This is a genomic window from Trabulsiella odontotermitis (assembly GCF_001297775.1).
In the GTDB taxonomy this organism is placed as follows: Bacteria; Pseudomonadota; Gammaproteobacteria; order Enterobacterales; family Enterobacteriaceae; genus Trabulsiella; species Trabulsiella odontotermitis.
Map to the genome: position 1 here is coordinate 1 of NZ_LIFX01000015.1, position 57671 is coordinate 57671.

The 57671-nt window shown below is 54.9% G+C and carries 53 protein-coding genes and 3 pseudogenes (1 of these 56 running past the window's edge); 32 read left to right on the plus strand and 24 right to left on the minus strand.

The window, feature by feature from the left end; genetic code table 11:
• The 4 genes from AOY23_RS19280 to AOY23_RS19295 all read left to right on the plus strand — a co-directional run.
• Positions 1–666 (plus strand): transketolase-like TK C-terminal-containing protein (locus tag AOY23_RS19280; protein ID WP_327152797.1); only part of this gene is annotated, 666 nt, incomplete at its 5' end.
• Positions 667–683: 17 nt separating this feature from the next.
• Positions 684–1532, plus strand: coding sequence for a sugar phosphate isomerase/epimerase family protein (locus tag AOY23_RS19285; protein ID WP_054180899.1), 849 nt, complete (start codon positions 684–686; stop codon positions 1530–1532).
• A 440-nt stretch (positions 1533–1972) separates the two neighbouring features.
• On the plus strand, positions 1973–3220 hold the full coding sequence (locus AOY23_RS19290; protein WP_268807256.1) for an MFS transporter: 1248 nt from the start codon (positions 1973–1975) through the stop codon (positions 3218–3220).
• Positions 3221–3236: 16 nt separating this feature from the next.
• The gene (locus AOY23_RS19295; protein ID WP_054180901.1) at positions 3237–4178 is read left to right on the plus strand and encodes a 2-hydroxyacid dehydrogenase; all 942 of its coding nucleotides are present in this window, start codon (positions 3237–3239) and stop codon (positions 4176–4178) included.
• A 44-nt stretch (positions 4179–4222) separates the two neighbouring features.
• Here the strand turns inward: AOY23_RS19295 and AOY23_RS19300 are convergent, their stop codons facing one another.
• Complete coding sequence (locus AOY23_RS19300) at positions 4223–5119, minus strand: sugar phosphate isomerase/epimerase family protein (protein WP_054180902.1); 897 nt, start codon at positions 5117–5119, stop codon at positions 4223–4225.
• A gap of 397 nt (positions 5120–5516) precedes the next feature.
• On the opposite strand from AOY23_RS19300, the gene ppc reads away from it, so the two are divergent.
• The 4 genes from ppc to gldA all read left to right on the plus strand — a co-directional run bounded on the left by ppc (position 5517) and on the right by gldA (position 11133).
• Positions 5517–8168, plus strand: coding sequence for a phosphoenolpyruvate carboxylase (gene ppc / locus AOY23_RS19305; protein ID WP_054180903.1), 2652 nt, complete (start codon positions 5517–5519; stop codon positions 8166–8168).
• Between the two features lie 93 nt (positions 8169–8261).
• A complete protein-coding gene (locus tag AOY23_RS19310) occupies positions 8262–9122 on the plus strand; it encodes an AraC family transcriptional regulator (RefSeq protein ID WP_054180904.1) in 861 nt (286 codons plus the stop codon).
• A 235-nt stretch (positions 9123–9357) separates the two neighbouring features.
• Positions 9358–10020 carry a fructose-6-phosphate aldolase gene (fsa, locus tag AOY23_RS19315; RefSeq protein ID WP_054180905.1) on the plus strand — a complete coding sequence of 221 codons (663 nt, stop codon included), beginning with the start codon at positions 9358–9360 and terminating at the stop codon, positions 10018–10020.
• A gap of 9 nt (positions 10021–10029) precedes the next feature.
• A complete protein-coding gene (gldA, locus tag AOY23_RS19320; RefSeq protein ID WP_054180906.1) occupies positions 10030–11133 on the plus strand; it encodes a bifunctional L-1,2-propanediol dehydrogenase/glycerol dehydrogenase in 1104 nt (367 codons plus the stop codon).
• A 47-nt stretch (positions 11134–11180) separates the two neighbouring features.
• On the opposite strand, the gene metF is transcribed toward gldA, so the two are convergent.
• The 3 genes from metF to metB form a co-directional block, all read right to left on the minus strand.
• Positions 11181–12071 (minus strand): methylenetetrahydrofolate reductase, encoded by an 891-nt coding sequence (gene metF, locus AOY23_RS19325; RefSeq protein ID WP_054180907.1) that lies wholly within the window; start codon positions 12069–12071, stop codon positions 11181–11183.
• 193 nt (positions 12072–12264) lie between these two features.
• Positions 12265–14697, minus strand: coding sequence for a bifunctional aspartate kinase/homoserine dehydrogenase II (locus AOY23_RS19330; RefSeq protein ID WP_054180908.1), 2433 nt, complete (start codon positions 14695–14697; stop codon positions 12265–12267).
• A 2-nt stretch (positions 14698–14699) separates the two neighbouring features.
• On the minus strand, positions 14700–15860 hold the full coding sequence (gene metB, locus AOY23_RS19335; RefSeq protein ID WP_038160252.1) for a cystathionine gamma-synthase: 1161 nt from the start codon (positions 15858–15860) through the stop codon (positions 14700–14702).
• A gap of 264 nt (positions 15861–16124) precedes the next feature.
• On the opposite strand from metB, the gene metJ reads away from it, so the two are divergent.
• Positions 16125–16442: a met regulon transcriptional regulator MetJ gene (gene metJ / locus AOY23_RS19340; protein WP_038160250.1), complete on the plus strand. Its 318-nt coding sequence runs from the start codon at positions 16125–16127 to the stop codon at positions 16440–16442.
• A gap of 58 nt (positions 16443–16500) precedes the next feature.
• Entirely contained in the window at positions 16501–17109 is a 609-nt protein-coding gene (locus AOY23_RS19345; RefSeq protein ID WP_054180909.1) for a YiiX family permuted papain-like enzyme, read from the plus strand.
• A gap of 49 nt (positions 17110–17158) precedes the next feature.
• Here the strand turns inward: AOY23_RS19345 and AOY23_RS19350 are convergent, their stop codons facing one another.
• From AOY23_RS19350 to rpmE, 3 genes are all read right to left on the minus strand, one after another.
• On the minus strand, positions 17159–18682 hold the full coding sequence (locus AOY23_RS19350; RefSeq protein ID WP_054180910.1) for an MFS transporter: 1524 nt from the start codon (positions 18680–18682) through the stop codon (positions 17159–17161).
• A gap of 91 nt (positions 18683–18773) precedes the next feature.
• Complete coding sequence (locus AOY23_RS19355; RefSeq protein ID WP_054180911.1) at positions 18774–19454, minus strand: oligogalacturonate-specific porin KdgM family protein; 681 nt, start codon at positions 19452–19454, stop codon at positions 18774–18776.
• Between the two features lie 355 nt (positions 19455–19809).
• Positions 19810–20022 carry a 50S ribosomal protein L31 gene (gene rpmE / locus AOY23_RS19360; protein ID WP_038160243.1) on the minus strand — a complete coding sequence of 71 codons (213 nt, stop codon included), beginning with the start codon at positions 20020–20022 and terminating at the stop codon, positions 19810–19812.
• Positions 20023–20228: 206 nt separating this feature from the next.
• Between rpmE and priA the strand changes: the two genes are divergently transcribed.
• The 7 genes from priA to rraA all read left to right on the plus strand — a co-directional run bounded on the left by priA (position 20229) and on the right by rraA (position 28213).
• Positions 20229–22424, plus strand: a complete 2196-nt coding sequence (gene priA / locus AOY23_RS19365) for a primosomal protein N' (RefSeq protein ID WP_054180912.1) — start codon at positions 20229–20231, stop codon at positions 22422–22424.
• 151 nt (positions 22425–22575) lie between these two features.
• Complete coding sequence (gene cytR, locus AOY23_RS19370; protein ID WP_054180913.1) at positions 22576–23604, plus strand: DNA-binding transcriptional regulator CytR; 1029 nt, start codon at positions 22576–22578, stop codon at positions 23602–23604.
• Positions 23605–23697: 93 nt separating this feature from the next.
• The gene (ftsN, locus tag AOY23_RS19375; protein WP_072171062.1) at positions 23698–24684 is read left to right on the plus strand and encodes a cell division protein FtsN; all 987 of its coding nucleotides are present in this window, start codon (positions 23698–23700) and stop codon (positions 24682–24684) included.
• A gap of 90 nt (positions 24685–24774) precedes the next feature.
• Entirely contained in the window at positions 24775–25305 is a 531-nt protein-coding gene (gene hslV, locus AOY23_RS19380) for an ATP-dependent protease subunit HslV (RefSeq protein WP_038160233.1), read from the plus strand.
• Between the two features lie 9 nt (positions 25306–25314).
• On the plus strand, positions 25315–26649 hold the full coding sequence (gene hslU / locus AOY23_RS19385) for an HslU--HslV peptidase ATPase subunit (protein WP_054180915.1): 1335 nt from the start codon (positions 25315–25317) through the stop codon (positions 26647–26649).
• 65 nt (positions 26650–26714) lie between these two features.
• On the plus strand, positions 26715–27635 hold the full coding sequence (gene menA, locus AOY23_RS19390; protein ID WP_054180916.1) for a 1,4-dihydroxy-2-naphthoate polyprenyltransferase: 921 nt from the start codon (positions 26715–26717) through the stop codon (positions 27633–27635).
• A gap of 92 nt (positions 27636–27727) precedes the next feature.
• A complete protein-coding gene (rraA, locus tag AOY23_RS19395) occupies positions 27728–28213 on the plus strand; it encodes a ribonuclease E activity regulator RraA (protein WP_054180917.1) in 486 nt (161 codons plus the stop codon).
• Between the two features lie 63 nt (positions 28214–28276).
• Here the strand turns inward: rraA and pfkA are convergent, their stop codons facing one another.
• The gene (pfkA, locus tag AOY23_RS19400) at positions 28277–29239 is read right to left on the minus strand and encodes a 6-phosphofructokinase (RefSeq protein WP_054180918.1); all 963 of its coding nucleotides are present in this window, start codon (positions 29237–29239) and stop codon (positions 28277–28279) included.
• 187 nt (positions 29240–29426) lie between these two features.
• Positions 29427–30332 (minus strand): CDF family cation-efflux transporter FieF, encoded by a 906-nt coding sequence (gene fieF / locus AOY23_RS19405; protein ID WP_054180919.1) that lies wholly within the window; start codon positions 30330–30332, stop codon positions 29427–29429.
• Between the two features lie 329 nt (positions 30333–30661).
• On the opposite strand from fieF, the pseudogene AOY23_RS19410 reads away from it, so the two are divergent.
• A pseudogene (locus tag AOY23_RS19410) lies at positions 30662–30958 on the plus strand (terminase gpP N-terminus-related DNA-binding protein); the annotation flags it as partial.
• 166 nt (positions 30959–31124) lie between these two features.
• On the opposite strand, the gene AOY23_RS19415 reads toward AOY23_RS19410, so the two are convergent.
• The 7 genes and pseudogenes from AOY23_RS19415 to cpxP all read right to left on the minus strand — a co-directional run bounded on the left by AOY23_RS19415 (position 31125) and on the right by cpxP (position 34674).
• Complete coding sequence (locus AOY23_RS19415; RefSeq protein ID WP_054180921.1) at positions 31125–31604, minus strand: Hcp family type VI secretion system effector; 480 nt, start codon at positions 31602–31604, stop codon at positions 31125–31127.
• A gap of 20 nt (positions 31605–31624) precedes the next feature.
• Positions 31625–31816, minus strand: a complete 192-nt coding sequence (locus AOY23_RS19420) for a hypothetical protein (protein ID WP_054180922.1) — start codon at positions 31814–31816, stop codon at positions 31625–31627.
• A complete protein-coding gene (locus AOY23_RS19425; protein WP_054180923.1) occupies positions 31816–32508 on the minus strand; it encodes a hypothetical protein in 693 nt (230 codons plus the stop codon). Before AOY23_RS19425 ends, AOY23_RS19420 begins: the two co-directional genes overlap by 1 nt.
• 242 nt (positions 32509–32750) lie before the next feature.
• A pseudogene (locus tag AOY23_RS19430) lies at positions 32751–32972 on the minus strand (hypothetical protein); the annotation flags it as partial.
• Between the two features lie 27 nt (positions 32973–32999).
• A pseudogene (locus AOY23_RS19435) lies at positions 33000–33521 on the minus strand (IS630 family transposase); the annotation flags it as partial.
• 125 nt (positions 33522–33646) lie between these two features.
• A complete protein-coding gene (locus AOY23_RS22820; protein WP_054180924.1) occupies positions 33647–33919 on the minus strand; it encodes a hypothetical protein in 273 nt (90 codons plus the stop codon).
• Positions 33920–34170: 251 nt separating this feature from the next.
• On the minus strand, positions 34171–34674 hold the full coding sequence (gene cpxP, locus AOY23_RS19445; RefSeq protein ID WP_054180925.1) for a cell-envelope stress modulator CpxP: 504 nt from the start codon (positions 34672–34674) through the stop codon (positions 34171–34173).
• Positions 34675–34824: 150 nt separating this feature from the next.
• Here cpxP and cpxR point away from each other — a divergent pair, with 150 nt between their 5' ends.
• Both cpxR and cpxA read left to right on the plus strand, forming a co-directional pair.
• The gene (gene cpxR, locus AOY23_RS19450; protein ID WP_054180926.1) at positions 34825–35523 is read left to right on the plus strand and encodes an envelope stress response regulator transcription factor CpxR; all 699 of its coding nucleotides are present in this window, start codon (positions 34825–34827) and stop codon (positions 35521–35523) included.
• The gene (gene cpxA, locus AOY23_RS19455) at positions 35520–36896 is read left to right on the plus strand and encodes an envelope stress sensor histidine kinase CpxA (protein ID WP_038161535.1); all 1377 of its coding nucleotides are present in this window, start codon (positions 35520–35522) and stop codon (positions 36894–36896) included. The genes cpxR and cpxA overlap by 4 nt, the downstream gene beginning before the upstream one ends.
• A gap of 28 nt (positions 36897–36924) precedes the next feature.
• On the opposite strand, the gene yiiM is transcribed toward cpxA, so the two are convergent.
• On the minus strand, positions 36925–37599 hold the full coding sequence (gene yiiM, locus AOY23_RS19460; RefSeq protein ID WP_054180927.1) for a 6-hydroxyaminopurine reductase: 675 nt from the start codon (positions 37597–37599) through the stop codon (positions 36925–36927).
• Positions 37600–37757: 158 nt separating this feature from the next.
• On the opposite strand from yiiM, the gene AOY23_RS19465 reads away from it, so the two are divergent.
• Positions 37758–38651 (plus strand): dihydrodipicolinate synthase family protein, encoded by an 894-nt coding sequence (locus tag AOY23_RS19465; protein WP_054180928.1) that lies wholly within the window; start codon positions 37758–37760, stop codon positions 38649–38651.
• 50 nt (positions 38652–38701) lie between these two features.
• Here AOY23_RS19465 and kdgT read toward each other — a convergent pair whose 3' ends face one another.
• Together kdgT and sodA are read right to left on the minus strand one after the other, a co-directional pair.
• On the minus strand, positions 38702–39685 hold the full coding sequence (kdgT, locus tag AOY23_RS19470) for a 2-keto-3-deoxygluconate transporter (RefSeq protein WP_054180929.1): 984 nt from the start codon (positions 39683–39685) through the stop codon (positions 38702–38704).
• Between the two features lie 261 nt (positions 39686–39946).
• On the minus strand, positions 39947–40567 hold the full coding sequence (gene sodA, locus AOY23_RS19475) for a superoxide dismutase [Mn] (protein WP_054180930.1): 621 nt from the start codon (positions 40565–40567) through the stop codon (positions 39947–39949).
• 287 nt (positions 40568–40854) lie between these two features.
• Between sodA and rhaT the strand changes: the two genes are divergently transcribed.
• Positions 40855–41889, plus strand: a complete 1035-nt coding sequence (rhaT, locus tag AOY23_RS19480) for an L-rhamnose/proton symporter RhaT (protein WP_054180931.1) — start codon at positions 40855–40857, stop codon at positions 41887–41889.
• Here rhaT and rhaR read toward each other — a convergent pair.
• Together rhaR and rhaS are read right to left on the minus strand one after the other, a co-directional pair.
• Positions 41886–42731 carry an HTH-type transcriptional activator RhaR gene (gene rhaR / locus AOY23_RS19485; RefSeq protein WP_054180932.1) on the minus strand — a complete coding sequence of 282 codons (846 nt, stop codon included), beginning with the start codon at positions 42729–42731 and terminating at the stop codon, positions 41886–41888. The genes rhaT and rhaR overlap by 4 nt on opposite strands.
• A 72-nt stretch (positions 42732–42803) precedes the next feature.
• On the minus strand, positions 42804–43640 hold the full coding sequence (gene rhaS / locus AOY23_RS19490) for an HTH-type transcriptional activator RhaS (protein WP_054180933.1): 837 nt from the start codon (positions 43638–43640) through the stop codon (positions 42804–42806).
• Positions 43641–43942: 302 nt separating this feature from the next.
• On the opposite strand from rhaS, the gene rhaB reads away from it, so the two are divergent.
• From rhaB to rhaM, 5 genes are all read left to right on the plus strand, one after another.
• Entirely contained in the window at positions 43943–45412 is a 1470-nt protein-coding gene (gene rhaB, locus AOY23_RS19495; protein WP_054180934.1) for a rhamnulokinase, read from the plus strand.
• On the plus strand, positions 45409–46668 hold the full coding sequence (gene rhaA, locus AOY23_RS19500) for an L-rhamnose isomerase (RefSeq protein WP_054180935.1): 1260 nt from the start codon (positions 45409–45411) through the stop codon (positions 46666–46668). The genes rhaB and rhaA overlap by 4 nt, the downstream gene beginning before the upstream one ends.
• A 79-nt stretch (positions 46669–46747) precedes the next feature.
• A complete protein-coding gene (gene rhaD, locus AOY23_RS19505; protein WP_054180936.1) occupies positions 46748–47578 on the plus strand; it encodes a rhamnulose-1-phosphate aldolase in 831 nt (276 codons plus the stop codon).
• A gap of 49 nt (positions 47579–47627) precedes the next feature.
• Entirely contained in the window at positions 47628–48776 is a 1149-nt protein-coding gene (gene fucO, locus AOY23_RS19510) for a lactaldehyde reductase (RefSeq protein ID WP_054180937.1), read from the plus strand.
• Positions 48773–49087, plus strand: coding sequence for an L-rhamnose mutarotase (rhaM, locus tag AOY23_RS19515; RefSeq protein ID WP_054180938.1), 315 nt, complete (start codon positions 48773–48775; stop codon positions 49085–49087). Before fucO ends, rhaM begins: the two co-directional genes overlap by 4 nt.
• Positions 49088–49129: 42 nt before the next feature.
• Here the strand turns inward: rhaM and AOY23_RS19520 are convergent, their stop codons facing one another.
• Positions 49130–50473, minus strand: coding sequence for a carbohydrate porin (locus AOY23_RS19520; protein ID WP_054180939.1), 1344 nt, complete (start codon positions 50471–50473; stop codon positions 49130–49132).
• A gap of 500 nt (positions 50474–50973) precedes the next feature.
• On the opposite strand from AOY23_RS19520, the gene AOY23_RS19525 reads away from it, so the two are divergent.
• Genes AOY23_RS19525 through AOY23_RS19540 form a run of 4 tightly spaced genes read left to right on the plus strand, consistent with a single transcriptional unit; the run spans position 50974 to position 55681 of the window.
• Positions 50974–51420: a PTS fructose transporter subunit IIA gene (locus tag AOY23_RS19525; protein ID WP_054180940.1), complete on the plus strand. Its 447-nt coding sequence runs from the start codon at positions 50974–50976 to the stop codon at positions 51418–51420.
• A gap of 10 nt (positions 51421–51430) precedes the next feature.
• Positions 51431–52876 carry a PTS fructose-like transporter subunit IIBC gene (locus tag AOY23_RS19530; RefSeq protein ID WP_054180941.1) on the plus strand — a complete coding sequence of 482 codons (1446 nt, stop codon included), beginning with the start codon at positions 51431–51433 and terminating at the stop codon, positions 52874–52876.
• Entirely contained in the window at positions 52866–53927 is a 1062-nt protein-coding gene (locus AOY23_RS19535; RefSeq protein WP_054180942.1) for an aminopeptidase, read from the plus strand. Before AOY23_RS19530 ends, AOY23_RS19535 begins: the two co-directional genes overlap by 11 nt.
• A gap of 8 nt (positions 53928–53935) precedes the next feature.
• Positions 53936–55681 (plus strand): putative frv operon regulatory protein, encoded by a 1746-nt coding sequence (locus AOY23_RS19540; RefSeq protein WP_054180943.1) that lies wholly within the window; start codon positions 53936–53938, stop codon positions 55679–55681.
• 46 nt (positions 55682–55727) lie between these two features.
• On the opposite strand, the gene AOY23_RS19545 is transcribed toward AOY23_RS19540, so the two are convergent.
• Complete coding sequence (locus AOY23_RS19545; protein WP_038161483.1) at positions 55728–55940, minus strand: YdgH/BhsA/McbA-like domain containing protein; 213 nt, start codon at positions 55938–55940, stop codon at positions 55728–55730.
• A gap of 128 nt (positions 55941–56068) precedes the next feature.
• Positions 56069–56854 (minus strand): formate dehydrogenase accessory sulfurtransferase FdhD, encoded by a 786-nt coding sequence (gene fdhD, locus AOY23_RS19550; RefSeq protein ID WP_054180944.1) that lies wholly within the window; start codon positions 56852–56854, stop codon positions 56069–56071.
• 213 nt (positions 56855–57067) lie between these two features.
• On the opposite strand from fdhD, the gene fdnG reads away from it, so the two are divergent.
• Positions 57068–57671 carry the beginning of a formate dehydrogenase-N subunit alpha gene (gene fdnG / locus AOY23_RS19560; RefSeq protein ID WP_152958645.1) on the plus strand. Its footprint extends 2447 nt past the window's final position, so only the first 604 of its 3051 coding nucleotides appear in the window; it begins with the start codon at positions 57068–57070; its stop codon lies beyond the right edge, outside the window.

The following is a 57671-nucleotide window of genomic DNA, read 5'->3' on the forward strand; positions in this document are numbered from 1 at the left end:
GCGCTGATGAAACAGCGTCAGGTGATGGTCTACACCCACGACTCCATCGGTCTGGGCGAAGACGGCCCGACCCACCAGCCGGTTGAGCAGATGGCGTCCCTGCGCGTGACCCCGAACATGAGCCTGTGGCGTCCGTGCGACCAGGTGGAATCGGCGGTGGCGTGGAAATACGGTGTCGAGCGTCATGACGGCCCGACCGCGCTGATTCTGTCCCGCCAGAACCTGGCGCAGCAGGAACGTACCGCGAAACAGCTGGCCGATATCGCCCGCGGCGGTTATGTGCTGAAAGACTGTGCCGGTCAGCCGGAGCTTATCTTCATTGCCACCGGCTCTGAAGTGGAGCTGGCGGTGGCAGCCTGGGAAAAACTGTCTGCGGAAGGGGTGAAGGCGCGCGTGGTCTCCATGCCGTCCACCGATGCGTTCGACAGACAGGATGCGGCATACCGTGAATCCGTACTGCCGAAAGCCGTTTCTGCCCGCGTGGCGGTGGAAGCGGGTATTGCGGATTACTGGTACAAGTACACCGGTCTGAACGGTGCTATCGTCGGGATGACCACCTTCGGTGAGTCTGCCCCGGCAGAGAAGCTGTTCGCGTTATATGGCTTCACGCCAGAAAACGTGGTGGCGCGAGCGAAAGCGCTACTGGCCACTCCATTACAGCAATAAGGGAGGGAAGGATCAGCATGAACAAACTGGTTATTGGTGTGAATACCGCGATGTTTGACGGCGTCGATACCGACATCGCCTTCAGCACAATCCGTCAGGCCGGATTTCGCTATGTGGAGCTGGCGTACAACCAGGGCTACGTGGGCGACATGCCACCGGAACTGTTTCAGGAAGGCAACGCACGCTACATCCGCGAGCTGCTGGAAAAACACGATCTGCGCACCCAGGCGCTGGGCGCCACGATGAACATGGGCGCGCCGGATGCGGTTGCCCAGTTTACGCAACGCATCCAGTTTGCCAGCATGATTGGCGCGACCTGGATCAACATCTGCGTGGGCCGCAGTGCGGACCGGGCGCGCATCATCAACAACCTGCGCGAGCTGGCGCCGATTGCAGAAGCGCATCAGTGCGTGATCTGCCTGGAAAACGGCGGCGACCCGAATTACGACGTGTTCCGCCTGGCAGATGATGGCTTCGTGTTGCTGGACGCCATCGACAGCCCGGCCGTGGCGTTTAACGTGGATGCGGGCAACATCGTATCGCTCTGCCCCGACGTCGACGCGATTGAAGAAGCCATCAACATGCTGCCCGGCGCGCAACACTGCCACCTGAAAGATCTTGAAGTACGCGACGGTGAAGTGCATTTCACGCCGATGGGCCAGGGTCAGCTGAATTATGTCCCTATGCTGAAAGCCCTTGAGGCGCGCGCGATCCCGTGCAGCCTGGAAATTCCGTTACGAATGCACCGTCAGCGTGACAGTTATCCGGTGCGTGCCGGTGCGCCCGTCGATCCGGCACGCAGCCTTGACGTTCTGATTCAGTCCCGGGAGGCTCTGGAAAGAATGACAGGTTACAGCGTGAGTTAAAGAAATAGACAACGACGCTCATCACGACATTCAGATAATAACGTGATGAATGACATGTTGAGCGTTATTTGTCTGTTCGTTACAGCGTGAATATTTATTTTCCCTGCAAACTTATTTTGACCGGGAAACAGATTTCTATTGCCATGAAAAATATCAAAAAAAACCTGAAGCGTATTTTTCATGTTATGTGATTAAGCTCTCATATAGTTATTTGTCATTATGCTGTTATATAATTAACAAAAGAACATACATAGTTCTTTTGTTCACTAAAACAAAAAAACAAGTAACATCAATAGAGTACTTAAGCTTCATTGGTTAATTGCGTTTATTTCTAATAACGTTCCCTATTAAACTGAAGGTTAATTATGTCTCACTCTACAATTACGCCACCATCAAACGCACAGAAACCAACGAATTTCCGCTGGGTTATCTTTGCAACGATGTTCTTCTTATTAGCGGTTAACCTCATGGACCGTATTACACTGTCTATCGGGATGCCGTATATCAAAGAAGAATTTAATCTTTCACCCACCACACAGGGGTTGATTCTCAGCAGTTTCTTCTGGTCTTACGCATTATTACAGGTTCCCGGCGGCTGGTTGCTCGATCGCTTCGGACCACGAAAAGTGATCACCGGCGCACTGTTCGGCTGGGGATTCTTCCAGGCGATTATCGGTCTTGCCAGCGGCGGGATCAGCCTGATCCTGGCTCGTATCGGCCTGGGTGTCATGGAAGCGCCGGTTTCACCAAGCGGTGCAAAACTGAGCTCAACCTGGCTGACCCAGTCTGAAAGAGGCCGCGGCGCGGTCATCATGGACTCCGGCAGCCCGCTCGGCGTCGCCCTCGGCGGCATCATCGTTGCGCACCTGATTGTCATGTTCGACTCCTGGCGCGTGACCTTCGTGATCGTCGGTTTGTTCACCATGTTATTAGGCTTCCTGGCCTGGAAAGTCCTGCGTGACCGCCCGTCTGAACACCCGAGCGTGGATCAGAGAGAGGTCGAGTATATCGCTGCAGGGAATGCGGTCAGCGCCTCGGGTACTGACGATACCGCACCGACCAAAGGGCTCGGTATCAGCTGGTTCACCATGATTGCCATCATGGTCGGCCGTGCCTCCTGGGGTATGGTCTACTGGGGACTGCTCACCTGGGGCCCGAGCTATCTGGCGCAGGCGCAACACCTTGAACTGGCGGCCATCGGTAACTCCACGTTCCTGATCTTCATCATGGGGACGCTCGGTTGCCTGTTCAGCGGTTTCTTCGTGGATTTCCTGGTGAAAAGAGGCATCACCCATAACGTGGCGCTGAAAACACTGCTGTCACTTTCCGGGATTGTCGGGCTGGGGTCACTGTACGCGCTGGCGACAATCACCGACCCAACCATCGCCGTTGGTCTGCTGGCGGTTGCCGCCTTCTTTATGATGTTTGGCAGCCTGTACTGGAGTTTCCCGGCGATTCTGGCACCGAAAGATCGTGTCGGTATGGTGGGTGGATTAATGAACATGGCGAACAGCTGCGCAGGGATCCTGGTTCCGATTCTGGTCGGTGTCATCCTGCAGGCCACCGGCAGCTATGAAAGCGTGCTGGTCTACTTCGCCGTCTGTGCCGGTTTCTATACCGTCGGCACGCTGTGCATCAACTTCAACAAATTGCCAGTAAAAAACAGTCAGTTATCGTTCCAGAAATAATAAAGAGGATGTCGAGATGTCTGCTGTGATATTACGCGTTGATAAAGTCCCGGATAGCTTAGCGGAACAATTAGCGCGGGATTACACGCTGTACGAATATAACAAACTGTCTGCGGAACAATTAAGCGCCATTGCCGGGGAAATTGAGGTGATTCTGGCCAGCGGGGAATCGAAGGTGGAAGCCTCGCTGATTGAGCAATTACCGGCTTTAAAATTGATTGCTGTATTTGGTGTCGGTTATGACGGCGTGGATATCCACGCCGCTTTCCGCCGAAATATTCAGGTCACCAATACACCTGACGTTTTAACCGACGATGTTGCGGATCTCGGCATTGCTTTAATGCTGAACGTCTCGCGGCAGATCATCGGCGCACAGCGGTTTATCGAGCGGGGAGACTGGCCGTTCGGCGCTTACCCGCCATCAACGAAAGTCAGTGGCAGTCGCCTGGGCATTGTTGGCTACGGGCGCATCGGGCGGGCGGTGGCGCAGAGGGCGAAGGGTTTCGCCATGCGCATCGGCTGTTTTGACCGCTATCCGGTCGAAAGCGAAGACGTCGTTTTTTACCCCACGCTGGTGGAGCTGGCGAAAAACAGCGACGTATTAATGGTCTGCGCCAGCGCAGGCAAGGAGAGTGCAAAACTGATTAGCCGCGATGTCCTGGCGGCACTGGGCAGTAACGGCATTTTAATCAACATCGCCCGTGGAAGCGTGGTGGATGAAGACGCGCTGGTCGATGCGATCACCACCGGTACGCTTGGCGGCGCAGGCATTGACGTGTTTGCTAACGAACCGCATGTGCCGCGCGAATTGCTGAATCGCGATAACGTCGTCGTCACACCGCATACCGGCAGCGCAACCCGCGCCACACGGGCCGCGATGGCAAAACTGGTGATAGATAACATTGCCGCGTTTAATGCCGGGAAGCCTCTGCTGACGCCGGTACCCCAACCGAAATAACCCCCTCATCCGTGCCTGTTTTTGCAGGCACGGATTTTTCCCTTTTACGCGTCCTGCATCGCCGTCTGTAAAAACGCCCGGCACTGTCTTTCGTTATCCCACAAATCATCCTGTTCCGTGGTACGCATTTCAACAGCAATGGAAATCGGGCCGAGTTCCTGCGGCAACGGCAGACTCAGCGCGGTACGGATAATCTCTGCGGCAATGCGTGGCGTCAGAAAACCCGGTTCGCCGAATTTCATGTGGTAGTCGCCATAACCTTCCGCTTTTGGATCGAGAATGGCGTTGGCGAGATGCAGTTGAGAAATTAACGGTGCGGCGAGCCGCAACGATTCCGTCAGATCTTCCTCGTTCAGCGCGACATGGGCGCTGTCCCAGGCAAGGTACAGTTTCGGGCAATCTTTACGCAGCTGCGTCATCCACGCCACCGTTTCGTCCGTCGGGCCAATCAGCTGGCATTTGTGAGCGAAACGATCGAGCGGCTCCACCTGCATCAACATCGTCGGGTACTGCTTAATCTCTTCGCCGATTCTAACCAGCGCCTCGCCAAATCCTTTTTTCGCCTCTTCCCGACGCGCGTCGCCAGGATCACTGCCGCTCACCAGCGACAGTTTTGTGGTGCCGCACGCCGCCGCCAGATGCACCAGCTCACAGGCGCGCCGGATGGATTTCTCCCGCAGCGCGCTGTCCAGGCTGCTGAGATTCAGGTTGTCTCTGAGTAATTCAAAGGTCAGCCATTGAGTGACATGCAGATGGTATTGTTCCGCGATAGCGCGGATAGCCTTTGCAATGTCGGGTTGTTTAATAATGCCGGTCTCAAACCCCTGATAATAATCGGTGGCCGCTACCTGCCGGATGACCTGCAGGATAGCGTTTTCATCATCAGCCAGTGGGAAGAAAAGTTCGGCAATATGTGCGGATGGATACAATGTTGTTTTCATGGTGCGGTCACTGCCTCCTGGTGTAATCAGTTTGCATTTTTATGAGATTATATCGCACCATTGAACATATGATCACAATAAGAACACTAGAACATTTATAATTTTGATCACGATCGTATGTGTGATAAAACGCCCGGCACTCAAACGGTTATCGCCCTGTGGCGAGACACAAAAACCCGTGATCCTGTTCACATTTCTATAAGCATTACTTATCTGACACAACTCAAATTAACTTTTGCAAATTCCCCGCTTTTTTTCGGCTGCTGAAGCGTTTTCGCAGCAATTGACGTGGGGGTGTTTACGTGGCTTTATAAAAGACGGGGTCTTTTTGCCGGGCGTCCAGGTTCACGGGCGACAGGCATAACAAAATAAAATGAGATGGGGTGTCTGGGGTAACATGAACGAACAATATTCCGCTTTGCGTAGTAATGTCAGTATGCTCGGCAAATTACTGGGCGACACAATTAAAGATGCACTCGGTGAAAACATTCTTGATCGTGTCGAAACCATTCGTAAGCTGTCAAAATCGTCCCGCGCGGGTAATGAAGCTAACCGTCAGGAACTGCTCACTACGTTGCAAAATCTGTCGAACGACGAGCTGTTACCCGTCGCGCGCGCCTTCAGCCAGTTTCTGAATCTGGCCAATACCGCCGAGCAGTATCACAGCATTTCGCCGAAAGGCGAGGCCGCCAGCAATCCGGAAGTGATTGCCCGTACGCTGCGCAAGCTCAAAGACCAACCCGATCTCACCGAAGACACCATTAAAAAAGCCGTTGAGTCGCTGTCACTGGAACTGGTGCTCACCGCGCACCCGACCGAAATCACGCGTCGTACGCTGATCCATAAAATGGTCGAAGTGAACACCTGCCTGAAGCAGCTCGACAACAAAGATATCGCCGATTATGAACGCCACCAGCTGATGCGCCGTTTGCGCCAGTTGATTGCCCAGTCCTGGCACACCGATGAAATCCGTAAATACCGCCCGAGCCCGGTGGATGAAGCCAAATGGGGCTTTGCGGTGGTGGAAAATAGCCTGTGGGAAGGGGTGCCGAACTACCTGCGTGAGCTGAACGAACAGCTTGAAGAACACCTGAATTATCGCCTGCCGGTGGATTTCGTGCCGGTGCGCTTTACCTCCTGGATGGGCGGCGATCGCGACGGCAACCCGAACGTCACTGCCGATATCACCCGTCATGTGCTGCTGCTGAGCCGCTGGAAGGCTACCGACCTGTTCCTGAAAGACATTCAGTTGCTCATTTCCGAACTGTCGATGGTTGACTGTACCGACGAACTGCGCGCGCTGGTTGGCGAAGAAGGCGCGACCGAGCCTTACCGCTATCTGATGAAAAAAATGCGCAGCCAGTTGATGGCGACGCAGTCCTGGCTGGAAGCGCGCCTGAAGGGCGAGAAATTGCCGAAACCGGCCGGATTACTGACGCAAAACGAGCAACTTTGGGACCCGCTGTATGCCTGCTACCGGTCTCTGCAGGCCTGCGGCATGGGGATCATCGCCAACGGCGAATTGCTCGACACGCTGCGCCGCGTGAAGTGTTTTGGCGTACCGCTGGTGCGTATTGATATCCGTCAGGAAAGCACCCGCCACACCGAAGCGCTGGGCGAGCTGACCCGTTACCTTGGTATTGGCGACTACGAAAGCTGGTCAGAAGCTGACAAACAAGCGTTCCTGATCCGCGAACTGAATTCCAAACGTCCGCTGCTGCCTCGCCAGTGGGAGCCAAGCGACGACACCCGCGAAGTGCTGGAAACCTGCCAGGTAATTGCCGAAGCGCCACGCGGCTCCATCGCGGCATATGTTATCTCTATGGCGAAAACACCGTCTGACGTACTGGCGGTGCATCTGCTGTTGAAAGAAGCGGGGATCGGCTTTGCGCTGCCGGTTGCACCGCTGTTCGAAACCCTCGACGACCTGAACAACGCCAACGACGTGATGACCCAGTTGCTCAACATTGACTGGTATCGCGGCTTTATTCAGGGCAAACAGATGGTGATGATTGGCTATTCCGACTCCGCGAAAGATGCTGGCGTGATGGCCGCTTCCTGGGCGCAGTATCAGGCGCAGGACGCGTTAATCAAAACCTGTGAAAAAGCGGGCATTGAACTGACGCTGTTCCACGGTCGCGGCGGCTCGATTGGTCGTGGCGGCGCGCCAGCACATGCGGCGCTGCTCTCACAACCGCCGGGCAGCCTGAAAGGCGGTCTGCGCGTGACCGAGCAGGGTGAGATGATCCGCTTTAAATACGGTCTGCCGGAAGTCACCATCAGCAGCCTGTCGCTTTACACCGGCGCGATTCTGGAAGCCAACCTGCTGCCGCCGCCGGAACCGAAAGCGGAATGGCGCCACATCATGGACGAACTGTCTGACATCTCCTGCGAGATGTATCGCGGCTACGTGCGTGAAAACAAAGATTTCGTCCCCTACTTCCGTTCGGCAACGCCGGAACAGGAGCTGGGCAAACTGCCGCTCGGCTCGCGCCCGGCGAAACGTCGTCCGACCGGCGGTGTGGAATCCCTGCGCGCCATTCCGTGGATCTTCGCCTGGACGCAGAACCGCCTGATGCTGCCAGCCTGGCTTGGCGCGGGCGCCGCGTTGCAAAAAGTGGTTGAAGACGGCAAGCAGAGCGAACTGGAAACCATGTGCCGCGACTGGCCGTTCTTCTCGACCCGTCTCGGCATGCTGGAGATGGTTTTCTCCAAAGCGGACCTGTGGCTGGCAGAGTATTACGATCAACGTCTGGTGAAACCGGAGCTGTGGGGGCTGGGCACAGAGCTGCGTAAGCTGCTGGAAGCTGACATCAAAGTGGTGCTGGCCATCGCCAACGATGCGCACCTGATGGCTGATCTGCCGTGGATTGCCGAGTCCATCCAGTTACGTAACATCTACACTGACCCGCTGAACGTCCTGCAGGCAGAACTGTTGCACCGTTCACGCCTGAGCGAGGAGAAAGGCAATGCGCCGGATCCCCGCGTCGAACAGGCGCTGATGGTGACGATTGCCGGGGTCGCAGCGGGTATGCGTAACACCGGCTGATTGACGCTGTTTACTAAAAGGGCCACACCTTGTGTGGCCTTTTTTGATCGCAACAGGTAAGGTTTCCTCGTCGCAACAGGAAGGAGAACACTCATGAGCCACGATATCAGCTATCTCCTGACACGGATCATCAACAACCCTACGCTGCTGCGCCATGTCTTTTTTGCCAGTACCACTGGCGCAATTCCTGACGTTGCGTATCAGGTTCCTTTCCCTCGCCTTGAGCTGGTCATCGAAGGCCAGTTGCTGGATTCCGGCATCGTCGGGGAACAGGCGCTGATGAGCGAAAACGATGTGCTGTTTGTGCCCGCTGGTGGCTGGAATTTCCCGCAATGGCGCGAACCGGCCACCACGTTAAGCATCTTATTTGGCAAACAGCAGCTCGGTTTTAGTGTTCAGCACTGGGACGGCGCGATACTGCATAACCTGAATAAAGAGAACGTCGCCCGTCGCGGGCCGCGCGTGGGCTCCTTTTTACTGCAGGCGCTTAATGAAATGCTGATGCAGCCGCATGAGCAATCTACAGCCCGGCTAATCATTGCCAGCCTGCTGAGCCATTGCACCGATCTGCTGGGCAGCCAGATACAGACGGCGTCGCGCAGCCAGGCGCTGTTCGAAGCCATTCGCGAACATATCGACACCCACTACGCGTCGCCGCTCACCCGCGAGTCAGTCGCGCAGGCGTTTTATATCTCGCCCAATTATCTGTCGCACCTGTTTCAGAAAAGCGGCGTGATGGGGTTTAACGAGTATCTGAACCATACGCGTCTGGAACATGCCAGAGCGTTGCTGAAAGGCTATGACCTGAAAGTAAAAGAGGTGGCGCATGCCTGCGGCTTTGTCGACAGCAACTATTTCTGCCGCTTGTTCCGTAAAAATACCGAACGGTCACCGTCTGAGTATCGTCGCCAGTACCATAGTCAGTTGACGGAAAAGAAACCCACCGCGGAATGAGTTAACTGGCGGGAAGAGGAAAACGCGATTCACTGGATTTTTGTACGCTTGCGGGTTAAACCCGCCAGACTTTGATTCTCTCACCTCTCTGTTCATCATGGCTTTCCATGAATTGTGATCCACATCTCATTTCCCTTTGGATATTACATTTGTCCAGCGCATGGCAGATTTGTCAGATAGCGGGAGAACGCCCGCCGTCCTATCCTGTCTGCATCACTATTGAAGGGGAAATATCATGGAACTCTATCTCGATACCGCGAACGTCGCCGAAGTTGAACGCCTTGCCCGTATTTATCCGCTGGCCGGGGTTACCACTAACCCGAGCATTGTTGCCGCCGGTAAAGTGCCAGTGTGGGAACTGCTGCCCCGGCTGCAAAACGCGGTCGGCGAAAAGGGAACATTGTTTGCCCAGACCATGAGTCGTGACGCCGCAGGCATGGTCGCCGAAGCCAAACGACTGAATAATGCGCTGCCGGGCATCATCGTAAAAATTCCGGTGACTGCGGAAGGGCTGGCGGCGATCAAACAGCTGAAAAGCGAAGGTATCCCGACGCTCGGCACGGCGGTGTATAGCGCTGCTCAGGGGCTGCTGGCTGCGCTGGCGGGGGCAAAATATGTCGCGCCTTACGTCAACCGCGTGGATGCGCAGGGCGGCAGTGGTATTCAGATGGTGCAGGAACTGCAGACACTGCTGGCGCTTCATGCTCCGCAAAGCAAAGTGCTGGCCGCCAGTTTCAAAACGCCACGCCAGGCGCTCGACTGTTTACTCGCTGGCTGCGAAGCAATCACCCTCCCCTTAGATGTAGCGCAACAAATGCTCGGCACGCCTGCGGTAGAGTCGGCTATTGAGAAATTTGAGCAGGACTGGAAAAACGCATTTGGCAATCTCAACCTTTAAGGAGTGAGTATGGACAGAATCATTCAGTCACCTGGCAGATATGTTCAGGGCGCAGATGTTCTGACCCGCCTTGGTGATTATCTCAAACCGATGGCAGATCGTTGGCTGGTCGTGGGCGATAAGTTCGTTCTGGGCTTTGCCGAAGCCACGCTGCGAAAAAGCCTGGAAGATGCCGCATTAAGCTGTGAAATTGCGCCCTTTGGCGGCGAATGTTCGCAAAACGAAATTGATCGTCTGCGGGACATCGCCAGCCGTGCAGAGTGCAGCGCGGTATTAGGCATTGGCGGAGGTAAAACGCTGGATACCGCTAAAGCGCTGGCCCATTTCATGGGGCTTCCCGTGGCGATTGCGCCAACCATCGCCTCCACAGACGCCCCGTGCAGCGCGTTGTCGGTGATCTACACCGATGCCGGTGAGTTCGATCGTTACCTGATGCTGCCGCACAACCCGAACCTGGTGATTGTCGATACTAAAATTGTGGCTGGCGCCCCTTCACGCCTGCTGGCATCCGGTATCGGCGATGCACTGTCGACCTGGTTTGAAGCACGCGCCTGCGCCCGCAGCGGCGCGACAACCATGGCTGGCGGCAAGTGCACCCAGGCGTCGCTGGCGCTTGCTGAACTGTGCTACAACACCCTGATCGAAGAAGCCGAAAAAGCGATGCTGGCGGCGGAAAAACATGTCGTCACTACCGCGCTGGAACGCATCATCGAAGCGAATACCTACCTCAGCGGTGTTGGCTTCGAGAGCGGTGGACTGGCCGCGGCGCACGCCATTCACAACGGTCTGACGGCCATTCCGGACGCTCACCATTACTATCACGGTGAAAAAGTCGCGTTTGGGACGCTGACACAACTGGTGCTGGAAAACGCGCCGCAGGAGGAACTGGAGACCGTCGCCGCGCTTTGTTATGCCGTCGGGTTGCCGATCACTCTCGCAGGGCTGGATATTGAAGACGATATTCCAACCAAAATGCGCATTGTGGCGGAAGCGGCCTGCGCGGAAGGCGAAACCATCCACAACATGCCGGGAGACGTAACGGCCGATCAGGTCTATGCGGCGCTGCTGGTTGCCGACCAGTTCGGTCAGCAATGTCTGCATAACTGGGAATGATGTTGTGACGATGTACGTGCTTGCGCAGCAGGCACGTACATTTCTGATCAGACGTTCGGGCGAACGCCCAGCGTGTGGCAGATTGCGTAGCTCATTTCGGCGCGGTTCAGCGTGTAGAAGTGGAAATCCTTAACCCCTTCACGGCTGAGGATCTTCACCATGTCCATAGCGATGTTAGCGCCCACCAGCTTGCGGGTTTCCGCGTCATCGTCCAGCCCTTCAAACATCGCATCCATCCACTTCGGTACGCGAACGTTGGTCATGGTGGCGAACTTCGTCAGCTGTTTATAGTTACTGACCGGCAGGATCCCCGGAACGATTTCCACATCGATACCGGTCGCCACGCAGCGATCGCGAAAACGCAGATAGCTTTCAACATCAAAGAAAAACTGGGTGATCGCGCGGTTAGCGCCCGCGTCGATTTTGCGCTTCAGGTTGATGAGATCCGCCTGCGCGCTTTTCGCTTCCGGGTGAACTTCCGGGTAGGCGGCAACGGAAATATCGAAATCTCCCACCTCTTTCAGCAGAGCGACCAGATCGGACGCATACATATCCGGCTTGCCGCCACCTGGCGGTAAATCACCACGTAACGCCACAATATGGCGAATGCCGTTGTTCCAGTAATCCCGCGCGATGGTGCGCAGTTCGTCGCGCGTGGCGTCGATACAGGTCAGATGCGGCGCCGCCTCAAGCCCGGTGCGCTCTTTGATGCCTTTAATGATGCTGTGCGTACGATCGCGTTCACCGGAGTTCGCGCCATAGGTTACGGAAACAAACTTCGGCTTCAGGCTGCTCAGGCGATCAATTGAGGCCCACAGGGTTTGCTCCATTTCACTGGTGCGCGGCGGAAAGAATTCAAACGAAACGTTAATCTGGCCATGGAGTTCTGCCAGACTCTGATTCAGGGCTTCCCGCTGGTTGGCGTGAAAAAAGCTCATACCTTACCTCATCAATCTTATGTCGTTGTCTGTTGTGTTTCGAACTTCTATACGTTTAGACGTCCAGATGTAAAAATGACGGAAAAGCCGGGTGCCGTCAACAGAAATATCACGATGAAGGCTGAGGAAATTTCAGGCAAGTTGAAAAAAGTTCATGATGCCCTCTCTGATGAGAGGGCATGCGGAGGGAGAATTACAGCAGTTGCGCCAGACGGTTGATATCCGACTGGATAGCGCCTGCGGTGACGTCACGCCCGGCGCCCGGGCCGCGGATCACCAGCGGGTTATCGCGGTACCAGCGGCTTTCGATGGCGAAGACGTTATCGCATGGCAGCAGTGCGGCCAGCGGGTGTTCCGCGCGAACCGCTTCGACACCGACACGCGCTTTGCCGTTGGCGTCGAAACGCGCGACATAACGCAGCACCAGCCCCAGCTCCTGCGCGGCTTCCAGACGCTGCAGCATCTGCTCGTTAAGTTCGTCACCGTTCTCAAAGAAGTGATCGATAGATCCCTCTTCGCAATGCAACGGCACCAGCGACTCAACGCGAACCTGATCCGGTTCGATGTCATAGCCCGCTTCACGCGCCAGGATCACCAGTTTGCGCATCACATCCGTCCCGGAAAGGTCAACGCGCGGATCCGGCTCGGTCAGCCCCTGCTGCCAGGCCTGATCGACCAGGTCGGTAAACGGCACGGTGCCATCGAATTGCAGGAACAGCCATGACAGCGTGCCGGAGAAAATACCACTGAGCGACAGGATCACGTCGCCGCTTTCCCGCAAATCACGCACGGTATGGTTCACCGGTAAGCCCGCGCCGACGGTCGCGTTATACAGCCAGTGACGACCGGTTTTTTCAAACGCGTCGTGGATCTGGCGGTATTTATTGCTGGAACTGGCGCCCGCCAGTTTATTGGCGCTGATGACGTGGAAACCGTGGCTGGCGAAATCGAGGTACTGATCAGCCAGTTGTTCGCTGGCGGTAACGTCCAGCACCACCAGATCATCATACGGATGCGCGCGCATCCACAGGAACAGGGACTCTTCGTCCTGTTCGATCGCTTCGTCGTTGAAGAAAGCCAGCGCCCGGCTGGCGTCCAGCCCGTCGTAATTCAGCAGGCTGCGGCGGCTGTCCACCACGCCGGCGAGGATAAATTCAAACCCGGTACGGGCCGAGAGCGTGCTCTGCTCGCGGGCAAACAATTCCAGCCAGCGGGAGCCGATATTGCCTTTGCCGAACAGCACCAGGCCAATGCGCTTCTCGGCGCGGAACAGCGACTGGTGCAGCCCCTGGATCAGGCTTTCCGTCGGGCCGGTACGCAGCAGCGCGACGAGGCTGATCCCCTCTTCCGATTGCCAGGTGAACTCCACCGGCTGGCCCTTCAGTTGCTGCCAGAAACGGTGGCAGTGCAGCGGGTTACGGGTGACGCCTGCGCCAACCATCGCCACCAGCGCCAGCCCCTGACGCAAACGCAGCTCGCCCGGCAGCCCGGCTTCATCAAGCAGTTTCAGGGCGCTGTCGACCACTTCTGAGGTGTAGCAAAACTGCAGCAACTGGCGATCGGCATGAACGCCCACCGCCAGCGGGCGCATCTGCGCCCGTTTGAGAATGACATCAATATCTTTATGCGCCTGTCTGAAATCCTGGCTGGCGGGCACATGGAATTCAATCAGGCAAACATCGTCATGGCTGGTGACAATGCGCGCACCAGTACCCGATGCCAGAACGCGTTCGATACGCGTCGAGCCCTGATCCGGCGTGTAGCTGCAGCGCAGTTGCAGATCAATATCACTGCCGGAAACCGGCTGGAGGGTACGCGCATGCAGCACCGGCGCCGCCAGACGCGCCAGTTCGCTGGCTTCGTCCAGACGCAGCAGCGGCAGCAGACAGGCATCTTTCACTTTACGCGGGTCGGCGCTGTACACCCCGGCGACGTCACTCCAGATGGTGACACGGGAAACGCCCGCCAGCGCGCCAACCTGAGTGGCGGAATAGTCGGAACCGTTACGGCCCAGCAGCACCGTTTCCCCCGCGTTGTTGCGCGAGATAAAGCCCGTCACTACCAGACGTTTATTCGGATGTTGCGCCAGAAGTTGTTGCAGCAACGGGTAAGAGAGGCCTTCATCCACCTGCGGCTGGGCGGCGCGTTCGGCGCGCAGGAATTCGCGCGCATCCAGCCAGACGGCGTCCAGCCCCTGCTCCCGCAGAACGGCGGACATCAGACGCGCAGACCACACTTCGCCGTGGCCAACCACTTCCGCGTACACCGCGTCGGTCACGCCGCTGTCGAGCAGTGCCGCCAGACGCTCGAGATCGTGAATAAACTCGCTGATCATGCCATCAGCAATCGCGGCGGGGAGCAGACCGCTAATTAGCTCGGTCTGATAACGACGCAACGCCTGCTGAACCTGATGCGCAGAGAGCCGATCGGTCTGGCTTAATTTCAGCCAGCTGATCAGCTGGTTGGTGGTGCTGCCCGCAGCGGAGACAACCATCATATCGCCCGGCATCGAATATTCCGTCATGATGCCCGCGACACGCAGGTAACACTTCACATCCGCCAGACTACTACCACCAAACTTGTGCAGCTGACGACCCTTCGCCCCTGCCTGCGCAATCACACTCATGTTTACCCCTCTGCTGCGATCCGGAAGCCATTTTCCAGATCGGCAATTAAATCTTCACCGTCTTCAATACCCGTAGAGATACGTAGCAACGTCTCAGAGATGCCCGCGGCAGCGCGCGCTTCCGGCGCCATGCCCGCATGCGTCATGGTCGCGGCATGGGAGATCAGGCTCTCGACGCCGCCCAGCGATTCCGCCAGCGTAAACAGCGACAGACCACTCAGGAAACGGCGCAGCGTTTGCTCATCGCCATCCAGTTCAAAACTCAGCATCGCGCCAAAACCTTTCTGCTGACGCGCCGCAATCTCATGCCCCTGGTTTTCCGGCAGAGACGGATGATACAGCTTTTTCACCAGTGGTTGCTGTTTCAAATAATCGACAATCGCCTGCGCGTTGCGCTGAGCGACTTCCATACGCGGTGACAACGTGCGTAACCCGCGTAATAACAGATAGCTATCAAACGCGCCGCCGGTGACGCCAATATTATTGGCCCACCAGGCCAGCTCCGTCACGACGTCCGGATCTTTCGCAATCACCACGCCCGCAACGACATCGGAATGACCGTTCAGGTATTTCGTGCAGGAATGCAGAACCAGATCAGCGCCCAGCGCCAGCGGATTCTGTAACGCCGGGCTTAAGAAGGTGTTATCCACCACGCTAATCGCCCCGGCTTCACGCGAAAGACGACAGATTTTCTCAATATCGACGACGCGCAACAATGGGTTACTTGGACTTTCTACCAGCACAAGCTTCGGTTTTTCTGCCAGTGCCGCTTTCAGCGCCGCGTCATTCCCCTGATCGACAAATAAAACGCGGTAGCATCCGCGCTTCGCCAGGCTGTCAAACAGACGATAGCTGCCGCCGTAGCAGTCGTGCGGCGCGACCAGCAGATCGCCAGGATTAAGATAAACAGTGGTCACCAGATGGATAGCCGACATGCCGGTGTTGGTCAGTACCGCGCCCGCGCCGCCTTCCAGCTCCGCCAGCGCACGCTGGACGACATCACGCGTCGGGTTACCGCGGCGCGAGTAGTCATGCGCGCGGGGTTCATTAAAACCGGTGAAATTGTAGGTGCTGGAGAGATGAATCGGCGGGACAACGCAACCGTACTGTTCGTCGTCATTTAACCCGCTACGCACTGCGATAGTGGCCTGTTTACGCGTCATGTCTGGGCTTCCTGGCTTAATCGATGAAGGTCAGGGCACAGAGTAACCACTGCCACATTGGACGTCAATACATCTGGACATCTAAATGTCTTTGCGTATAGATTGAGCAAACGACAAATAGCCGTTAAAATTATATGCATTAGCGCACATCTGTGGAGGCTTTCCTCGTGTCACGGTTCCGCCTCTACGGTAAAATACGCACGTTTATGGTCTGAGCGACAGCTTCTGGCCTTTTATTAATGACTGACAGGATTAAGGTATCTCATGGCTGAATGGAGCGGCGAATATATCAGCCCATACGCTGAGCACGGTAAGAAGAGTGAGCAAGTAAAAAAAATTACGGTTTCCATTCCTCTGAAGGTGTTAAAAATCCTCACCGATGAACGTACCCGTCGTCAGGTGAATAATCTGCGTCACGCCACCAATAGCGAACTGCTGTGTGAAGCGTTTTTGCATGCGTTCACCGGTCAACCGCTACCTGATGATGCTGACCTGCGTAAAGAACGTAGCGATGAAATCCCGGAAGAAGCGAAAGTGATCATGCGCGAGCTGGGAATCGACCCGGAGACGTGGGAATACTGACGTCCTGATGGCGGTTCATGGATACCGGACCGCCTTGCTCGTTGACAGGGAAAACCACATGCATAAATACCTGCTGGCCCTCGGCCTGGTTGTCTGCTACCCCGCACTGGCGTACGAGCCGCAAACGGGTGACATTATTTTTCAGATCTCCCGCTCCTCGCAGAGTAAAGCTATCCAGCTGGCGACCCACTCTGACTACAGCCACACGGGCATGATTGTTATCCGCAATAAAAAAGCTTACGTGTTTGAAGCGACTGGCCCGGTGGTCTATACCCCGCTGCAAAAATTTATCGCCCGCGGCGAAGACGGTAAATATGTGATTCGTCGCGTCAGAGGCGGACTCTCACCAGAGCAGCAAAAGAAGCTGGCGCAAACGGCCAGGGGTTATCTCGGTAAGCCCTATGACCTGGCATTTGCCTGGTCTGACGATCGCCAGTATTGCTCCGAAGTCGTGTGGAAAGTCTATTTTCATGCGCTGGATATGCAGCCGGGTAAGCTGCAAAAGATGAAAGATTTCGATCTGAGTTCGCCGGTGGTCCGGGCCAAAATCAAAGAGCGCTACGGTAATAAGATCCCGATGAATGAAACGGTGATTTCACCCCAGGCGCTTTTTGATGCGCCGCAACTGGAAACTGTCGCCAGAGAATGGCCGCTGTTTTCGTGGTGATCGTCAGCCAGTGCCCGGCAGCGCAACGCCACCGGGCAAACATCATCAGTTAGCTTTGTAGCGCCTTCTGCCGGTTAAGGTAACCAATCGTATTGTTACCCCACAGCTTCTCGTAAGGCATACCTGCCAGCATCTCTACCGTCTGACGTGCCTGCGGGGTGATATCCTCCGGTGTCAGGCGACCAGCAGCCCGCATTTTCAGGGTTTCTTCACGCAGTACGCTGTGCGTTTTGAGGTTCAGGCGGAACTTCAGGGAGATCAAAAAGCCAATCAGCAATACACAAACCGTACCCACGCTCAGGATCATCAGGATGGTATGACTCACGCCGGGAACCTGCGTAGGCTGGCCGGATACAAAGCCGGAAAGTTGCATAACGATACCCACCAGCATCACCGCACCTGCCTGCGAGGCTTTACGCGTCAGCGTCATAATCCCGGCGAAAATCCCTTCGCGACGCTGACCGGTGACCACTTCATCGACATCGGCAATGTAGGTGTAAATATTCCACGGAATATAGTTGATACCACCACGACCCAGCCCGGCAATGGCAGAGATAAGCAACAGCAGCGAGTGGTTGTCGCTCATCCCGCTATAGTAAAGCCCGGCATAAGACAGCGCACTCAGGCCAAACAGGGTAACCACAACCCGGTATGAAGGTGCCTGTCCAAAGCGGATGCACAGCGGGATCATCGCCATCACCGCAATAAATTGCAGGATTGCCATGGTTCCCATCAGGTCTGAAGCCAGCGTCGGACTTTGCATCAACACAAACACGACGTAGTAGGTGAAAACGGCGTTAAAGACATCCTGTGCGATATAGCCGCCCAGGTACATTCCAAGGTGTTGGCGGAAAATACGGATGCGGAACGTTGAACTCAGTTCGATGATCAATCGATGCAGGCTTTGACCGAGCGTCAGCTTTTGGGCCTGAGCCGCAAGCTCTTCTTCAGTGCGATCACGTTCCCAGGTAAAGCACCACACCAGCGTCAGCACGATGGCGCACATAATGGAGAAGACCAGGCTGGCGTAGAAGAAGGAGATCGCGTTGTCTTTACCGAAGTGGTTCAGCAATACGCCCGGCAGAAATGCCGCGAGGATCGCCGAAAGCTGCGCCATACCGATACGCGCGCCGGAAAATTTCGTTTTCTGTTTGAAATCATCGGTCATCTCCGGCACCAGTGTTTCATAAGGCACCAGAATCATCGTGTAGACCACATCAAACAGCAGATAAGTCACCAGATAATACCAGTACCCCATATCGCCCATCCACATCAGGCTGTACGAAAAAACACAGGGGATACCCAGTAAAATAAAGAACTTGCGGCGTCCGAAACGCTTTCCTAACCACGTATTGCCAAAGTTATCGGTAAGATATCCCATCAGCGGGCTTACCACGGCATCCAGTATTCTCGCCATGGCAAAAATAAAGGTCGCCTCAATGGGCGTTAATCCACAAAACGTGGTGTAGAAATAAAGTAACCATGCTGCGGTGAGCGCTGTCGTCCCTGCGCCCAGACAATCCCCGGAACCATAGGCCAGGTAATTTGCAATACCAATTTTGCGCTTATTCATTTTTCTTTCCTGCAATATATGCAATGGAAATAGATACGGCAAAGTAAGGATACGATGCCGTAACTTACTCGTTATTTAATGACATTACTGATCAGAAGTTATAACCGAGGCCTACGCGATAACGGGTTTGTCGATCGGATGTCGTGGTGGTGTTATAACCTGAAGAGACGTTACCAATTTCCACGAACGGAACCCAGGAACCAAATTTCCTGGCGACGCGGAAGTTATATTCGTAATCTTCTTTTTTGTTGTTATATAAATCTTCGCTATCGGCAATTTTATAAATACCGTTCAGCTCAAACATCCAGTCAGCGATGTTATAGCCGATCCAGGCTTCAGGACGGTACACCATACGGTCGTCCTTGCCATCGGCGTTCCTGCGCGCATACTCCTGGCGATAGCGGAAGGCGGTCCACCAGCTATCGTTAATGTTGTACTGTACGCGGATATAAGGCTTATAGATCGTGATGTTATCGCCTGTTTCAACCGCAACGCCAGGCTGCCAGACCAGATCCTGCCAGGTGAACTGGTAACTCGCCGTATACTCGTTGCCATTACTTTCCATATTATTCCAGGCACTATTAGACTGTGCATCATCGGAACGAGAAATGGCTTCGACAGCAACACCGAATCCTGTTGCAAAACGATGGGACATATAAACACGGTCATAGTTACGGCCGTCATCGTAATATTCATGGCGGTAATCAACATAACCTGCATGTGCGGCGCAGGATAATAACGGAATAAGTAATAAAGCATATTTTAAGTTCATGACAAACCCTCTCAAAATTGAGATCCCAGCAATAGAATAAACCTGTCATTTACACCGAAGTGAAAATCACAAAGTCAGATAATAGTAATGAGTAGCAGCATGAACTTTATGGCAGTGCCAGCAAAAAAACCTTTTGAATTTTGCCATAAAATAGAATTGATGGCAGAAAACGAAAGGTTATAAAGACGGAGATCAATAATAAAAACAATTTATCATAAAATGAGAAACATCATTTCAATTGATAAAAATGAACGGTTTTATAACAGTTTCACTACAAAAACAGGAAAGGGCCGGGGCAGGAGGAAAAGCGGAGACAAAAAAAGCGCCTGGCGGCGCTTTTTTCTGGGAGCAAAACTTATTTGCTGCCCGGGATGCTGAAACGCTTGTTGAAGCGGTCAACACGACCACCGGTCGCAACGTCACGCTGCTTACCAGTGTAGAACGGGTGGCATTTGCTGCACACGTCCAGGTTCAGATCGTGACCCACGGTAGAATGGGTTTTGATCACATTACCGCAAGAACAAGTTGCAGTAATTTCTACATAATTCGGGTGAATACCTTTTTTCATGGGAAACCTCAGTTAAGGCCGCGTCGCTCTTCCAGCCCTAACGCCGGACACCACGCGATGTTAATAATATAGGTAGTTTAACGCGACTATTTCGCATTAAAGGCGGCGAATCATACAGAATTTAAGCAACGTATGCAAACTGATCCGCACGTCCCCATCGTGTAATGTGTATACTAACGCGCCACTTTTCAAGTCAGGAAGATTCAATGCTCGTTGCTCACGTTGCCTTGCCCGTTCCGCTGCCCCGCACCTTTGACTATCTGCTGCCTGACGGCATGGATGCCAAAGCCGGGTGCCGCGTACGCGTGCCGTTTGGCAAACAGGAGCGGATCGGCATCGTGGTCTCGGTGAGCGAAAAAAGCGAGCTGCCGCTTGCTGAACTGAAAAACGTGATTGACGTGCTGGATGGCGAATCGGTCTTTACCGCTACCGTCTGGCGAATGCTGTTGTGGGCCGCGGACTATTATCATCATCCTGTTGGCGACGTGCTTTTCCACGCGTTACCTATCCTGCTGCGCCAGGGCAAACCGGCCAGTCATGCGCCGCTGTGGTACTGGTTCGCCACGGAACAGGGTCAGGCTGTCGACATTCATAGCCTGAAGCGTTCGCCGAAACAACAGCAGGCACTGGCCGCGCTTCGCCAGGGGAAAATCTGGCGCCATCAGATTGCGGATCTGGATTTTACTGACGCCACGCTGCAAACGCTGAGAACCAAAGGGTTGTGCGAACTGGCGAGCGAAACGCCGCCGCTGGCCGACTGGCACAGCGACTACGCGGTGTCGGGCGAGCGCCTGCGGCTCAATACAGAGCAGGCCACCGCCGTTGGCGCCATCCATAGCGCGGCGGATCGCTTTTCCGCCTGGCTGCTGGCGGGCGTCACCGGCTCCGGCAAAACTGAAGTCTATCTGAGCGTGCTGGAAAACGTGCTGGCGCAGGGGAAACAGGCGCTGGTGATGGTGCCAGAAATCGGCCTGACGCCGCAGACTATCGCCCGTTTTCGTCAGCGCTTTAACGCCCCCGTTGAAGTGCTGCATTCCGGCCTCAACGACAGCGAACGCTTATCCGCCTGGCTGAAAGCCAAAAACGGCGAAGCGGCGATCGTCATCGGCACGCGCTCTTCCTTATTTACGCCGTTCAAAAATCTCGGCGTCATCGTGATCGATGAAGAGCATGACAGCTCCTATAAACAGCAGGAAGGCTGGCGCTATCACGCCCGTGATCTGGCGGTCTACCGGGCGCACAGCGAGCAAATCCCGATCGTCCTCGGTTCGGCGACGCCCGCGCTGGAGACCCTGCACAACGTCCGCCAGCGCAAATACCATCAGCTAACACTGACGAAGCGCGCCGGGAACGCGCGTCCGGCGAATCAGCATGTGCTGGATCTCAAAGGCCAGCCGTTGCAAGCCGGGCTGTCGCCTGCGCTGATGAGCCGCATGCGACAGCATTTGCAGGCGAATAATCAGGTGATCCTGTTTTTGAATCGCCGTGGTTTTGCGCCCGCGCTGCTGTGCCACGACTGCGGCTGGATTGCCGAATGCCCACGCTGCGACAGCTATTACACGCTGCATCAGACGCAGCAACAGTTGCGCTGCCACCACTGCGACAGTCAGCGCCCGGTACCGCGTCAGTGTCCGTCGTGCGGCTCCACGCATCTGGTGCCGGTCGGGCTGGGGACGGAACAACTTGAGCAGGCGCTCGCCCCGCTGTTTCCGGATGTGCCGGTCTCGCGTATTGACCGCGACACCACCAGCCGCAAAGGCGCGCTGGAAAAATATCTGGAAGAGGTGCATCGCGGCGGCGCGCGTATTCTCATCGGCACGCAGATGCTGGCGAAAGGCCACCATTTCCCGGACGTCACGCTGGTGGCGCTGCTGGATGTCGATGGCGCGCTGTTCTCGGCCGATTTCCGCTCGGCGGAACGCTTTGCGCAACTGTATACCCAGGTCTCCGGCCGCGCCGGTCGCGCCGGGAAACAGGGGGAGGTGATCCTGCAAACCCATCACCCGGAACACCCGCTGCTGCAAACGCTGCTGCATCAGGGCTATGACGCCTTTGCCCAACAGGCGCTGGCCGAGCGTCAGACCATGCAGCTCCCGCCGTGGACCAGCCACGTACTGATCCGCGCGGAAGATCATAACAACCAGCTGGCGCCGCTGTTCCTGCAACAGTTGCGCAATCTGATTCAGGCAAGCCCACTGGCGGACGACAAACTGTGGGTACTTGGCCCGGTGCCTGCGCTGGCGCCGAAACGCGGCGGTCGCTGGCGCTGGCAAATTTTGCTGCAACACCCTTCCCGCATCCGCCTGCAACATATCGTGAGCGGCACGCTGGCGCTCATCAATACGCTGCCTGAATCGCGCAAAGTGAAATGGGTGCTGGATGTTGATCCGATTGAAGGCTAAGGCGTTTCCCTGCGAGCCAGATCGAGAAATTCAAGATTCATCACATTTTTCATGAAAATTCTGTAACTCTCATGAGCCACTATCTGATAAAAATGTGAGCTGAAGTCAGAGACAGCGGATGTGTCTGCACCCGTCAGCGAGGAGAAACCAGGTGAAGCCTAAAAAAGAGGTCGTTGCTGCTACCATGAAGGACGTTGCCATCAAGGCCAACGTCTCAACGGCAACCGTGTCCCGTGCGTTAATGAATCCCGACAAAGTGTCGCAGGCAACCCGCAACCGGGTTGAGCAGGCGGCGCTGGAAGTCGGCTATTTACCGCAGTCACTCGGTCGCAACATGAAGCGCAACGAATCACGCACGATTCTGGTGATTGTCCCGGATATCTGCGATCCCTTTTTCAGCGAAACCATCCGCGGTATCGAAGTCACGGCGGCAAAACATGGCTATCTGGTGCTGATTGGCGACTGCGCGCATCAGAACCAGCAGGAAAAAACCTTCATCGATCTGATCATCACCAAACAAATTGATGGCATGCTGCTGCTCGGTTCACGACTGCCGTTCGACGCCAGCATTGAAGAGCAACGCAATTTGCCGCCGATGGTGATGGCCAACGAGTTCGCGCCTGAGCTGGAGCTGCCGACCGTTCACATCGACAACCTGACCGCCGCCTTCGACGCGGTTAATTATCTCCACGAGCTGGGGCATGAGCGGATTGGCTGTATTGCGGGTCCTGAAGAGATGCCGCTGTGCCATTACCGCCTGCAGGGTTACGTCCAGGCGCTGCGTCGTAACGGTATCACGATTGATCCGCACTACATTGCGCGCGGCAATTTCACCTATGAAGCGGGTGGTCAGGCGCTGGAACAATTACTGGCGCTGCCGAATCCGCCCACGGCGGTGTTCTGTCACAGCGATATCATGGCGCTGGGCGCGCTCTCCTATGCAAAACGACATGGGTTACAAATCCCCAATGATTTGTCCCTGATTGGCTTTGATAACATCTCTTTATCGGAGTTTTGCGACCCGCCGCTGACCACCGTCTCGCAACCGCGTTTTGATATCGGCCGCGAGGCGATGCTGCTGTTGCTGGATCAACTGCACGGGCAAAATGTCAGCAGCGGCTCGCGCTTACTTGACTGTGAACTGATCGTTCGCGGCACGACACGCAAAATAAATCCCTAAAGCAAACGGCTTTCGGACACGGTCATCTGGTCAAAGCCCCGCCGCTTAAGTAACATGGCGGGCTGAGAAACGAATAAATACAGCGAAACGATAGTGGCACAACGAGATTATGTACGCCGCGGCCAACCGGCTCCTTCGCGGCGCAAAAAGAGCACCTCAAGGAAAAAGCAGAGCAGCTTTTCTTCCGTTTCACCAGCAATGGTCGCCATCGCTGCGGCTGTGCTGGTGGCCTTTATCGGTGGCCTGTACTTTATTACCCACCACAAGAAAGAAGATGCCGATACGTTGCAGAACCGTCAGATGACGGGCAACGGTCTGCCGCCAAAACCCGAAGAACGCTGGCGTTATATTAAAGAGCTGGAAAGCCGTCAACCTGGCGTTCGCGCGCCGACGGAACCGTCTGCGGGCGGGGAAGTGAAAAATGCCGATCAATTAACGGACGAACAGCGCCAGTTGTTAGCGCAGATGCAGGCCGATATGCGTCAGCAGCCGACGCAGCTCACCGAAGTGCCGTGGAACGAGCAAACGCCTGAGCAGCGCCAGCAAACGCTGCAGCGTCAGCGTCTGGCTCAGCAACAGCAGCAGGCGCAACAGCAGCAGCAATGGACGCAAACGCAGCCTGTTCAGCAGCCCCGTACGCAACCCCGCGTCGCGGAGCAGCCGCGCACGGCGCAAACGACTCAGCCGCCGCGTCAGACGCAGCAGCCGAAACAAACCGCCTCCAGCCAGCAGCCTTATCAGGATCTGATCCAGACGCCTGCGCACACCACGGCGCAACAGCCGAAAACGCAACAGGCAGCGCCGGTCACCCGCGAGCCGGAAGCGCCGAAGGCGACGGCGGAGAAAAAAGACGAACGCCGCTGGATGGTGCAGTGCGGTTCATTTAAAGGTGTCGACCAGGCCGAAACCGTTCGCGCCCAACTCGCCTTTGAAGGCTTTGACTCCCGCATCACCACCAACAACGGCTGGAATCGCGTCGTTATCGGCCCGGTAAAAGGCAAAGATAACGCTGACAGCACCATCAACCGCCTGAAGCTGGCCGGTCACACAAACTGCATTCGTCTCGGCGCCGGGGGTTGAAACCCCCAAATTGCCCCCCATCTATAATTGCATTCTGCCCCGTACACTGTGCGGGGCGCGTATTCTGAATTGCAACCAAGGGGTCTGCTCGTGACAACAATAGTAAGTGTTCGCCGTAACGGTCATGTGGTTATCGCCGGTGATGGTCAGGCCACGCTGGGCAATACCGTCATGAAAGGCAACGTGAAAAAAGTCCGCCGTCTGTACAACGACAAAGTGATTGCTGGCTTCGCTGGTGGCACTGCAGACGCGTTCACGCTGTTCGAACTGTTTGAACGTAAGCTGGAAATGCACCAGGGCCATCTGGTGAAAGCGGCCGTTGAGCTGGCAAAAGACTGGCGCACGGACCGCATGTTGCGCAAGCTCGAAGCCCTGCTGGCTGTCGCGGACGAAAACGCCTCCCTGATCATCACCGGTAACGGTGACGTCGTGCAGCCTGAAAACGATCTGATCGCCATTGGCTCCGGCGGCCCTTATGCGCAGGCTGCGGCCCGCGCGCTGCTGGAAAACACCGAAATGGGCGCCCGCGACATCGCGGTCAAAGCGCTGGATATTGCAGGTGATATCTGCATCTATACCAACCATTTCCACACCATCGAAGAATTACCGTCTAAAGCGTAAGGATCTCCCATGTCTGAAATGACCCCACGCGAAATTGTCAGCGAACTGAACAAACACATTATCGGCCAGGACGCGGCGAAGCGCTCCGTGGCTATTGCCCTGCGTAACCGCTGGCGTCGTATGCAGCTGGATGAAGAGCTGCGCCATGAAGTGACGCCAAAAAATATTCTGATGATCGGCCCGACCGGTGTCGGTAAAACGGAAATCGCCCGTCGTCTGGCGAAACTGGCTAACGCGCCGTTTATCAAGGTCGAAGCCACCAAATTCACCGAAGTGGGTTATGTCGGGAAAGAAGTGGATTCCATCATCCGCGATCTGACTGATGCTGCCGTGAAAATGGTGCGCATGCAGTCGATCGAGAAAAACCGTTATCGCGCGGAAGAGCTGGCGGAAGAGCGCATTCTTGATGTGCTGATCCCACCGGCGAAAAACAACTGGGGCCAGAACGAAGCGGCGCAGGAGCCATCTGCCGCGCGTCAGGCATTCCGTAAAAAACTGCGCGAAGGCCAGTTGGACGACAAAGAAATCGAGATAAACCTGGCGGCAGCGCCGATGGGCGTTGAAATCATGGCGCCTCCGGGTATGGAAGAGATGACCAGCCAGTTGCAGTCCATGTTCCAGAACCTGGGCGGGCAGAAACAGAAACCGCGTAAGCTGAAAATCAAAGACGCGCTGAAGCTGCTGGTGGAAGAAGAAGCGGCGAAACTGGTGAACCCGGAAGAGCTGAAACAGGACGCCATCGATGCCGTTGAGCAGCACGGGATCGTGTTCATCGACGAAATCGACAAAATCTGTAAGCGCGGCGGCAACACCTCTGGCCCGGACGTTTCCCGCGAAGGCGTGCAGCGCGACCTGCTGCCGCTGGTGGAAGGCTGCACCGTCTCCACCAAACACGGTATGGTGAAAACCGACCACATTCTGTTTATCGCCTCGGGCGCATTCCAGGTGGCCAGCCCGTCTGACCTGATCCCTGAACTGCAGGGCCGTCTGCCGATTCGCGTTGAGTTGCAGGCGCTGACCACGGAAGATTTCGAGCGCATCCTGACCGAGCCAAACGCCTCCGTCACCGTGCAGTACAAAGCGCTGATGGCGACCGAAGGGGTCAACATCGACTTTACCGACGACGGCATCAAGCGCATTGCACAGGCCGCGTGGCAGGTTAACGAATCCACCGAGAACATCGGTGCGCGTCGTCTGCATACCGTGCTGGAGCGTCTGGTGGAGGAAATCTCCTTCGATGCCAGCGAACTGGGCGGCAAAACCATTACCATCGACGCAGATTATGTGAGCAAACATCTGGATGCGTTGGTGGCAGATGAAGATCTGAGCCGTTTTATTCTATAATCGCGGTAAATGCATTTTCATCTTTGTTGATGGGGGCTTTCGCCCCCATTTTTTTGGCTGGAACTATGACTGAAATTAGCCGCACTCAGGCCTGGCTGGAAAGCCTTCGCCCTAAAACGTTGCCCCTCGCGTTTGCCGCGATTGTCGTCGGTACCGCGCTCGCCTGGTGGCAAGGATATTTCGATCCGCTGGTCGCTGTGCTGGCGTTGATCACCGCGGGTTTACTGCAAATCCTCTCCAACCTGGCAAACGACTACGGCGATGCCGTGAAGGGCAGCGATAAGCCTGACCGTCTCGGTCCGTTGCGTGGAATGCAGAAAGGGGTGATTACCCAGCAGCAGATGAAGCGGGCGCTGATAGTCACCGTGGTGCTGATTTGCCTCTCCGGTCTGGCGCTGCTGTTTGCCGCGTATCAGGGGATTGGCGACTTTATCGGCTTTCTGGTGCTGGGCGGCCTGTCAATCATCGCTGCCATCACCTATACCGTCGGCACGCGTCCGTACGGCTATATCGGGCTCGGCGACATTTCGGTGCTGATTTTCTTCGGCTGGCTGAGTGTGATGGGTAGCTGGTATTTGCAGGCGCACAACATCCACCCGGCGATTTTCCTGCCCGCCACCGCCTGTGGTCTGCTGGCGACGGCGGTGCTGAACATCAATAACCTGCGCGACATTACCAGCGACAGCGAAAACGGCAAGAACACGCTCGCCGTGCGCCTCGGCCCGGTTAACGCGCGCCGTTATCACGTCTGTCTGCTGGTGGGCGCCCCGCTCTGCCTCGCGCTGTTTAACCTGATTTCGCTGCACAGCCTCTGGGGCTGGCTGTTTATTCTCGCCGCGCCATTGCTGGTGAAACAGGCCCGTTACGTGATACGTGAACGCGATCCGGCAGCCATGCGTCCAATGCTCGAACAGACAGTGAAAGCCGCGCTGCTGACTAACCTGCTGTTTGTCATTGGGATTATCGGCAGCAGGCTGGCAGCGTAACTGACAAATATCAATTAACAATTGATGATTTTGCCAACAACGCACTTAGCGCGATATACTGAAAACTCTCGCAGCAACTGAACGTAAATCCTATGAAATACGATACTTCCGAGCTTTGTGACATCTATCAGGAAGATGTCAACGTCGTGGAACCGCTGTTCTCCAACTTTGGAGGACGTTCGTCGTTTGGTGGGCAGATCATCACGGTGAAATGTTTCGAGGATAACGGGTTGCTGTACGATATGCTCGAACAGAACGGCCGTGGCCGCATTCTGCTGGTCGATGGTGGCGGTTCTGTCCGTCGGGCATTACTCGATGCCGATCTGGCCCGTCTTGCCGTTCAGAATGAATGGGAAGGCATTGTCATCTATGGCGCGGTGCGTCAGGTGGATGACCTGGAAGAGATGGATCTGGGCATTCAGGCACTGGCGGCGATCCCGGTGGGTGCTGCGGGTGAAGGCACTGGCGAAAGCGACATTCGCGTTAATTTCGGCGGCGTGACCTTCTTCTCTGGCGATCATCTTTATGCCGACAACACCGGCATTATCCTGTCCGAAGATCCCCTCGATATCGAATAATGACCGACAAAAAAGCCTTCTCAATGAGAAGGCTTTTTTTATTCCGCCGACAGGCTCAGCCCATCAGTACAGTTTCTTCGCGCAGTCCAGCAGGTCAGTCTTGAACGGACGCTTCATGTTTTCGATGGCATCAATGATGTCGTGGTGAACCAGTTTTTCGTTCTGGATACCGACGCAGCGACCGCCGTAGCCCTGCTGCAGCAGTTCAATGGCATAAGCGCCCATGCGGGAGGCGAGAATACGGTCGTAAGGAACCGGGGAACCACCACGCTGGATGTGACCCAGAACGGTTGCACGGGTTTCACGGCCAGTTTCTTTCTCAATGAAGTGCGCCAGTTCGTCAACGTCGCAAACGTGCTCAGTGATCGCCACAATCGCGTGTTTCTTGCCTTTCGCAATGCCCGCTTTGATTTCAGCAACCAGATCGTTACGGTTGAATTCCACTTCCGGCACCACAACGAACTCACAGCCGCCAGCGATTGCTGCCGCCAGGGTCAGGTCGCCGCAGTAACGGCCCATCACTTCCACGATGGAGATACGCTGGTGAGAAGAAGAGGTGTCACGCAGGCGGTCAATCGCTTCAACCACGGTACCCAGTGCGGTGAAGAAACCGATGGTGTAGTCAGTGCCTTTAATGTCGTTGTCGATGGTGCCCGGCAGACCGATACACGGGAAGCCCATTTCGGTCAGGCGTTGCGCACCGAGATAAGAACCGTCACCGCCGATAACCACCAGCGCGTCGAGCCCGCGTTTTTTCATGTTTTCGATAGCCACAGCACGAATATTTTCATCGCGGAATTCCGGGAAACGCGCTGAACCGAGGAAGGTGCCGCCACGGTTGATCATATCGGAGACGCTGTAACGGTCGAGCTGAACCATACGATCTTCATACAAACCCTGATATCCGTCGTAGATACCAAAAATTTCCAGACCTTCTGACAAGGCTGCGCGCACAACGCCACGGATCGCCGCGTTCATGCCCGGAGCATCACCGCCACTTGTCAATACACCGATTTTTTTAATCATGACTACCTCTGAGAACTTAGGAATGCTAAAAATTAATTCTTTTGCCCGAAGCGCTCCCGGACCGGGGAGTGAACGACTCTATTTAGCAATAGTATATCAAGCTCTTCGTGCTGAATTGATTCAGGTCAGACCAAACGGCGGTAATTTATACAAAAAATGCCAGTCTGGCCCGCAAATATACAACCGGTTACGAAAGTTCAAACTGCCCCTGGTGACCCTGAGGTACCACTGAGCAGGGATCCTGGTGAATAATCACGTCAGACCCCGGAAAACGCTGTAAAATTGCCTGCTCTACCTGTTCAGCCACTAAATGCGCCTGAACCAATGGCAGGTTATCTTCCATTTCCAAATGAATCTGAATAAAGCGGGTCGGCCCTGACTGCCGCGTTCGAAGATCATGTGCGCCGCTGACGCCGGGCCAACTTGTCACGATACTGATTATTTCGCTACGTTCATCGTCCGGCAAAGCACGATCCAGCAGCGACTGCACCGCATCATAACCCATACGCAACGCGCTATATAAAATATAGATGCCAATGCCCAACGCAAACAAGGCATCGGCGCGATGCCAGCCGTGCCAGGCAAGTCCCAGCGCCACCAGAATCGCGCCGTTCATCATAACATCAGACTGATAATGTAGCATATCGGCACGCACGGCCTGGCTTTGCGTCTTTCGTACCACCCAGCGCTGAAACGTGACCAGCATCAGGGTGCTGATCAGCGCAATAATCGTCACAATCACCCCGATGCCCGGCTGATTCATCGGCTCTGGCTGCACCAGATGCTGAATACCGGTGAGGAACAAAAACAATGCCGATCCGGAAATAAACATGCTTTGCGCCAGCGCCGCCAGCGATTCCGCTTTACCGTGACCAAAGGTGTGTTCTTCATCGGCAGGTTGCAGCGAATAGCGCACCACCAGCAGGTTGGTCAGTGAGGCGGCGATATCCACCAGTGAATCCACCAGCGCCGCCAGAATACTGACGGAACCGGTAAACCACCACGCGAAAATTTTGATCACCAGCAGCAAAGAGGCCATGATCGTCGCCGCGATCGCCGCCCTGCTGACAAGTCGTCCATAGGATTGGTTCATAGACACTCCAGCTCGTTTCTGCGGCTAGTATAGCGGATAGCAGTGAAGGATAAATTTCCTAATTAACAGGCAAAAAAACCCACATCTGTTTCATACTCCACATCAGAGAGCATCACCTCGAGCTCTACAGCCGTCGTGAAGCCATTTCGAAATTTTTTTAGCCATGAGTCAGGTGTCCTGAGTTGGGTTATCGGGTCGGATGTAGTTTCCCGACTCCCTCCCTCGCCAGCCACCGGTTACAGAAGTGCAACCCCTGACACAACAGGGGGTTAGCGATTCATCCCTCCTGAATCTTTAGCCTTGCCGTGTACTCATCACAGTGAGGTTTTATGACCACTACCAACGACACATCACTACTCAGCGACCCACGACGACAGGCCGCGCTTTTGTTCTGGCAGGGCTATTCCGTGCCACAAATCGCGGAGCAGTTGCTGGTCAAACGCCCCACGGTGCAGAGCTGGAAGCAGCGCGATAAATGGGAAGAAACCGCCCCGTTAAACCGGGTCGAATTCACGCTCAAGGCGCGGCTGATTCAGCTCTATGCAAAGCCTGACCTGACGGCTCACGACTTTAAGGTCGCGGATTTTCTGGCGCGTCAGATGGAGCGCCTCGCGCGGGTTACCCGCCTCAGCGCGCAATGCTTTCCCCGCCACGCCTGCCCGCTTTAAGGGTCGGTTTTAATGCAGTTGCACGACCACAGCCAGACCGCGCCAGCACTGGCGCGAGAGCGCGAGGGAAAGTCGCAGCAGCGCATGCAACCTGCGGCAGCGGGGGTTTTCTCTGTTTTTGCGGTTACGCCGTCCAGCGAACATTCCAGCCATCTTTAAACAAGATATTTCCGTCTGTGTACTTCCATGTGATGTTTTCGTAGCGAAGCTCTATAGCCTCCATATGAGTTCCACTTACTCCACCCGGAAGTAACGAGGGGGTAATACTGCTAATTTTTACATTTTCGAGCACGATATTAAAATACTCAGTCTCGATCCCCGCCTCGGTAATTCTATACATCCGGATTGTTGCCGACTTAAGGGTCCGCCCCTCGCAAAGCGCGCGGAATAGAATAGGCGTAGTTTGGTCAAACTCCTTTTGCACGCATATCGGAGAATGGATTCTCGTACCCGTCAGCTTTCCATAGTTCGGGTCAACCGGGATGCATACGTTATGCGTTAACGTTTTCAGCTCAATCGAACCGAGCCGGGTAGGCATCATGCAGCCGCCTACAATAGGCGAGCCGTTTTCATCAGTTAACCATAAATGCGCTGGAGTAGACATAATTCACATCCTTTTAAAAATCATTTTGACGGCTTAGCCGTAAGATAAATAACGATGAACACTACAACGGCAAAGACTCCAGTTGATTGAACAGCGTAAGCAGGAAAAAATTTAACCGCAACCATAAAGAAAATAAAAATAGCGATGGCGGGTATATAAGTGCGAGCCAAAAAACCGACTTGATATTTTAACCACCTCTTTAAAAAATCCATTACTTAGCCATCCTGGAGATTATATTCACAATATCATCATCAGATAGATAAGCGTTTTCAAAAGCCCGAGCTTTCACAAATATCGGTTCTACGATGAAATACATCATTTCTAACTTTCTAAGGTAGAGAGCGTGATAGTATCCAGGCCCCCAAAGCTTAAGTCTGTCCGCGCTTTCCGCTGCTTGCTGCACATAACCATAAAGCCCAGCGGCTCCCACAGCACCGCCAGCCAACGCACGGACACGCCCGACTACCAGAGGACTAAAACCGAGGCTCAAACATACGGTCGTAGTTATCCCAAGCGTAAGAGAATCAGCAGTTAGGCTACTGGTTGAAATATTTAAGCCCAATTTGAATAAACGCCACTTGATAAACTCTAATTGCTGCTGCGTTTTATGTTGCAACACATCTTTGAAATAAACCTCAATCAAATCGTAAACAATGCGCCGGTCACGAAAAAGCTGATAAAGCCCCTCACCGAAGCGAACATCTTCACTTTTCAGTTTCGAGCAAACATCCTGGTAATTATCAGTAAAGCAGGAGGTGTAATATATTGCGCGGGTTGCACCATCTTTAATTCTGGCGGCTGTTTCTAATACTTGCTTGCCAACGTCATTCACAGCCTTATCAAGCTGCAACGCCATTAGCTTTTCTGCCTGCATTTCTCTTATGATTGAATCGCTATAATACATATCCCGCCCCTGCGGTTGATAAATGTACATGCAGCGAAAAGTAACACGTTTACATGAAAAGATTAAACAAAAAGGGATAGGCAAATAATACATTCACAAAGCGAATGCATTTAAATAACTCATACCTTAATTATATAGAAGACAGTTTCGAGCAGACTCATACCTTCACTAATGCCTCGCGCCGCTCGTTGTTCAACCCCGCCAGCACTGAAAGCAAGTTTCAGCACTGACGGCGTTTGCTGTGGTCGACGCGGTGGCGGAACTATCGGCCCTCTTGCCGGTATGAACGCCTCAATTTTCGGATTACTGATGTCATGGATCCTTCCGAAATTATCTCTGACGATTTCGGCGCACCCGACCAGCTCGACTGGTGTCAGGTTTTCATTGACCATAATTTGTTGCAGTCGATGCACAATACCCATCAATTTTTTAGCTTGCAGGGTATGCTGCGGCGGTACAGGCATCAATCTAAATAGCTGCGCCTAATACCGCTACACTTTTGCCAGACCATGTTTACCGCCGGGGAACGGGCTGGCAGTTTCCATAAAGTGTCGGACTTTTTTCAGCAACTGCCACATCGTCCGGCACTGATGATTGCGTGTTATCGTGTCATGAAGCGCCTGCCATAGCCGTTCAACATGATTTACCCATGGCGAGTAAACTGGCTGATAAATCACCCTGAACTTCGGATTTTCCTTCAGCCAGCGCTGTGTTTCCCGGCTTTTGTGAATAATGTAGTTGTCCACGATGAGCGTGATGGTTTTCGCCCGTCGGTACGTCGACTTCAGATGTTTCAACAGACTGATAAATAAGGCTGAACTTTTGCTGTTGCCGCCCATGTAGCTGACTTTGCCCGTTCCGCTATGTAACGCGCCAGCCAGATAATATTTTTCATTCTGCCCCGGTATCACCACCCACTTTTGTTGTCCGCGCAGTTGCCAGTCCGCACCGATTTTGGGATTGGGATTGAGATGGATATCCACTTCATCTTCATAAAATACCGGATGCGCTGCTCTGCGCCTTTCCGGTATTGCTGAAGCTCATATAATGCCCGTACCTGTCTTCCATATATCCCGCACGTTTCAAGCTCAGACAGCAGCTCTTCTAACTGCTCATCTGTTAGGTTGTTATTGCTCATTTACTTCTGCTCCTTGCTGTCACGTTCTGAGCCGACGTCGTAAATCGCCATAAGGCTATTTGTACAAATGCTCATGCGAAGAATCTCAATCTTCACAGCCTTCTCAGAGAGCATCTGAATAGCTGAATAATTTCCTGCCTTAAGGTATTTCGCTAAGCGGCGCTCAATATCATCAAGTTGCACCGCCAAAGCATCGGTGATGACTTCTCCCAAAACCGTTGTGACGTACTCACCATTCATAGCCTCGGTACTATTGCTCGTGCATTCAACCATTTAAGTCACCTCTACCTGCAGAACGCCGTCGCACTGAATCCTCTTAACGGTGGAGTGACGTTATAAATTACCTCTCTGAGTGTCCACATAGTGTCCACACTCAGAGAATTTTAAAACCGTTCCACACCGTTACAGCTTTTTCTAAGTGGCTGTATTTATTTATATTGAGAGGTAAGTGATTGATAAAAAAAACCCCTCCATCATGGAGGGGAAGACAGGGATGGTGTCTATGGCAAGGAAAACAGGGTTTGTTACTGGTGACTCAGGGTACTACTGCTACTGGAAAGTGCCATGGCAGCGTTGTGCTGCATCCTGGCAATCTCTCGCAACTGGTCCATTCGTTGCTGATGCTTGTCATTTAAAACCGCCTGCTGCTCCGGGGTTAACAGGTGGTACATCTGATTTCGTACCTTCGCCATTTCTACCTGGCGAGCAACCTGTTCTTGCGCCATCTTTTCAGCCTGGGCGCGCACAGCGGTTTCATCGAAACGGTTTGCGGTGATAAGGCGATGCATTATCTCCTGTTCGCTAACATTAACGGGGGGCTGGTCATGCCGCGCTCGTTGCATAAGATCCCGCATCTGTTGGCGCTGATGTTCGGTTAAACTTATGCCGTCAAACATGTGGCTCTGGCCGTTTCGCTGGGCGGGGCCGACATCCGGCTGCCCGTTAACGCTGGTGACGACTTCAGCAGCCTGGCTATAAGCACTTAGCGCCAGCGTTGAGGCCATGACGGCAGCGATAACTTTGCGCATCACTTGCTCCCAAAAACTTTAATGTCGCGATTCAACGAGAGACAGTCTACGATTCAGGCTGCAAACATGCGTCAGGGGGTGTAAAACAACGTAAAGTCATGGATTAGCGAGCCTTGATGACGTAATTTCTGCCTCGGAGGTATTTAAACAATGAATAAAATCCTGTTAGTTGATGATGACCGGGAGCTCACCTCCCTGTTAAAGGAGTTGCTGGACATGGAAGGCTTCAACGTTCTGGTTGCCCATGATGGCGAACAGGCGCTGGCGCTGCTTGACGACAGCATCGACCTGCTTTTACTCGATGTGATGATGCCGAAGAAAAACGGTATCGACACGCTTAAAGAGTTACGACAGACACACCAGACTCCCGTTATTATGCTGACCGCGCGCGGCAGCGAACTGGATCGCGTGCTGGGCCTTGAGCTTGGCGCGGACGACTATTTACCGAAACCGTTCAATGATCGTGAACTGGTGGCCCGTATTCGCGCGATTCTGCGTCGTTCCCACTGGAGCGAGCAACAGCAGAACAGCGACAACGGTTCGCCGACGCTTGAAGTCGACGCATTAAGCCTGAATCCGGGTCGTCAGGAAGCGAGCTTCGATGGGCAAACCCTGGAACTGACCGGCACCGAATTCACGCTGTTGTACCTGCTGGCGCAGCATCTCGGTCAGGTGGTTTCCCGCGAACATCTCAGCCAGGAAGTGCTGGGCAAACGCTTGACGCCTTTCGATCGCGCGATCGACATGCATATCTCCAACCTGCGCCGCAAACTGCCTGAGCGCAAAGACGGTCATCCCTGGTTTAAAACCTTGCGTGGCCGCGGCTATCTGATGGTATCCGCTTCATGATAGGAAGTTTGACCGCACGTATCTTTGCCATCTTCTGGTTGACGCTGGCACTGGTGCTGATGCTGGTATTGATGTTGCCGAAACTGGATTCGCGTCAGATGACCGAATTGCTGGAGAGCGAGCAACGTCAGGGACTTATGATTGAACAGCACGTTGAAGCGGAGCTGGCTAACGATCCTCCCAATGACCTGATGTGGTGGCGCCGACTGTTTCGCGCTATCGATAAATGGGCGCCTCCGGGGCAGCGCCTGTTGCTGGTCACCAGTGAAGGACGCGTTATCGGCGCCGAGCGCAGCGAAATGCAGATCATCCGCAACTTCATCGGCCAGGCGGATAACGCCGATCACCCGCAGAAGAAAAAGTATGGTCGGGTAGAGCTGGTAGGGCCCTTTGCCATCCGCGATGGGGAGGATAATTACCAGCTCTATCTGATTCGTCCTGCCAGCAGTTCGCAGTCCGATTTCATCAACCTGTTGTTTGACCGCCCATTGCTGTTGCTGATTGTCACTATGCTGGTCAGCTCACCGTTGTTGCTGTGGCTGGCGTGGAGCCTGGCGAAACCCGCCCGTAAGCTGAAAAACGCGGCAGATGAAGTGGCGCAGGGGAATTTACGCCAGCACCCGGAACTGGAAGCCGGGCCGCAGGAGTTCCTGGCCGCAGGCGCCAGCTTTAACCAGATGGTGACCGCGCTGGAGCGTATGATGACCACCCAGCAGCGTTTGCTGTCGGACATCTCCCACGAGCTTCGCACGCCGTTGACGCGCTTACAGCTCGGCACAGCGCTTCTGCGTCGCCGTGCGGGCGAGAGCAAAGAGCTGGAGCGTATTGAAACGGAAGCGCAGCGTCTGGACAGTATGATCAATGATCTGCTGGTGATGTCGCGCAATCAGCAGAAAAACGCGCTGGTCAGTGAAACGCTGAAGGCGAACCAGTTGTGGAGCGAAGTGCTCGACAACGCCGCGTTCGAAGCGGAACAGGTCGGCAAATCCTTCACCGTGGAATACCCGCCGGGCCCGTGGCCGTTGTACGGTAACCCGAATGCGCTCGAGAGCGCGTTTGAGAATATCGTCCGCAACGCGCTGCGTTATTCGCACACCAAAATCTCGGTGGCGTTTGCGGTGGATAAAGACGGCATCACCATTAACGTGGATGATGACGGCCCGGGCGTAAGCCCGGAAGACCGGGAGCAGATTTTCCGCCCGTTCTACCGTACCGATGAGGCGCGGGATCGTGAATCCGGCGGCACCGGTCTGGGTCTGGCGATTGTGGAAACCGCCATTCAGCAACATCGCGGCTGGGTGAAAGCGGACGACAGTCCGCTCGGTGGTTTACGTCTGACGATCTGGCTGCCGCTGTACAAGCGCGCGCCGTAATAAAACGCCCTCTCTCCGTGAGAGAGGGTTATTTTCCCGTCAGTCGCCGCGAATTATCCTCAATCACGCCGCTTAAACGCCGCTTCTGCATCGTTCTCGCCCAACTGACCGATAACCCCGCCGCCGACAGCAAACGGTGATACTGCTCATCATCAAACGGCAGATGCCAGGCGATGGCCGCCGCGTCATACACCGACACGTCGCTCAGCCGCGAGACCAGCTCCAGCGGTGATTCGCTGGACACTTTTCCCGGCGCAATCACACGATACAACCAGCCTACCTTGCCGCTGCTCTGCATCTGCGACGCCATGTCGCTGATGTTAAAATGATAATTGAGCTTGTAGCAGGGAGAGCGCGGCTGCGTGATTTGAATCAATGCCTCACCCCAGCGAAAAATATCACCGATAAAAGCGTTCTGTTCAGTCAGCCCTTCAGTCGATAAGTTCTCACCAAACGCCGGGGCGCAGAACTGCTCTGCCAGTTCGGGAAACTGCCGCGCCCAGTCGGCGTAATGCTCACGCGGGTAATGGCACAGCGCGCGATCAGGCCCACCGTGATACTTCTTTTCCGCCTGCTCGTCGCCTTCCAGCCCGAGTTCCGTCAGCATCAGTTCGCCGTCGAGCTGAATTTTGGCGATAGCGCTCGGCCCGCTGCCCGCGTAATCGCGGATCCTGCCTGTAAAAACGTCCACCGGATATCGCATGTGTCCTCCCTTTCATTTCATCGTCACAGACACCAGTAGAACACATTTTTTTGCGCATTGACTAAGCAAAATGCGACCGGCGTAAAGCTTATGTTTCAATGTTCGTGCTATTCATGAAGATTATTTGAAACGCCATTTCACAACAAGGAGTCAATACTATGACCACGCATTCTCGTTTTTCCGGCGTCTGGTGCCCTTCGATAACGCCGATGGATGCACAGGGCGCACTCGATCTGAAAGGTCTTTCTCAGCATCTCGCCCGCCTGACGGCTGCGAAAATCGACGTCATCTTGCTGATGGGCAGCATCGGCGAATTTGCTTCGCTCAGCCTTGAGGAGCGCCTGCATCTCATCCGCGAGGCGCGCGCCATGTCACCGCTGGCGATGGTCGCCAACGTCTCCTCCACCTGCGTGGCGGATATCGTGCGCATGGCGGAGGAAGCATTCCGCAGCGGTTATGATGGCGTAATGGTGCTGCCGCCGTACTATTACGGGCAAACTTCAAATCAGCTGTTGAGCTACTTCAGGGCGCTTGGCAAACAGTTCAGCGGTAAATGGTTCGCCTACAATTTCCCGGCACGCACCGGCTGCGACATCACCCCGGAGATCACCGCCACGCTGGCGAAAGAGTTTCCGAATTTTGCCGGGATTAAAGACACGGTGGATTGCCAGTCGCATACGCGCAATATCATTCTTGCCACCGAAGCTGTGCGCAATGATTTCGCGGTGCTCTCCGGCTATGACGAGTATTTTATTCCTAACCTGCTGGCCGGCGGCGCGGGGATTATTTCCGGGCTGAACAACATTATGCCGGAGTTGTTCGTGCAGGCGCGGGAAGCCTGGGCGGCGGGCGATTTCCAGACGCTGCACAATGTTCAGCGCGAGATTGGCCGCTTCATGTCGATCTATTCGATTGGCGACGACTTTGTCACCACCATCAAAACCGTGGTATCGCGTAAGTTTGGCTACTGCCAGCCCCACTCCCGCAACTTTGGCGGCGAGCTTAGCGCCGCACAGTGCCAGCACATCGACAGCGTATTCGGCATCCAGTAACAGCAAAAAGCCCGGCAGTGCCGGGCTTCTTTATGATCTATAACGATTAGTTATTTAACCGTTTCGCGGATCTCCACCGCTGCTGCCTGGCCTTTCACTTTACGCGACCAGATGGAGGTCAGAATCGGCACCAGAATGGAGGTCACAATCACCGAGGTGGCGACCAGCGAAGTCGCTGCCGGGGCCATCGGTTTGAACGCCGGGATCATTTCGGCAATCAGCACCGGTGTTGCCACCGCCGCACCTGCGGAGCTGGACGCGGCAAGCCCTGCCGTACCGTCGCCGCCACCGATGTATTTGTCCGCGAGAATCAGCGGAATACCGGTCACCACAATCACCGCCAGACCCAACAGGATACCCAGCAGACCGGTCTGTGCGATCACGGTCAAATCGATGGTATTACCCAGGGCGAAGGCGAAGAAAGGAATCAGCGTATGAACGGCGTTACTGAAGAAATCGCGCAGATCCGGGTCAAGGTTGCCCAGCGCAAAACCAACCAGGAACGGCAGCACCGCACCGACAAACACATGCGGTTCAAAGGAGGCGATACCCGCGGTGCCGAGGATAATCATGGTCATCAGCGGACCGGACTCCAGCGACATCAGAACAAACGCGCCTGCCTCTTCTTTGGTGCCGTACTGCTGCATGATAGACGCATACAGGCCGCCGTTGGTCATATCCATCGCCGCCACCAGCGCCAGCGTGGACATACCGGCAAAGAAGCCGACCTCAACGCCATGCTCCGGAATAATGCGCGACGCAATCGCTGCCACCACCCACGCCACGGCAATTTTGGTCACCACCAGCGTCCCGGATTTACGTAATACCGTACCGGTCGCGCTCAGTTTGATGGAGGCCCCCATGCAGAAGAACCAGACAGCCAGAATTGGCACGGTACCGGTGATCAACCCATTGGTAAAGGAACCAAAATATTTGCCAGCGCCGGGGGAGAAGGTATGGCAGAGCGCGCCCAAAAACAACGGAACAAGCATCATACCACCCGGTATTTTTTCTATCGCACGTTTGATCTGCATATTCTCACCTTAACTCACTGAATTATAAATTGTTGCCGCCGATTTCTGCTTTCCACACACCCATCAGCAGTATTTGATGCAGCCACAATAGACATTCTTGTAAGAGAGAAAAGTGATCTAAACTACAAATTGAAACTCCATTTTAAATTTATCAGATCAATGTTTCTAAAGGTGATAAACATCACACGAGGCGGGCTTCAGGCAATAAAAAACCCCGCCGTGAAAGGCAGGGTTTCGTTCATGCCCGCAGGCAATGAAAACTTATTTTTTCGCAGCGAAACGGGCAGCAGCCTCGTCCCAGTTGACGACGTTCCAGAATTCTTTGATGTAGTCCGGACGACGGTTCTGGAATTTCAGGTAGTAAGCGTGTTCCCACACATCCAGGCCCAGGATCGGGAAACCGGACGTGCCAGAAATGGCTTCGCCCATTAACGGGGAGTCCTGGTTCGCGGTAGAAACCACCGCCAGTTTGTCGCCTTTCAGCACCAGCCACGCCCAGCCAGAGCCGAAACGGGTGGCCGCGGCTTTCTCAAACTCTTCTTTAAATTTCTCAACAGAGCCGAAATCGCGCTCGATAGCGGCTTTCAGATCACCCTGCAGCGTGGTGCCTTTTTTCAGACCTTTCCAGAACAGGCTGTGGTTAGCGTGACCGCCCGCGTTGTTACGCAGCACGGTTTTTTTGTCCGCTGGCAGCTGATCCAGTTTGGTGATCAGTTCTTCAACCGGCAGGCTGGCGAATTCCGGCAGGCTTTCCAGTGCCGCATTCGCGTTGTTCACATAGGTCTGGTGATGCTTGGTGTGATGGATTTCCATCGTTTGTTTGTCGAAGTGCGGTTCAAGTGCATCATACGCGTATGGCAGCGATGGTAATGTATAGCTCATAGTCGTCTCCATTATTGTCGGGCGGCAGAGGTGTTAACGCCGCGTAATCAGTTGGTTCATTATAGTTAATTAAATGATATTGAAAATGTTTATCAATGCCGTAGTTTTAATAAGGTTATAACCTTTGGTTATGACGTTGTTTTTGTGAGGCCGCTCACCCCCATCATGCGCTCATTGCCAGTGTGGCGCGTATCGCGGCAACCGGTCGAAGGTTAATGCGTTGTACAATTTTTACACTCATCCCGTCAGATGAAGATTCATCGACTTCAACGGTGAGGATAAAAACAATGAGTCACGCGATTACGATGGGTATTTTTTGGCATTTGATAGGCGCAGCCAGTGCAGCCTGTTTCTATGCCCCGTTTAAAAAAGTAAAACATTGGTCCTGGGAAACCATGTGGTCAATCGGGGGCATCGTCTCCTGGCTGATCCTGCCCTGGGCCGTCAGCGCCATGCTGCTTCCTGATTTCTGGGCCTATTACGGCTCTTTCTCCTCCTCCACGTTGCTGCCGGTATTCCTGTTTGGCGCTATGTGGGGCGTGGGTAACATCAACTATGGCCTGACTATGCGCTATCTCGGCATGTCGATGGGGATCGGTATCGCCATCGGTATTACCCTGGTGGTCGGGACACTGATGACGCCGATCATCAACGGCAACTTTGATGTGTTGATTCACACCTCTGGCGGTCAGATGACGCTGCTGGGTGTTCTGGTCGCGCTCATTGGCGTGGGGATTGTGACCCGCGCAGGGCAGCTAAAAGAGCGCAAAATGGGTATCACGGCGGAAGAGTTCAACCTGAAGAAAGGCCTGGCGCTGGCGATCATGTGCGGGATTTTCTCAGCAGGCATGTCATTTGCCATGAACGCCGCCAAACCGATGCATGAAGCCGCCGCCGCGTTAGGCGTCGATCCGCTGTATGTCGCATTGCCGAGCTATGTCGTTATCATGGGCGGCGGGGCGATCATCAACCTGGGTTTCTGCTTCATTCGTCTGGCAAAAGTGAAGGAACTGTCGCTAAAAGCCGACTTCTCGCTGGCAAAACCGCTGATCATCAGCAACGTTCTGCTCTCCATGCTGGGCGGTCTGATGTGGTATTTCCAGTTCTTCTTTTATGCCTGGGGCCACGCCCGCATTCCGGCGCAGTATGACTATATGAGCTGGATGCTGCACATGAGTTTCTATGTGCTGTGCGGTGGTCTGGTGGGTCTGGTGCTGAAAGAGTGGAACAATGCGGGACGCCGTCCGGTGGGCGTACTGAGCCTCGGTTGCGTGGTGATTATCATCGCCGCCAATATCGTGGGCCTCGGCATGGCTAACTAAGCGGCACGACTGCGATGACGCCACTGCCCTGGCGTCATCCCCACTTCCCGGTTAAACACCACTGAAAAATAGTTACTGTCTTCAAAGCCGCACAGCATCGCGATGTCGCTGATCATCTGCTCGGTGTGCTGGAGCAGATACTGCGCGTGGCAAATCCGCAACTGACGCAAATACTGGCTGATGGTCATGCCGGTCTGACTGCGAAACTGCTGACGCAATCCCCGCTCGCTACACCCTTCCTGAACACAAAACGCGTCCAGCATGAACGGCCGGTTGAGACTGCCCGCCAGCGCGGTAATCAGCTTATCCAGCAGGGCTTCGCGGTGCGTCGCGGCAAGGTTATCCGTGGCATAGCGGTGACGGCTCAGGGTTAATACCAGTTGCGCAAACAGCAACTCCGCCATGCCGCCGGACAACACATCCTGCCGGTTACTTTCATGTTCGAGCTGGTTTATCACCTGCCTTGCCTGCGCCATGCCGCTGCTGCCGATCCGCCAGTGCGGCGACCAGCACGAGCCATGCAGACCGGGAATATGCGCCGCCCAGTCGAGATTCAGCGTCAGCCTTTCCGGGCAGTAAATAATATTCTGTAAAACCAGATCGTTCACCGAGGCGTAGGCGTGTTTGTCTTCAGCGCGAATATAAAACAGATCGCCGCGGGTGATGCGGTAAGGACGGTCGTTGAGGATATGCAGGCCGTTGCCGCGCCACACCAGCACCAGCTCGCAGAATTCATGGGTATGTTCGGCAAACACGTTTTGCGGATAACGATCAGCCACCGCCACCGCCTGGTCGGGCGACGCAAAAAAGTCCGCTTTGCGAAGAATAAGCTCACCAGGCATGATGCCACCTCATTGCTAACAACCCGCCATTATTGACTTTTTCACTGGCCAAAAACGGTGACTGGTTTCGCGTTACTGGAGGCTGGCGTCTCGCCCCTGACGAATATCTCGCGGTGACCAGTTAAATTCCCGGCGAAACAGCGTCGAAAAGTGGTTACTGTCGCCGAAACCGCAGCGAAAGGCGATATCTGTCACACTCTCGTCGCTATGGCGCAACAGATGACGCGCTTTCATCAGGCGCACCCGGTTCAGATACCGCTGCGGCGTCAGTCCGGTATGCTGTTTGAGCTGTCGGTGCAGCGTACGCAGCGACAGTGAAAAACGCTCGGCAACCCCTTCCCAGCACACTTCTTCCGCAAAATGATCGTCCAGCCAGGCAATCAGCTGATTCAACCGGGCATCATTATTAGTGGCCTCCGCCGCGAGGCTGCTTTTGCGCAACTGGATCAGCAACTGCATAAACAGAATTTCGCGATTGGCGATGGTGTGTGCATCGTTGTCTTCTTCCCGCCTTTCCATCTGCGCGACGATCTGCCGCACCTGCTGCAACGCGCTCTGGTTAACCCGCCAGTGGGAAGGATAAACGCCGTTCTGCTCTTGCGGCAGCAGCCGATGCAGCCCGGCGAGAAACTGGAACGCTTCCGGCGAACGGTATAGCACGTTGGTCAGGCAGAGGTTATCGGTGTGCTCATAAAGATGCCGGTCATGATCGCGCACAAAGCAGACCGTTCCGCCGCTGATGGTATAGGGTTGACCGTTAAAAACGTGAATGCCCGTACCATGCTCAACGATCACAATCTCATGAAAATCATGATGATGTTCGGGAAATTCGGGCTGGGGAAGCCGCGGCTCGATCGCCACCGAAGCGATGCCCGACGGGAAAAAATCCACACTGTGCAACACGGTCATGACGCCTCCCACCAGATGAGAAAAGTTATCAGGATAATAAGTGGGGCGCGGCAATCTCACCTTGAATTTTTGACAATAAAGCGCGCAAAGCCTGCCGTTTTTTCAAGAAACGTCCGGAAAGATCAGGAAATGCGGCGAACGTCACACCAGGTCAGATCAGGCTCAAAACTGGAAACTGTGAGCTGCCTCACCTTCACCTTTGCTTTCTTGCCAGCGCCAATTTTCGCCTGTCAGTAACAAGAAGGTAGCGCTGTTGCGCTCTTTTTAGACTGAATGCACTGATTATCTGAAGGACCCCTGAGATGACTTTTCGCCATTGTGTCGCCGTAGATTTAGGCGCTTCCAGCGGGCGTGTGATGCTTGCCAGTTATGACCGCGAACAACGTTCTTTATCGCTTCGCGAGGCGCATCGCTTTGTGAACTGCCTGCAAAAAAGGGACGGTTTTGACTGCTGGGATATCGACAGTCTTGAGGCGGGCATTCGCCGCGGGCTGGAAAATGTCTGCGCCGAAGGCATTCTCATCGACAGCATCGGCATCGACACCTGGGGCGTCGATTATGTGCTGCTGGATAAACAGGGCCAGCGCGTCGGGCTGCCGGTGTCTTATCGCGACAGTCGCACGCAGGGGGTGATGCAACAAGCGCAAACGCAGTTGGGTAAAGCCGATATCTACCAGCGTAGCGGCATTCAGTTTCTGCCGTTTAATACGCTCTATCAGTTCCATGCGCTGGCAACGCAACAGCCGGAACTGCTCGACCGCGTCGCCCATGCCCTGTTGATCCCCGACTATTTCAGCTACCGCCTGACCGGCAAGCTGAACTGGGAATATACCAACGCCACCACCACGCAACTGATCAACATTAACACCGACAGCTGGGACGAAAAGCTGCTCGACTGGACGGGCGTTCCGCGCCGCTGGTTTGGCACGCCAACGCATCCGGGCAATGTCATCGGCCACTGGCGCTGCCCGCAAGGGAATGCCATTCCGGTGGTGGCGGTGGCCAGCCACGATACCGCCAGCGCGGTCATCGCCTCGCCGCTGAACGGCAGCGATGCGGCGTATCTCTCTTCCGGCACCTGGTCGCTGATGGGCTTTGAGAGCAAAACGCCCTGCACCAGCGACGCGGCGTTGCAGGCCAACATCACCAATGAAGGCGGTGCGGAAGGTCGCTATCGCGTGCTGAAAAATATTATGGGCCTGTGGCTGCTGCAACGCGTACTGCGCGAGCAGAACGTTGAGGATCTGCAGGCGCTGATCGCCGACACCGCAGCGCTTCCGGCCTGCCGCTTCGTGATCAACCCCAACGACGATCGCTTCATTAACCCCGACAACATGAGCGCGGAAATCCAGGCCGCCTGCCGCGAAAGCCAGCAGCCGGAGCCCACTACGGCGGCACAACTGGCGCGCTGTATTTTCGACAGTCTGGCGCTGCTGTATGCCCGTGTGCTGGAAGAGCTCACCGCCCTGCGCGGCCAGCCATTCAGCCAGTTGCACATCGTCGGCGGCGGCTGCCAGAACCCGTTGCTTAACCAGTTGTGCGCCGACGCCTGCGGCATCACCGTGATCGCCGGACCAACAGAAGCATCAACGCTCGGCAACATTGGCGTTCAGTTGATGACGCTCGATGAACTGAACAACGTCGACGATTTCCGCCAGGTGGTGAGCAAGAACTACGACCTGATCACTTATACGCCCAATCCGAACCATGAAATTGCCCGCTATGTTGCGCAGTTTCAGCCGCAACCACAGACAAAGGAGCTTTGCGCATGACCACTCAAACAGAACAGGCATGGGAACTGGCTAAACAACGTTTTGCCGCCATCGGTGTGGATGTCGAGCAGGCGCTGCGCCAGCTCGATCGCTTACCGGTTTCAATGCATTGCTGGCAGGGCGACGACGTGGCCGGTTTCGAAAACCCGACCGGCGCGTTGACCGGCGGGATCCAGGCTACCGGCAACTATCCCGGAAAAGCACGCAACGCCACGGAGCTTCGCGCTGATCTCGAACTGGCACTGAGCCTGATCCCGGGGCCAAAACGCCTGAATCTGCACGCGATTTACCTTGAATCCGACGCGCCGGTCGCCCGTAACGACATCAAACCGGAACATTTCGTCAACTGGGTGAAATGGGCGAAAGCCAACCAGCTGGGGCTGGACTTTAACCCCTCCTGCTTCTCGCATCCGCTGAGCGCTGACGGCTTCACTCTCGCCCACGCCAATGACGAGATCCGCCAGTTCTGGATTGACCACTGCAAGGCCAGCCGCCGCGTGTCAGCGTACTTTGGCGAACAGTTGGGCACCCCGTCGGTGATGAACATCTGGATCCCGGACGGCATGAAAGATCTTACCGTTGACCGCTTCGCACCGCGCCAGCGCCTGCTGAATGCGCTGGACGAGATCATCAGCGAGAAACTGAACCCGGCGCACCATATCGACGCCGTGGAAAGCAAGCTGTTCGGCATTGGCGCCGAAAGTTACACCGTGGGCTCGAACGAGTTCTACATGGGGTACGCCACCAGCCGCCAGACCGCGCTGTGTCTCGATGCGGGTCATTTCCACCCGACAGAAGTGATCTCCGACAAAATCTCTGCCGCGATGCTGTTTGTGCCGCGCCTGCTGCTGCACGTCAGCCGCCCGGTGCGCTGGGACAGCGACCACGTGGTGCTGCTGGATGACGAAACCCAGGCCATCGCCAGCGAAATCATCCGTCACGACCTGTTCGACCGCGTCCACATCGGTCTGGACTTCTTCGACGCCTCCATTAACCGCATCGCGGCGTGGGTCATCGGCACCCGCAACATGAAGAAAGCCCTGCTGCGCGCGCTGCTGGAGCCGACCGCCGAACTGCGTCAGCTGGAGCTGGACGGCGATTACACCGCGCGCCTGGCGCTGCTGGAAGAACAGAAATCGCTGCCGTGGCAGGCGGTATGGGAAATGTACTGCCAGCGCCATGACACGCCAGCAGGCAGCCAGTGGCTGGAAAACGTCCGCGCGTATGAGAAAGACGTACTGGCCAGTCGCAAGTAAACATATTGCCCGGCGGCACTTCGCTTGCCGGGCCTACAAGTACAGAGTCACCCGGCATTTTCAAAGGAACCACAAGACTATGCAGACCATTCTCGATTCCTGGTTCGTCCAGGGCATGATCAAAGCCACTTCTGACGCCTGGCTGAAAGGCTGGGACGAACGCAACGGCGGCAACCTGACGTTGCGGCTGGATGATGCGGATATCGCGCCGTACCGTGCTGATTTTCACCCACAACCGCGTTACATCGCCCTGAGCCAGCCGCTGCCACAACTTGCTGGCATGCCGTTTATCGTCACCGGCTCCGGCAAATTTTTCCGCAACGTACAGCTCGATCCGACCGCGAATCTCGGCGTGGTGAAAGTCGATAACGACGGCGCCGGTTATCACATTTTGTGGGGACTGACGGACGACGCCGTACCAACCTCGGAACTGCCCGCACACTTCCAGTCTCATTGTGAGCGTATTCGCGCCACGGGCGGTAAAGACCGCGTCATCATGCATTGTCACGCCACCAATCTGATTGCGCTGACCTATGTCCTGGAAAATCGTACTGATCTCTTCACCCGTAAGCTGTGGGAAGGCAGTACCGAGTGTCTGGTGGTGTTCCCCGATGGCGTCGGCATTCTGCCGTGGATGGTACCGGGCACGGATGACATCGGCCAGGCCACGGCTCAGGAAATGCAAAAACACGCGCTGGTATTGTGGCCCTTCCACGGTGTCTTTGGCAGCGGCCCGACGCTGGATGAAACCTTTGGCTTGATCGACACCGCCGAAAAATCCGCGCAAGTGTTAGTCAAAGTTTATTCGATGGGCGGCATGAAGCAGACCATTACCCGCGAGCAACTCATCGCGCTGGGTCAACGCTTTGGCGTCACCCCACTGGCAAGCGCACTCGAACTCTACCCATAACCACGCGCCTGCCGCCGGAAAAATCACAGCAAATATTAAGGAGAGTTATATGAGTTTTATGCTGGCACTACCCAAAATCAGCCTGCATGGCGCGGGCGCGATTGGCGATATGGTGAACATGGTGGCAGGCAAACAGTGGGGCAAGGCGCTGATTGTCACCGACGGGCAACTCGTCAAACTGGGGCTGCTCGACAGCCTGTTTGCCGCGCTGGATGCCCATCAGATGCCATATCACCTGTTTGATGACGTTTTCCCGAACCCGACAGAAGCGCTGGTGCAACAAGGCCTTAGCGCTTACAAGTCGTCGCAGTGCGATTACCTGATCGCCTTCGGCGGCGGCAGCCCAATCGATACCGCCAAAGCCATTAAGATCCTGACCGCCAACCCCGGTCCGTCAACGGCCTATTCCGGCGTGGGTAAAGTGAAAAACCCGGGCGTACCGCTGGTGGCAATCAACACCACCGCCGGTACCGCGGCGGAGATGACCAGCAACGCGGTGATCATCGACAGCGAACGGCAGGTCAAAGAGGTGATTATCGACGCGAACATTATCCCGGATATTGCCGTTGATGACGCCAGCGTGATGCTGGAGATCCCGGCGTCAGTAACCGCCGCCACCGGCATGGATGCGCTGACGCACGCGATTGAAGCGTATGTTTCTGTTGGCGCGCACCCGCTGACCGATGCTAACGCGCTGGAAGCGATTCGCCTGATCACTCTCTGGCTGCCGAAAGCTGTCGATGATGGTCACAACCTTGAAGCGCGCGAGCAAATGGCGTTCGGTCAGTATCTGGCGGGAATGGCCTTCAACAGCGCGGGTCTGGGGCTGGTTCACGCGCTGGCGCACCAGCCGGGCGCCACGCACAATCTGCCGCACGGGGTGTGTAATGCCATCCTGCTGCCGATCATCGAAAACTTTAACCGCCCGAACGCTGTGGCGCGCTTTGCCCGTGTGGCACAGGCCATGGGCGTGGAAACGCGCGGCATGAGCGACGAAGCCGCCAGCATGGAAGCCATCAACGCGATTCGTCAGTTAAGCGTCAGGGTCGGTATCCCGTCCGGCTTCAGTAAACTGGGCGTCACCAGAGCGGATATCGAAGGCTGGCTGGACAAAGCACTCGCCGATCCGTGCGCACCGTGTAACCCGCGCACTGCCAGCCGCGACGAAGTTCGTGAGCTGTATCTGGAGGCGTTATGATCCGCAAAGCGTTCGTTATGCAGGTCAACCCTGACGCGCATGAGGAGTATGCGCGCCGCCACAATCCAATCTGGCCAGAGCTGGAAGCCACGCTGAAGGCACACGGCGCGCATCACTACGCGATTTACCTCGACGAAGCACGCAACCTGCTGTTCGCCAGTGTTGAGATTGAATCAGAAGCGCGCTGGGATGCCGTCGCCAGCACCGAGGTCTGCCAGCGCTGGTGGAAACACATGCGTGATGTCATGCCCGCCAACCCGGACAACAGCCCGGTCAGCGCGGAGTTGAAGCCGGTGTTTTATCTGGTGTAATGCAACACGCCGGGCAGCATAATGTTGCCCGGCGTTTTCCTGTCAAAAGTAATATTTAAACCGCACTCTTCCGCCATAGCGATTGTCATCGCTGCTACCGGCGTTATCACCCTGCAGTGTCGACCAGTACGCCCCCAGGTAGATATTAAAGTTCTCCATATCCATCACGTTCGGGATTTGGTAAGACGCATGGATGGTATGAATGTCATAAGTGCCAGCGTCATCAAACCAGACATCGTCATCACGCGGAATATCACCAACATCTTCCACTTTATTGTGCGCATAGATATAGCCCAGTTCGAAGCGTTTCCACAGCGCGTTAACGGCCGCCGTGAAGTCTTCTTCATCACTGCCATCCATATAGGCGGTGTTAAGATTCACCACCACGCCGTTGTCCGGGTCGTTCTGCAGACCGTTCCAGGTCATGGTCATGCCATAACCGGTGCGATCAGACTGATCGACAAAGTTGCCCTGACTGTCGGTGTATCCGTAGGCGTTGCTGATCACGTTGGATTCCATGGCTGCCGCCACGGAGAAGGCACCCTGCGACCAGGCAATCACCGGGCGCAAATAAGCGACGTTTCTCTGCTGTTCCATGTCGCGGCCATGATAAGCGTTATCCTGATACAGTGAGGTTCCGTCTTCGAGCAGCGTGTTCAGTTCGAAATACCAGTCACCCATCTGTTTACTCATCAGGAAATTGCCACCGGCATCGGAACGTCCGCGCCCTTCTTTCATCATGTAGATATAACCGCTGCCATCATCATAAAGATCGTTCGCGGTATTCCCGGAGTGTTCAACAAACGTATCCTGATTCAGCGGGAACATATCATAGGCTTCGAAACGACCCACTTTTATTTGCCAGTCTTTTTCCTGTCCAAAAAAGAAAACGGCGTCATCAAGATCCATCGAACCTGTCATATCCGCCAGCGGCTGCGCTGAAAACCCAGCGAAATATCCGTTCTTGATTTTCCTTATGCCGTCAAACCCTAACAGGATGCGCCCATTGAGATCCCACCGTTCATTACTGTTATCCGTATTGGAAATAAGCGAACCTGCCCGGCTTTCAGCGTCCATATTAAATTCCACATCGCCATAGACTTTCAGATCGCCATAACCGGAGAGCGTTAACGTCGGCGCTGCGCTGTTTTTCGCCGTTTCTTCAGGTGGCGTTTCGCTGCGTGTGGCGACCTGGTTTTGCGCCACCTGCTCCGCTTTAAGTTGTTGTACCTCCTTCTCCGCCTGCGCCGCGCGATTTTCCGCGGCCTCCAGCCTGTCTTCGAGCTGCTGCAGACGTTGTTCCAGCGTCAGTGACGATGTTTTTGCCAGACCTGTATTTGCCGCCAGTAATAACCCGACAGCCACTGCCAGTATTGATTTATTCATTACCCGTCTTCCTCGAGGTAATAGAGTGGATAACGGAATCAAGGTTCCGTCGCGAAATAAACATAATGGCGATGAATAAATTATTGCTTTAATTGTTGAGCGCAAAGACACTGCGCCACAGGCGTGGGAATAATAGGAAGAGAATAAAAATAATGAAAAGAGCGTTATCACAATAACGTGAGCAAGATAACAGCGTTTTTTATTTATATAAACTTTACGAATAGCGACACAAAACAATCAGGTGGAATATTTTCAGTAATAATTCTTCCAGATAATTATTTAATTGAATAACTTCTCTATATTGATGGTAGAATTATATTTATTAGTCTTATCACCACGCGTTATCCTTGCTCAGAACTCAAAAAAGAAAGTGTGTTGCAGGACACAAAAAACGCCGCCAGATGGGCGGCGTCTTGTCACCTGCCTCTGACATATTCCCGCTCATTTCCTGACCATCGCCCCGTTACAATCTAACTGATTATCTTAGACGGAGTGACCCAATGGCTGTACTGACCCCTTCCTGTATCGATCTGAATATTCGTGGCAACACCGCTTATTCGATCCTCAAACAGCTGGCTGAAATGGCTGAAAAAAATGGCTTCGTCACCGACAGAAATCGCTTCCTGCAGACGCTTCTGCTTCGCGAAAAATTACACTCCACTGGTTTCGGCTCCGGCGTGGCGGTGCCGCATGGCAAAAGCGCTTGCGTAAAACACCCTTTTGTTTTGTTTGCCCGTCAGCCGCACGGTGTGGACTGGAAAGCCAGCGATGAAGCGCCGGTCACCTGCTGGATCTGCCTCGGCGTGCCGCTGGAAGGCGAAGAAAACCAGGTACAACTGATTGGCACCCTGTGCCGAAAAATCATTCACGCGGAGTTCATTGAGAAACTCAAAAATGGCGACGTCAGTCAGATAGTTGCTCTGTTAAATCAAACGATTAGCGAATAAGGAGCTGTCTATGGAACCAACATTACGTCTGGTGGCGATAACCAACTGCCCCGCGGGGATCGCCCATACTTATATGGTCGCTGAAGCGCTGGAGCAGAAAGCGCGCGCGCTGGGCCATACCATTAAGGTCGAAACCCAGGGGTCGAGCGGGGTGGAAAACCGCCTCAGCGCGCAAGAGATTGCCGACGCTGATTACGTTATTTTAGCCACCGGTCGCGGGCTCAGCGCTGACGACCGTAGTCGCTTCGCCGGGAAAAAGGTGTATGAAATCGCCATTTCTCAGGCACTGAAGAATATCGACCAGATTTTCATGCAGTTACCGACGCATTCGCACCTTTTCGCGGCAGAAAGCGGCGTGAAGCTCGGTCAGCAGGAAGTACAACAGGGCAGCGTGATGAGCCACCTGATGGCGGGCGTGTCTGCTGCGCTGCCGTTCGTGATCGGCGGCGGTATCCTGGTCGCCATCGCCAACATGCTGGTGCAACTCGGCCTGCCCTATACCGACATGGCAAAAGGCGCGCCGTCGTTTACCTGGATTGTCGAGTCAATCGGTTATCTGGGTTTTACCTTTATGATCCCGATAATGGGCGCGTACATCGCCCTGTCGATTGCCGATAAACCCGCGTTCGCCCCGGCGTTTCTGGTCTGCTATCTGGCTAACGATAAGGGGCTGCTGGGCACGCAGTCCGGCGCAGGCTTTCTTGGCGCCGTCGTACTGGGTCTGGCGATTGGCTACTTTGTGCTGTGGTTTCGCAAAATCAAACTGGGTAAAGCACTGCAACCGCTGCTGGGCTCCATGCTCATCCCCTTCGTGACGCTGTTTATCTTCGGCGTGCTGACGTATTACGTCATCGGCCCGCTGATGTCAGATGTCATGGGCGGCTTGCTGCATTTCCTGAACACCATCCCACCGTCAATGAAGCTGGGAGCCGCGTTTCTGGTGGGCGCGATGCTGGCCTTCGATATGGGCGGCCCGATCAACAAAACCGCGTGGTTCTTCTGCTTTTCGCTGCTGGAAAAACATATCTACGACTGGTACGCCATTGTGGGCGTCGTCACGCTGATGCCGCCGATGGCCGCCGGGATCGCCACTTACATTGCGCCTAAGCTATTTACACAACAGGAAAAAGCCGCCGCCAGCAGCGCGATTGTGGTGGGTGCGACGGTGGCGACCGAACCGGCCATTCCTTATGCCCTGGCCGCACCGCTGCCAATGATTACCGCGAATACGCTCAGCGGCGGGATCACCGGCATGCTGGTGATCGCTTTTGGCATCAAACGTCTGGCGCCAGGTCTCGGTATATTCGATCCGCTGATTGGGCTGATGTCGCCCGCCGGGTCGTTTTATCTGGTGTTGGGCATCGGGCTGGTGATGAATATCGCCTTGATTATCATCCTGAAAGGACTGTGGATGAAGCGTAAAGCGGCAAAACCGGAGTTGGTTCATGAACAGTGATTTGCTGGAAACGTTGTGCAACGCGTGCGCGGTCAGCGGTGACGAGCAGGAAGTCCGCCAGATCCTGCTTCAGACACTCGAACCGCATGCTGATGAAATTACCTTTGACGGGCTTGGCAGCATTATCGCCCGCAAAGGGTCGCGCGGACCGAAAGTCGCCCTCGTCGGCCATATGGATGAAGTCGGTTTTATGGTGACCCACATCAGCGACGCAGGCTTCATCCGTTTTGAGACCATCGGTAGCTGGTGGAATCAGTCGATGCTTAATCACCGGGTGATGATCCGCACCCGCAGCGGTAAAAAAATCCCCGGAATTATCGGCTCTGTGGCGCCCCACGCGCTTAGCGAAAAACAGAAGCAGCAGCCGCTTAATTTTGACGAGATGTTTATCGATATTGGCGCGAATTGTCGCGAAGATGTGGTCAACGCGGGTATTGCGTTTGGCGATTTTGTCAGTCCGGAAGCTAATTTTGCCCGATGGTCGGCCGATAAAATAACAGGAAAGGCGCTGGATAATCGCGTCGGCTGTGCATTGATGGCTGAGCTATTACAAGCGGTTGATAATCCAGAGATTACGCTTTTCGGCGTAGGTAGTGTGGAAGAAGAAGTGGGGTTGCGCGGTGCGCAAACCTCCGCAGAGCACATCAAACCGGACATCGTGATTGTTCTGGATACCGCCGTGGCGGGCGATGTTCCCGGTATTGATGCCATTAAGTACCCACTCAAACTTGGCGAGGGACCGGCAGTCATGTTATTTGATAAGCGTTATTTCCCCAATCAGAAGCTGCTGGCAGCGCTGAAAACCAGCGCTGCACGGGCGGAAGCACCCATCCAGTTCTGCACGATGAAAACCGGCGCCACCGACGGCGGCCGCTACAATGTGATGGGCGGTGGTCGTCCGGTGATTGCGCTGTGCCTGCCGACCCGCTATCTGCACGCCAATAGCGGCATGATCTCAGTGCAGGATTACAAAGCAACGCTGTCCATTCTTCGCGAGCTGTTACAGTCGCTGGATCAGAACAGCGCCCGTGTACTGGGCGATTTTCGCTAAGGGGAATTATGCTCAATGAACGCCAGCTGACGCTGCTTGCCAGACTCGAACACCAGCCTTGTTCACTCAACGTGCTGGCGCAGCTCACCGGCGTTTCCGGGCGAACGATCCTGCGCGATATTGATTATCTGAACTTTACCCTCAGCGGGAAAGCGCGGGTCATGGCCGTCGCCAGCATCGGTTATCAGCTGGAAATTTTCGACAGACGTAGCTATTTCGAACTTTTACAGCGGCATGATAATGATGACCGGTTGCTGGCGATGCTGCTGCTTAACGCGTTCGTCACGCGCACTCAACTGGCGAACACGCTGAATCTGCCGGAAAACTGGGTGGCTGAGCGGCTGGTGCGCCTGAAAGCGCGTTATGAGAAAGCGTTCAGCATTCAGAGTCGCCCTGGCGCAGGTCATTTTATTGATGAGCCGGAAGAGAAATGCCTCGTTTTACTGGCGAATCTGCTGAAAAAAGACCCGCTACTTTTTCCTCTCCCCGGTATCGATCCGGATTCCCTTGCGCGGTTACAGGATGCCTGCAGCCGCGCCCGCGACTGGCCAGCCATTCCTGCGGATTATCTGGCGAGTATTATTCTGGCGGTGTATGCGTTACGTAACCGGCTGTCGCCGGATCAGCCGCATTTCCACAATGAGACGCTGCAGCGCATCGCCGATGACGTGGGGTTATGGCTGGGTACAGGCGCCTTCAGCGCCGCGGTTCATTTTCTCGACAGCCATCAGCAACGGGCGGAAACCATTACCACGCAATATATTGCCGGGCTGTTGCGCAGCCTGCCGGAGCTAACGCCGCTGCATGTTATCGATCCCCAGTTGATTGAAAATTTAACCGGACATATCGTCCGCTGTAGCGCCTCGCCGGTCTGGCTGCCGGAAAACCGTCAGGGCAGTATGAACAACCTGAAAGCCGCGTGGCCTGCGGCATTCGATTTAGGTATTCAGTTTATTAATAAGCTGCGCGAAGAGCAGGACATTCCGGTGTTTGACAGCGATCTGGTCGGGCTGTACTTCGCCTGTGCGCTGGAGCGCCACCAGCAGGATCGTTATCCGGTCATTCTGCTGGCCGATCAAAACGCCATTGCGACGATCAACAAGCAGGCCATTGAGCGCGATGTGATGAGCTGCCGGGTGATCATCGCACGAACGCCGGGGGAATTACGCGACCTTTGCGCTGACGTTGAACCGGCGCTGATCGTGAACAACAGCCACCATTTGCTTGATGAGATCCCCGGCGAGGTGTTGATCGTTAAGAATATCATTACCCCCGCCGCGATCGGCCAGATCAAAGATCTGCTGGCGTCGGCATTTATTCGCCAGCGGCCAGAGCGTTTTTTCCTGCCGCAGGGCAGCTTTCATTATGCCAACGACGGCAATGAAGAGTGGCAAAGCGTGATTGCGCAGATCTGTAAGCGGCTGACGGACGGCGGTCATCTGACGGTGGACGAAGCGTGGCGCATTGAGCAGCGCGAGCGGGAAGGCGAAAACCTGATCGTTAATCAGCTCGCCATTCCGCATTGCTGGAGTGAACGGCAAAGCCATTTCCGCGGCTACTTTATTACCCTTGCTCGGCCGCTACTGGTGAATAACGAACCGGTCAGTCACGTGCTGATTGCCTGTGCTTCGGCGAGCGCGCGGCATGAACTGAAGATTTTTAGCTATCTGGCGAGTGTGCTGTATCGCTATCCGCAGACGACGATTTCAGGCCTGAGCAGTTATGACGATTTTCTGGCGTTGCTGCGCGGATAAAACGAAAAAAGCGCCCGGAGGCGCTCTTTCGACAATAATCGTGCTTTTATTTGTTCAGTTCAGCCGTCATGTGAACACGGTTGCCGCTGAAAGCTTCGGTGATGGTGTAAGACGATGCACCCGCAGCCTGCGCCTGGGCGGCGATTTTGGCTTCTGCGCCATCAAGCGTTGAGCTGGTTGCAGTGACGTTCTGAGCAGCGAAAGAACCGAAAGTAGTAGCGAGAGCGATAACTGCGACAAAAGTTTTGATGCTTTTCATGATATAAACCTTTCAATTTCGTTGTTGGGATAAGGCGCCGTGCCTTGATGTGATAAATAATAGCGCCAGTGCCCATCAACGAAAAGCGGAAGGATTTGCTCTCATCTTTCAAAAAAATTGACTAACTTTCAGCCTGCAATTAAGCGTTGCGGGTGAGTATAAACCGTTGCGCGACCGGGCTTGCAGAAGCCCACCAGCGTCAGATTACAGCGTTCCGCCACGTCGACCGCCAGCGTGGTCGCTGCGGAAACCGCAAACAGGATCTCCACGCCACACATGGCCGACTTCTGCACCATTTCATAACTGGCGCGACTGGACACCAGCGCCGCACCCTGCGACCAGCGACCATCTTCTATCGCCCGACGCCCCAGCAGTTTATCCAGCGCCACATGCCGCCCGACATCTTCATGACCGCCAGCCAGCTCGCCCGACGGCGTGACCCACGCAGCCGCATGTGTACAGCCGGTGCGCCTGCCGATCGGTTGCACATCATTCAGATGCTCAAGCGCCGCATCAAGATGGTTGAGATCGAACGTCTGGGTGAACGGCAACGGCGAAACCGGTTTACCGATGTCGTTCAGTTGCTCAACGCCACAGACGCCGCACCCGGTGCGCCCCGCCAGTGCGCGACGATGCTCTTTCAGCCCCATAAACCGACGACTGGAGAGTTCAATCTGCACCTCTACACCATTGCAGGCTTGCACGACATCCATCCCGTAAATTTCACGCCGATTTTCGATAATCCCTTCGGATAATGAAAATCCGATAGCAAACAGCTCCAGGTCCTTCGGAGAGGCCATCATCACCACATGGGATATGCCGTTATACACCAGCGCAACCGGAACCTCTTCGGCTAACTCGTCTGGCTGAGAATGTTGCAAATCCTGCCGCTTCCAGAGGGCAATTTGGCGCATTCCCGTGATTTCCGTCACACTATTGACTTGTTTTGGATAGATCTTGTTCACTTTGTATTAACCGTATTGGAACAGGTATACCGACAATGTGGTATTCTGGTGCAATCCCCTCCATGGATGAGGGAATTAACTCCAATTCTGTACCTTTGTGGCGTTATCCGCAAAGGCTAATAACTACACGTGACAATGTCTAAAAGAAACAAGGAGCAAACCATGCAGGTCAGCAGAAGGCAGTTCTTTAAGATCTGCGCTGGCGGTATGGCAGGCACCACGGCAGCAGCGTTGGGATTTGCCCCCGGCGCAGCACTGGCGGAAACGCGGCAGTACAAACTGTTGCGCACCCGCGAAACCCGTAATACCTGTACATACTGTTCCGTGGGCTGTGGGCTGTTAATGTATAGCCTCGGTGACGGTGCAAAAAACGCCAAAGCATCCATCTTCCATATTGAAGGGGACCCGGACCATCCGGTAAGCCGTGGTGCGCTCTGTCCGAAAGGCGCCGGGCTTGTTGATTTTATCCACTCCGAAAGTCGTTTGAAGTATCCGGAATATCGCGCTCCGGGTTCTGATAAATGGCAGCAAATCAGTTGGGAAGACGCTTTCGATCGCATCGCTAAATTGATGAAAGCTGACCGCGATGCCAACTTTATCGCGCAAAACGCGGAAGGCACGACGGTTAACCGCTGGCTCTCCACCGGCATGCTGTGTGCGTCTGCTTCCAGCAACGAAACCGGTTATTTAACCCAGAAATTTACCCGCGCGCTCGGTATGCTCGCGGTCGACAACCAGGCGCGTGTCTGACACGGACCAACGGTAG

Coding starts and splice junctions, on each gene's coding strand:
- AOY23_RS19285 (WP_054180899.1), top strand. CDS start 684: ATGAACAAACTGGTTATTGGTGTGAATACCGCGATGTTTGACGGCGTC.
- AOY23_RS19290 (WP_268807256.1), top strand. CDS start 1,973: ATGTTCTTCTTATTAGCGGTTAACCTCATGGACCGTATTACACTGTCT.
- AOY23_RS19295 (WP_054180901.1), top strand. CDS start 3,237: ATGTCTGCTGTGATATTACGCGTTGATAAAGTCCCGGATAGCTTAGCG.
- AOY23_RS19300 (WP_054180902.1), bottom strand. CDS start 5,119: ATGAAAACAACATTGTATCCATCCGCACATATTGCCGAACTTTTCTTC.
- ppc (WP_054180903.1), top strand. CDS start 5,517: ATGAACGAACAATATTCCGCTTTGCGTAGTAATGTCAGTATGCTCGGC.
- AOY23_RS19310 (WP_054180904.1), top strand. CDS start 8,262: ATGAGCCACGATATCAGCTATCTCCTGACACGGATCATCAACAACCCT.
- fsa (WP_054180905.1), top strand. CDS start 9,358: ATGGAACTCTATCTCGATACCGCGAACGTCGCCGAAGTTGAACGCCTT.
- gldA (WP_054180906.1), top strand. CDS start 10,030: ATGGACAGAATCATTCAGTCACCTGGCAGATATGTTCAGGGCGCAGAT.
- metF (WP_054180907.1), bottom strand. CDS start 12,071: ATGAGCTTTTTTCACGCCAACCAGCGGGAAGCCCTGAATCAGAGTCTG.
- AOY23_RS19330 (WP_054180908.1), bottom strand. CDS start 14,697: ATGAGTGTGATTGCGCAGGCAGGGGCGAAGGGTCGTCAGCTGCACAAG.
- metB (WP_038160252.1), bottom strand. CDS start 15,860: ATGACGCGTAAACAGGCCACTATCGCAGTGCGTAGCGGGTTAAATGAC.
- metJ (WP_038160250.1), top strand. CDS start 16,125: ATGGCTGAATGGAGCGGCGAATATATCAGCCCATACGCTGAGCACGGT.
- AOY23_RS19345 (WP_054180909.1), top strand. CDS start 16,501: ATGCATAAATACCTGCTGGCCCTCGGCCTGGTTGTCTGCTACCCCGCA.
- AOY23_RS19350 (WP_054180910.1), bottom strand. CDS start 18,682: ATGAATAAGCGCAAAATTGGTATTGCAAATTACCTGGCCTATGGTTCC.
- AOY23_RS19355 (WP_054180911.1), bottom strand. CDS start 19,454: ATGAACTTAAAATATGCTTTATTACTTATTCCGTTATTATCCTGCGCC.
- rpmE (WP_038160243.1), bottom strand. CDS start 20,022: ATGAAAAAAGGTATTCACCCGAATTATGTAGAAATTACTGCAACTTGT.
- priA (WP_054180912.1), top strand. CDS start 20,229: ATGCTCGTTGCTCACGTTGCCTTGCCCGTTCCGCTGCCCCGCACCTTT.
- hslU (WP_054180915.1), top strand. CDS start 25,315: ATGTCTGAAATGACCCCACGCGAAATTGTCAGCGAACTGAACAAACAC.
- menA (WP_054180916.1), top strand. CDS start 26,715: ATGACTGAAATTAGCCGCACTCAGGCCTGGCTGGAAAGCCTTCGCCCT.
- rraA (WP_054180917.1), top strand. CDS start 27,728: ATGAAATACGATACTTCCGAGCTTTGTGACATCTATCAGGAAGATGTC.
- pfkA (WP_054180918.1), bottom strand. CDS start 29,239: ATGATTAAAAAAATCGGTGTATTGACAAGTGGCGGTGATGCTCCGGGC.
- fieF (WP_054180919.1), bottom strand. CDS start 30,332: ATGAACCAATCCTATGGACGACTTGTCAGCAGGGCGGCGATCGCGGCG.
- AOY23_RS19415 (WP_054180921.1), bottom strand. CDS start 31,604: ATGTCTACTCCAGCGCATTTATGGTTAACTGATGAAAACGGCTCGCCT.
- AOY23_RS19420 (WP_054180922.1), bottom strand. CDS start 31,816: ATGGATTTTTTAAAGAGGTGGTTAAAATATCAAGTCGGTTTTTTGGCT.
- AOY23_RS19425 (WP_054180923.1), bottom strand. CDS start 32,508: ATGTATTATAGCGATTCAATCATAAGAGAAATGCAGGCAGAAAAGCTA.
- AOY23_RS22820 (WP_054180924.1), bottom strand. CDS start 33,919: ATGGTTGAATGCACGAGCAATAGTACCGAGGCTATGAATGGTGAGTAC.
- cpxP (WP_054180925.1), bottom strand. CDS start 34,674: ATGCGCAAAGTTATCGCTGCCGTCATGGCCTCAACGCTGGCGCTAAGT.
- cpxR (WP_054180926.1), top strand. CDS start 34,825: ATGAATAAAATCCTGTTAGTTGATGATGACCGGGAGCTCACCTCCCTG.
- cpxA (WP_038161535.1), top strand. CDS start 35,520: ATGATAGGAAGTTTGACCGCACGTATCTTTGCCATCTTCTGGTTGACG.
- yiiM (WP_054180927.1), bottom strand. CDS start 37,599: ATGCGATATCCGGTGGACGTTTTTACAGGCAGGATCCGCGATTACGCG.
- AOY23_RS19465 (WP_054180928.1), top strand. CDS start 37,758: ATGACCACGCATTCTCGTTTTTCCGGCGTCTGGTGCCCTTCGATAACG.
- kdgT (WP_054180929.1), bottom strand. CDS start 39,685: ATGCAGATCAAACGTGCGATAGAAAAAATACCGGGTGGTATGATGCTT.
- sodA (WP_054180930.1), bottom strand. CDS start 40,567: ATGAGCTATACATTACCATCGCTGCCATACGCGTATGATGCACTTGAA.
- rhaT (WP_054180931.1), top strand. CDS start 40,855: ATGAGTCACGCGATTACGATGGGTATTTTTTGGCATTTGATAGGCGCA.
- rhaR (WP_054180932.1), bottom strand. CDS start 42,731: ATGCCTGGTGAGCTTATTCTTCGCAAAGCGGACTTTTTTGCGTCGCCC.
- rhaS (WP_054180933.1), bottom strand. CDS start 43,640: ATGACCGTGTTGCACAGTGTGGATTTTTTCCCGTCGGGCATCGCTTCG.
- rhaB (WP_054180934.1), top strand. CDS start 43,943: ATGACTTTTCGCCATTGTGTCGCCGTAGATTTAGGCGCTTCCAGCGGG.
- rhaA (WP_054180935.1), top strand. CDS start 45,409: ATGACCACTCAAACAGAACAGGCATGGGAACTGGCTAAACAACGTTTT.
- rhaD (WP_054180936.1), top strand. CDS start 46,748: ATGCAGACCATTCTCGATTCCTGGTTCGTCCAGGGCATGATCAAAGCC.
- fucO (WP_054180937.1), top strand. CDS start 47,628: ATGAGTTTTATGCTGGCACTACCCAAAATCAGCCTGCATGGCGCGGGC.
- rhaM (WP_054180938.1), top strand. CDS start 48,773: ATGATCCGCAAAGCGTTCGTTATGCAGGTCAACCCTGACGCGCATGAG.
- AOY23_RS19520 (WP_054180939.1), bottom strand. CDS start 50,473: ATGAATAAATCAATACTGGCAGTGGCTGTCGGGTTATTACTGGCGGCA.
- AOY23_RS19525 (WP_054180940.1), top strand. CDS start 50,974: ATGGCTGTACTGACCCCTTCCTGTATCGATCTGAATATTCGTGGCAAC.
- AOY23_RS19530 (WP_054180941.1), top strand. CDS start 51,431: ATGGAACCAACATTACGTCTGGTGGCGATAACCAACTGCCCCGCGGGG.
- AOY23_RS19535 (WP_054180942.1), top strand. CDS start 52,866: ATGAACAGTGATTTGCTGGAAACGTTGTGCAACGCGTGCGCGGTCAGC.
- AOY23_RS19540 (WP_054180943.1), top strand. CDS start 53,936: ATGCTCAATGAACGCCAGCTGACGCTGCTTGCCAGACTCGAACACCAG.
- AOY23_RS19545 (WP_038161483.1), bottom strand. CDS start 55,940: ATGAAAAGCATCAAAACTTTTGTCGCAGTTATCGCTCTCGCTACTACT.
- fdhD (WP_054180944.1), bottom strand. CDS start 56,854: ATGCGCCAAATTGCCCTCTGGAAGCGGCAGGATTTGCAACATTCTCAG.